Genomic DNA, 57,671 nt, shown 5'->3' with positions numbered 1-57,671 from the left:
GGCAGATCGATACCGGCGAGCGGGTCGCTGATCGGCTCGCCGGGGCACATCGTCACCCCGCCGACCGCGTCGACGAGCTCGGCGAAACCGCCGAACCCGATCTCGGCGTAGTGATCGAGCCGGATCCCGGTGGCCTGTTCGACGGTCTGCGCCAGCAACGGGGCACCGCCGAAGGCGTAGGCCGCGTTGATCTTGTCCTCGCCGTAGCCCGGGATCGGGACGTAGGAGTCGCGCGGCAGCGACACCAGCGTCGGCGCGGTACCGGAGAACAGCCCGCCGATGTGCAGCAGCAGCAGGGTGTCGGTGCGGCCGTTGCCGGTGTCGCCGCCGGTGGCCAACGTGCCCTGCTCGTCGACCGACAGGCCCTGCCTGCTGTCGGAGCCCACCAGCAGCCAGGTGGTGCCGCGGCCCGCCGGCGGCCGTTCGGGGTAGTCGGCGAGCACGGGTGCACGCTGCAGTGTCGAGTCGAGCCAGAATGCTCCGGCGACTCCGGCGCAGAGCAGCACCATCATCGCGGCGAGCAGCAGTGCGAACAACCGGCGCAGGCGCCGCGGTCTCTTGGTCGACACCCGCGGCGGGGGAGGAGCCGGGGCTGGGGAGACCGGGCGTCGCGGCGGCGGCAGCGGAGGCTGCCGGGGTGGGGGCCGCCGCTGAACGGGCGGCCGCGCGGCGGGCGGTGCCGGTGGTGTGGGCGGGTTGGGCGGCCAGGCCGGGGGCGGGCGGTGGCGCGGATCGCGGCGGATCTGCGGTGACGGTTCCCGCCGGGGAGCCCCGGGATGATGCGGCGGGTTCTCGTTCACATCTGCGAATGTACTGCTCGGCGGGTGGTTCCTAGCTCAACCAGTCCAGCTCGCCGGCGGCCAGCGAATAGCCGACAAAGGCGACCGCGTCGATCAGGCCGTGCGCGACGATCAGCGGCCAGAGCTTGCCGGTGCGCATCCACACGTAGCCGAAAACCAGGCCCATCACGATATTGCCGAGCCCGGCGCTGTAGCCCTGGTAGAGGTGGTAGCCGCCGCGCAGCAGCGCCGAGATCAGCAGTGCGGCGCCCGCGCTGATGTGCAGTTGCCGCAACCGGGTGATCAGGAAGGCGACGACAATGATTTCCTCGGCCCAGCCGTTGGCGAACGCGATCATGAGCAGCAGCGGTATCCGCCACCAGGTGTCGTTGAGTTCGGCCGGTTCCACCTCGGCACTGAGTCCCAGGACGCGCGCCGCCACGTACAGCGCGAGACCCGGAATGCCGATCAGCGCGGCCAGCCCGAGCCCGCCGGTCAGGTCGGGGTGCAGCCTGAAACGGCCGAGGCCGATCTCGGCGGGTCCGGTCCCGGTGCGCCACAACAGGTAGAGGCCGAGGGCGCCCCAGGCGAGCAGTTGGACGACAGAGGCCACGTTGAGGCCGAGGTCGATCAGGTCGAACGGGGAGCGGCGCTGGTTGAGCGCCACGGTCTGACCGCTCAGCCCGAGCAGCACCGCCTCGATGAGGTTGAGCAGCGCCACGTAGGCGCTCAGGCCGAAGGTGACCGCCAGCACGACGGCGATCTCGATCCGCAGCGTGCGGGGGGACGGCAGCGGCCCCGGGGGTGCAGTCACCGCCGCCAGGCTAATGGCGGGTCAGATGCGCCGCGCGCGCAACCCGTTGAGAAACGGGCAGCCCATCAGGACCCGGATGGCCTGGCTGAGGCCGGTGACGTCGTCGACCGGTTTGGCGAAGGGTAGTCGGACGTCGTGGTCGCCGGACTCGTCCTCTACCCGCAGTTGCACGCCGTAGCGGTCCAGGCCGAGCGGTCGGACCCGGCCACCGCGCAGGGTCTGGGGTAGCCGGGTGGCCAGCCGCTCCACCACTTCGCGGTGCGCGGACTCCAGGTGACGCAACCAGCACGACTCCAGCTCGCAGAACGGATCGGGCCGGGCGGCCAGCAGCGCACCCAGACCGACGGACTCGGCGCCGGTGGAATCGGCGACCACCACGGATTCGATCTCCAGGCGAGCCAGCGCGTATGGGGTGTCCCCTCGGGATGCCTGGGCGCTGCCGGTATTCACCTGTAGCAGCGCCGGATTGGGGTTCTCGGCGGCGACCAGGTCGAGCATCCCGGGCACTTCGCCGTCGGGTACCAGGAACATCCGGCCCTGGATCCACACCAGCGAGCGCACCGGTTCGCGCAACGGCAGCGGCGCGTAGTCGGTCATCTCCAGCACGGCCTGGATGCCCGCCGAGCCGGCCGAGACCACCATGCCTGCCAGCAGTCCGTCGGCGGGCACGGTGATGGCGAACGAGCCGTCATCGAGCAGATGGTGGACTGGCGTGGCGGCTGGCTCGAGGCCCTCCACCGCCAGCATCGCGCCGCCGGCGCGGGCGCACGCGCTGCGGATCCGCTCGGCTGTCGTCGGTGCCGTCACAGACATCTGATCACCTTCCAGTTAGTGAGGTAAGCCTTACTTAACTACAGATCCGGCTGGATGCGCAAGGTTTCCCCGCGTGCCGGAGGGCCGGGCGCCGAGCCATTAGGGTTGAGGGCGTGCCACGTATCGCCTACCTCGGGCCCGAGGGAACCTTCACCGAGGCGGCATTGCTGCAGATGGTGGCGGGCGGAATGGTGCCCCCGGACAACGCGTCCGCCGAGGTCGTCCCGCTGCCCTACGACAGTGCGGGCGGCGCCCTGGAAGCGATCCGGACCGGCGACACCGACTACGCGTGCGTGCCCATCGAGAATTCGATCGACGGCTCGGTCATCCCCACCCTCGACGGCCTGGCCGACGGTTCCGCACTGCAGATCTACGCCGAGCACACCCTCGATGTGGCATTCACCATCGTGACCCGGGCCGGGGTGGCTGCCGCCGATATCGAGACGGTGGCCGCGTTCCCGGTCGCCGCCGCTCAGGTCCGCAAGTGGCTGGCCGCCGAACTCCCGAACGCCCGCATCGTGCCGGCCTACTCCAATGCCGCCGCCGCCCAGGACGTCGCGGGCGGTGGCGCCGATGCCGGGGTCAGCACCGCGCTGGCCGCGCAGCGCTACCGACTGGCGGTGCTGGCCGCCGATATCGTCGACGAGGCCAGCGCGCGCACCCGCTTCGTGCTGGTCGGCCCGCCGGGGCCGCCGCCGGCGCGTACCGGTGCCGATCGCACCTCGGTGGTGCTGCGCCTGGACAATGTTCCCGGTGCACTGGTGTCGGCCATGACCGAACTGTCGATTCGGGGCATCGATCTGACCCGCATCGAATCCCGGCCCACCCGAACAGAATTGGGCACCTACAAGTTTTTTCTGGACTGTGTCGGCCATATCGCCGACGAGGCCGTCGGCGAGGCGCTCAAGGCGCTGCACCGGCGCTGCGCCGACGTGCGGTACCTGGGTTCGTGGCCGACCGGCGCCGCGGCCGGGGCACCGCCGCCGGGTGTCGACGAGGCGGCAGGCTGGTTGCAGGCAACACGGACAGGAGGATCGGCATGACGGGGCGGCTGGTGCTGGTTCGGCACGGACAGTCCTACGGCAACGTCGAGCGGCGTCTCGACACATTGCCCCCGGGTGCCGCGCTGACCGACCTCGGCCATCAGCAGGCGCGCACCTTCGCCCGCGATTGGACCAACCCGATCGCGATGGTGGCGCACTCGGTGGCCACCAGAGCACGTGAGACCGCGGCCGGGATCGCCGGGCATCTCGACATGGCGGCCCACGAATACGACGGCATCCACGAGGTGCAGGTCGGCGATCTGGAGAACCGCAACGACGATGCCGCGATCGATGCCTTCGAGGCGGTGTACCGCAGCTGGCATCGCGGCGATCTCGACGCCGCGGCTCCCGGCGGCGAGACCGGGCAGCAGGTCCTGGACCGGATGGTGCCGGTGCTGACGGAACTACGTCTGCGCCATCTCGACGACCGGCGCCGGCACGGGGACATCGTGGTGGTCAGCCACGGCGCCGCGATCCGCCTGGTGGCATCCGTACTGGCGGGGGTGGACAGCGCCTTCGCCCTGGACCATCACCTGAACAACACCGACCCCGTGGTGCTCAGCCCGATCACCGATGGCCGGTGGAGTTGCGTGCGGTGGGGTGCGCTGACCCCACCGTTCTATCCCGACGCCGAAGAGAAGGAAACGCCCGACACCGCGGGCCCCATGGGCTGATCCAGCGCGCACCCACACCCCACGGCATGGCAGTCGATGGAGTAGTCGTGGACGGCCTCGGGTGTGCTGCAATCGGCTTCGGTGCACTCCGGACGTTGTCCGATGTGCACGATGACGGTGCCGTGGCAGTGGTCGTGCTCGATATCGGCACCGCATTCCCGACATGTCGCGCTCATGGAGTCGATTCTGGCACCGCGCACCGACAGGTTCCGGTTCCGACCCGGCTTAATCGATGTGCTGTCGCCCTGGGCTCCATCCCCCCTCGCTTCGCTCGCCCCGGGTTGATCCCCCGTCGCTTCGCTCGCCCCGGTTACGCCCAGCCCAGTTCGTGCAGGCGCTCGTCATCGATGCCGAAGTGGTGGGCGAGCTCATGCACCACCGTGATGGCCACCTCGTCGACCACCTCGTCCTCGGTCTCACACATGTCCAGCAGCGCGTCCCGGTAGATGGTGATGGCATCGGGCAGCGCACCGGCATAGGTCGAGTCGCGCTCGGTCAGCGCGATGCCCTCGTAGAGCCCGAGCAGGTCGGGCTCGTCGGGATGGCTCGCCTCGACCAGGAAGACCACGTTGTTGGCCGCCGCGGCGAGTTCGGACGGGATCAGATCGAGCGCATCGGAGACCAGTTCCTCGAACCGCTGCGGGCTCATCGAGACCGGCACGCCGTTACGGGAGCGGCGGCGGAACGGGCTCGACCGGTGCGGGCCCGGGCGGCGGAGCGGGCGGTGGGGCCCCGGGCGCGGGCGGCGGGGCGCCCGGCGGCAGGCCTTCCATCGGGGGACCGGCTGCGGGCGGCGGCGGCGGGAGCGGCGGACCGTTGAGGAAGGTATTGCCCCCGGTCGGGGTCTCGGTCGCCGGTGCCTGCTCGGTGGTCTGGCTGGTTTGTCCGGGCAGGTGCTCGTTGGAATCGGTCTGCTGGCTGCTGCTACTGCTTCCGCTACCGCTTCCGCTTCCGCTGCCGTAGGACTCGTCATAGGTGATCTGCGACGAGGTGTCGATCGGCGGCAACGGGATGGCCGGGATGTTCAGGCGCTCGTCCGGGATGTCCGGCGGCGGGACCGGGGGACGGCCGTTGATCATCAGCGGGCCCTTGGCGCTGTTGAGCAGTGTCGACCAGCCGCCGTTGCCGAGGGTGGCGCCGATGCTGCAGGACACCTGATGGCTGCCCGCGGACCAGCTCGGCAACGCGATGGTGCTGTACACCAGCGTCAACGTGGTGATGCGAAGTTCCAGCGGCGCGAGATAGGCGTCGGTGACCCGCGAACAGTTGTCCTTGACGAAAGTGTCCTGGTCGGCCTCCGGCGGCAGACCTTCGGGGAACTTCTCGGCGAGGTTGACCGCGCCGGTCACCTCCAGCGAGTGCGGCCCCGCGCAGTCCACCGGGATGTCGGTGGGCTGGTTGGTGGCAGGGTCGATGCCCAGGCAGGTACCCGCCGGCCAGACCTTGGACTGATCGATATCGGCGACCTTGCCCTGGAACGCCTGCTGCTGGTTGTTGGCGCCGGGCAACTGCAGACCGCACAGCATCCGTCGTTCACCGGCCTGGCGCCAGGTCTTCTCGCCCGACCAGAGCAGGCTGACGCTGAAGCGCCCGTTGGGGTCGTACCGGTCACCGAGGTAACGCTGCACCGCGCTCTGGCACTGCTCCTGGCTGATCTGCTGGATGCGGGCCGGTGACGGGGGTGCGGCGTCCGGGCCGTACTCGGTGCCCGGGAAAGTCCGCATGTCGATGGATTCGGCGACCTCGAAACGGTGCTCGGTGGTGCAGTCCACGATCTGTGCGGCATCGGGTGTGCGTTCCGGCCAGTTCAGGCAGTCGCCGCCCTTGGCATTGTCGAAGGTGCTGTTCGTGCGCACTCCCAGTGCGCCGGTACCGGAGTTCAGCCCGGCCAGCCGGCCGCCGGCGGCGGAATCGGGCAGCACCGTGATGACGCCGGCGATCATCAGTCCGCCCAGTGCCGTGAGGAGCAGGGCCCGGCGGGTCGGGCTGAGCGGGCTGCTCAGGGACAGCGCCGTGCGCCATCGGGGCACCGGCTTCTGCGAGGCCTGGGCCTCCTGCAGAAACGGTTCCTGGCTATCGGGTGCGTCCAACATCGCCTCCCATTGTGACAGGCGTGTCACGATGTGTGACAAGTGATGCGCTTGTAATGTTATGTGGTTGTGGCCCGCGGGCCGTGACCGGGCGGCGCGCAAGTAGGGTTACCGCCGTGATCGACCTCAAGCTGCTACGCGAAGAGCCCGATCGGGTACGCGCCTCACAACGCGCCCGCGGCGAGGATCCGGCCCGGGTGGACGCCCTGCTGGCCGCCGATACCGCGCGCCGGTCGGCCATCTCCACCGCCGACACCCTGCGCGCCGATCAGAAGGCCGCCAGCAAGTTGGTCGGTAAGGCTTCCCCGACGAGCGCCCGGCGCTGCTGGCCCGCGCCAAGGAACTCGCCGACGAGGTCAAGGCGGCCGAGGCGCAACAGGCCGACGCGGAGTCCGCGTTCATCGCGGCGCACATGGCGGTCTCCAACGTCATCGTCGACGGCGTGCCTGCCGGCGGCGAGGACGACTTCGCGCTGCTGGACACCGTGGGTGAACCGCCGGCGATCGAGAATCCGCGCGACCACCTGGAACTCGGTGAGGCCCTCGGCCTGATGGATATGGAACGCGGCGCCAAGGTGTCGGGATCGCGGTTCTACTTCCTGACCGGCCAGGGCGCACTGCTGCAGCTGGGCCTGTTGCAACTGGCCGTCCGGTTGGCCACGGCCAACGGTTTCACGCTGATGATCCCGCCGGTGCTGGTGCGGCCGGAAGTGATGGCGGGCACCGGATTCCTGGGCGCCCACGCCGACGAGATCTACCGGCTGGAGGCCGACGATCTTTACCTGGTCGGCACCTCGGAGGTTCCGCTGGCCGGTTATCACAGCGATGAGATCCTCGACCTGAGCGCGGGACCATTGCGCTACGCGGGTTGGTCGTCGTGCTTCCGCCGCGAGGCAGGCAGCTACGGCAAGGACACCCGCGGCATCATCCGGGTACACCAGTTCGACAAGGTCGAGGCCTTCGTCTACTGCAAACCCGAGGACGCCGAAGCCGAGCACCAGCGCCTGCTCGGCTGGCAGCGCGAGATGCTGGCGGCCATCGAGGTGCCCTACCGAGTGATCGACGTCGCCGCAGGCGATCTGGGCTCCTCGGCCGCACGCAAGTACGACTGCGAGGCATGGGTGCCGACCCAGGGCACCTACCGGGAGCTGACGTCGACGTCGAATTGTTCGACGTTCCAGGCGCGTCGGCTGTCCACCCGCTACCGCGACGAGAACGGCAAGCCGCAGACCGCGGCGACCCTGAACGGCACCCTGGCGACCACCCGTTGGCTGGTGGCCATCCTGGAGAACCATCAGCAGCCAGATGGCAGCGTGCGGGTGCCCGCCGCTCTGGTGCCCTACGTGGGCACCGCGGTGCTGGAGCCCAGCAGGTAACCGCAGCGCACACCGGGATGATTCTGGAGAGCCCCGTAACGGTGGCGGTCCTCGGACCGGTGCGGGCATGGACCGGTGACGAACCGGCGGATCTGGGGGCGCGGCTGCAGCGTGCGCTGCTGGCCAGGTTGGTGGTGGCGCACGGCTTCACCGTCTCCGTCGACCGGCTCATCGACGATCTGTGGGAAAGCGAGCCGCCGCCGAAGGCGTTATCGGCCTTACAGGTGTATGTGTCGCATCTGCGGCGTGCGCTTGAGCCGGGGCGGGCACCGAGGACACCTGCGCGCATCTTGGTCAGCGCCGCGCCGGGCTATGCATTACGGCTGCCCGACGACGCGGTCGACGCCTGGCGGGTCGAGGCGAAAATCGCCGCGGCGTACCAGGAATCGGATTCGCAGCGACGACTGCAACTCTTGGACGAAGCGCTGGCCGACTGGTCGGGGGAACCGTTCGCCGGCGTCGGCGATGCGTTGTGGGTGCTACCGGAGGTGGCCCGCTTGACCGAGATGCGCCTGACGGCGGTCGAAGGCCAGGCCTCGTCGCAGGTGGAACTGGGTAGGCACGGACTGGCCATCGCAACCCTGGAGCAGCACGTGCGCATGCACCCCGGGCGCGAGGGCGCGTCGGCAACGCTCGCGACGGCCCTGTACCGGACGGGGCGGCAGGACGCCGCCCTGCAGGTGTTGCGACGGACCCGCAGGCACCTCGCCGACGAGTTGGGTCTTGAGCCTGGGCGGATGCTCCGCGAGCTGGAGCACGACATCCTGCGGCAGGCCGAGCACCTGGAGGATCCGTCGCGGCCGGCTCCGCCGCCGCTGACGGTGCACGCGCCGCGTCCGGATGATCGTGCGGCCCACGGCCGAACCGAGGAGCTCGCGACGATCGAGAGTGTCGCGCAGGCCGTCACCGCCGGGAGCAGTGCCGTGCTGTGGATCGGCGGCGAAGCGGGTTCGGGCAAAACGACGCTGGCCGATACCGCGGCGAGCAGATTGCGGTCCGCAGGCTGGCGCACCGTGCACGGCCGTAGCCCCGAGGTGAACGGCGCGCCGCCGGGGTGGGCGTGGACCGAGGTGCTGCGCGACCTGATCGACCCTGCGAGCACCGAGTCGCAGCGGGCAGCCCTGGGGCCGTTGTTGCACGACGGCGTGGCGGCAGAGCCAGGCACGTTCTGGCTGGGTCAGGCGGTCGCCGATGTCCTGCGGTCCGCCGCCGATCGCCGGCCGCTCGCGGTCGTGCTCGACGACCTGCACCGCACCGACGGCCTGACCCTGGAGCTGTTACGACTGGTGGCAGATCGGCTGCAGGACCGCCAGGTGATGGTCATCGCGACCTACCGGCCCTCCGAGGATGGCGGTGAGTTGGAAGCGGCCCGGGCGGCGCTGACCGTGCATACCGCCGCACATCTGACGCTGGGCGGTCTGGATGCCGCCGCCACTGCCGCCCTGGCCGCGGACTGCGGCTTGGCTGCCACCAGCGGCGAGGCACTGCGGCTGCTGCGCGAACGTACCGGGCAACCCGCTTTTCGTGCGCGAGCTGGCCCGGCTGATGGCGGCCGAGGGCACGGAGGCCGTGTTCGCGTCGGTGCCGGTCGGGGTGCGCGATGTGCTGCGCCGCCGGTTGGCCCGGTTGCCGGGCCCGACCTTGACCGCGCTGCGGCAGGCCGCTGTGCTCGGCCGGGACATCGACGTCGATCTGCTCGCCGCCCTGGGTCACAACGACCCCGACCACCTGCTGGACGCGCTGGAGCCGGCGGTCCTGCTCGGCCTGCTCGACGAGCCGGAACCCGGCACCCTGCGCTTCGGGCATGCGCTGGTCCGCGACACGCTCTACGAGGACACCTCCAAACTGCGCCGTTCCCGGTTGCACGCGGCGGCGCTGGAGTTGCTCCGGCGTCCCGGGCGATCCGCCGACCCTGCCGAACTGGCCCATCACGCCGTCGCGTCCGCAACCGCCGAGACATCTTTGGTCGCTGCGGGTTTCGCCAAGGCCGCGGCGCGGGAGGCGGAGTCGGTGGGTGCCCACGTGGAAGCGGCCAGACAATGGCGTGCCGCGGTGCAGATGCTCGAACTGGCCGGTCGCAGACTCACCCCGGACCCACTTGCCCTCGAGCACGAGATCGAGGTGCGCTGTGGCTTGATCGGCGCCCTCGCCCGGTCGGGTGACTCCGTTGCCGCGCGCACCGAATTGAAGGAAGCGCTGCAGTTGCTGTCGGGCCGGTCCCGCGACGACCTGACGGTCCGGGTGCTCACCGCATGGGACACCCCGCTGGTGTGGCGGGATCGCGAGTACGACGGATCCGATGCCCAGATGATCGGGCAGCTTCGGCGGGCGCTGGACGGTCCGGTGACCCGGACCGAGCGGATCAAGCTGCTCAAGGCCTTGTATGTCGAGATCGAGGGCGCCGACCCGGACGCCGCATTGGCCGTCAGCACCGAACTTCTTGAGCTGGCGCGAGGGGCCTACGCCGAACAACCGGAATCGGCAGGCCGTCTGCTGTGCACGGCGCTGAATGTGCGCGCGTACTGCTCGCTCGGGCCCGATCTCGACGCCGAGCGCGAATCGATCGCAGCCGAACTGCTGCAGACCGCGGAAGTCACCGAGCAAGCCGACTACCAGGCGGTGGCGCACTGGCTGCTGTCACTGGCCGCCGGGCATCGTAACGATCTGGCGGCCGCGAAACGGCATGTCGACCTGGCGGTGTCTCGGGCAGCCACCGGCCAACTCGTGCATCTGCTCGGGGTGCTGGGGCTGTTCGAAGCCAGGATGCACCTGCTGACCGGGAACCTGGACGAGGCCGTGAGTGCCTACACCGATCTGGCGGTGCGCATGGTCGAAAACGGCGCGGCCAACGGGGCGAAGCTGGCCATGGTGGGCCGGGTGACAGGCGAGTTCTGCCTGGGAGATCTGGGCACGCTGGCCGATGAGCTGATGTTCTTCTACCAGGAGGTGTCGGTTGCCGCGTTGGACGCCACGGTGCTGGCCCTCATGGCGCGCGGCCGCGAGGCCGAAGCCCGAGAGCTGTGGCAGAACCGCGCGCCCATCGAGCGGGCGTACTTCTGGCTGCCGTTCACGGTGCTCCGCGTCCATGCCGCTGCGGCGCTCGGTGACCTCGAGGAGGCCAGTGCCAGGGCGACGGATCTTGCTCCGTATTCGGGGCGGATCGCCGGGCTGGGAGTGGACGGCTTGATGGTCGGCCCGGTCGATGAGGCGCTCGCGGTCGCGGCCGAGGCGCTCGGCCGGCCCGATGAGGCCCGCCACCGCCGCGCGGTGGCTGCGGCCCTGCAGGTACGGCTCGCCGGCGAAGCTCGTCGCTTCATCGACTGAGGAGGGTGCCACCGAAGGCCGCCCGTTCCAGCCTGCGATGCCATAGCCGGAGTGCCAGCAGGTGTACGCGCCGGCCGATCCCGCTGCCGCGGGCACGGGCGGCGCGCTCGTCCGGGTTGAGCACCGCATGTTCGCGCGGGTCGTCGAACGACATCCGGCGCCCGGCCCGGGCCGCTGTCTGCATGGTGGCCCAGTCGGTTGCCGAGACGTGTTCGGTGATCGCCGGTAAGACCAAGGACTCCTCATCTCGGATGTGCTCGCCGAGCAGCGCGGTGAGTTCGGTGAGTGCGACGGCCACCAGTCCGGCGATTTGCGGGCTGCCCCGCCACAGCCGGAAGGCGGCGGCCCGGGCCTGCAATTGATCCAGCCGGAGATCGAGTTCCCGGTGATCGTCGGTGAGCTCACTGAGGTCGAGGTGGTCACCGACGCTCGCGCGGATCAACGGCCACAGCATGACGTCCTCGGCGGCGTGGTGGTGACGGATCGAATCGCACAGCAACTCCACGTACCGTGCGATGGCCCGGCTCCGGCCTGGGGTGCATGTCAGGTCGCGGTCGCGCACGGCGCCGGCCAGTTCGGCCAGGCGGCGCAGGTCGGTCGACATCGCACGGTGTGCCAGCGTCATGTCCAGCACGTCCGGGATCGGATCACCCGGATTGCGGGGTACGACGGGGGTGGTGGCGGGCATGGCGATCCTCCTCGGCGGGCAGCTGCGGCGTTCTCGGACCGGAACTGGTCGGACACAGCCTGACGCGGTCGACTTAAGGACGAGTTGTCACCGGCTTGAGGTGCCCGCAGTAGGGTGGCAGCCATGATCGAGATCGACTCCGCGGAACTGCGCACATGGTTCGGCTTCGGAGTGGCCGGCAACTTCGCCGGTCACCTCGAACAGGCCGGGGAGGCAGACGATTTCGTCAACGTCGTCTCCGAGGGAACGGCGCCCAAGGGTATCTTCCCGTGGTACGCCCCGGGTAATGACACCTTCCTCGGTGAATTCCCGCTGTCGCACGATGCCATCACCCTGCCGGCCAGTGACGAGCCGCTGAACCTGCAGATCGAACCCGAGGTCGGTCTGGCCTGCCGGGTGGTGTGGCGCGGGGACACGGTGGCATCGCTGGAGCCGTTCGCCCTCGGCGCATTCAACGACTGCTCGATCCGTCGGCCGGGAGCGCCCAAGATCAGCTACAAGAAGAACTGGGGGCCGGCCTCCAAAGGTGTTGCGCGCCAGCTCTTCGATATCAGTGATCTGACGCCGGACGGCCCGACCGCCACCCTGCGGCTGGTCTGCTACCTCAACAGTGCCGACGGGCAGCAGCACGAGTACGGGGTGGACAGCCCGTTGCTGGGCTACTCCTACTACGGCGAGGTACTGCTGGACTGGATCACCGAGCGGTTGGCCAACCAGAAGGGATCGCCGGAGACGCCACTGGAGGACGTCGGCGCGCTGATGGTGGCCTCCGGTCATCCCGAGCATGTGCTCATCGGTATCGGTGCGACGCGCTACACCGAACTGGGCGAGTCGACCTACCTATCGCCCGGCGACGAGGCTGTCGTGCGGGTCTATGACACCGCATCCGACGCGGCTTCGGAACTGCGGCAGACGGTTTCGGGTAAGTAGGTCCGATGACAGGCACGGTGCGCGAGCTCTGGCGTTTCCCGGTCAAGTCGATGGGCGGCAGCCGAGTCGATCGGGTGCGCATCGATCGCCGCGGCGTACACGCCGACCGGCTGTGGGCGGTCCGCGATGTCCAGAAGGGGGTTACGGCCTCGGCTCGGCGCCTGCCGGTGCTGCTCGGCTGCACCGCGCGCTATCTGGACGAACCCGGTGTGGACGCCGGGCCGGGCAATGTCCCGGCGGTCGTGGTGACCTTCCCCGACGGCAGCGAACTGACCTCCGACGATCGGTCGATCGACGACGCGCTGTCGCGACTGGCCGGCCGGGAGATGAGGCTGGTGGCACTGCCTCCGGTCGAGGACACCAGCCAGCACCGGATGTCGGTGTCGGACTCGCTGGCCAACTTCCGGGCCGCGCAGGTGCGCAAGGACTTCGGGCTCGGCGAGGACGAGGCATTGCCGGACACGTCGGTCTTCTCGACCAAGGACATCATCACGCTGGCCCGGTTTTCCACACCGCCGGGCAGCTTCGCCGACCTGAGCCCGGTGCACCTGATGAGCACTGCGAGCCTGCGCCAGCTGGCGCCCGGTCCCGAACCCTACGATGTGCGCCGGTTTCGCCCCAACGTACTCGTCGACACCGGCGAGGGCGGTCCGGATTTCCCCGAAACGGTATGGGTGGGCGGCGAGTTGAGCATCGGGACGGCTCGGCTTGAGGTCACCATCCCGACCATCCGGTGTGTGGTGCCGACCCGTCCGCAGCCCGGCGTCGAACTGGACAAGGCCATCACCCGGCAGCTGGCCGAACGCACCAACCGCTTCCTGGGCGTCTACGCCGATGTGTCGGCCTCCGGTCTGGTCAGCGTCGGTGACGAGGTTCGGGTTCATGTCGCCAAGCCGCCCAACGCATTCCAGCGGGCCGTCACGACCATGAACAAATCGGCGACCAAGGGCGTGCAGCGGTTGCTGGAGGCGACCGTGCTGCGGGAACGTTAGTCCGCCAGCAGTTCCTCGAGTACCGACAGGAACTCCTTGACGCGTAGCGGGGTGAACGCCGGGCTGGGCCGGGTGCCGGGAACGTCGAGCACCACCAGGGTCGATTTGATGGGACGCCACACGTCCAGCGGCAACCAGCGACGCGGATCGTCCGAGGGCCCCCAGATTCGGAACCGGTCGAACACCAAGCCCATCGACTCGGCTCGGTAGCCGCGGATCGCTTGCAGGGGAATGATTTTCGAGGTGCCCGACGGAAAATGGTAGCGCCGCAGCGTCAGGGCCTGGCGATCGAGCTGGATCAGGCCGTCATCGTAGGACACCGTCGTGGTCATAACGTTCTCGAGCTCCTGAGCTGGTGGCCCTTCGCCGTCAGGCAACGCCCGGTCTCCAGGTTCCACTGCCAGCCGTGCAGGTTGCACGTGAGCGTGGATCCTTCGACCACACCGAATGTGGACAGATCGGCCTTCAGATGCGGGCAGCGGCGCTGAATGTCCCAACCGTCCAGGACGGTCGAGGCGCTGTCATCGTGTGCCTCGGCGAACCATCCGTCGGCATAGGCGATCCGTTCATCGGTGAGACATTTGAAGAAGGTGTAGAGGTACTCGTTGTATCCGCCGACCCGCCACGCCTTGAACCGGGTGGACAGGAAGATGGTGTTCACCCAGTCGGGCTCGCTGTCGCGGACCACCGTGCGCACCAGCTGCGCCGGGATCTCGAACCCGTAGCGGAACTTCTCGTCGGGAACAGGTTCACGCACAGCCCGTTTCGGAAAGTCGATGACCACGGTCTCGATGCTCTTGTCGCCCGGTAGTCGTAGCTCGACGGGATAGCCGATGCCGTCGCAGATCTGATCGGATTGCAGCATGATCGGCTCGAACAGCGCGCGCAGCGGCTCCAGCAGCGGATCGCCGTCGGCCGGGGCCCACGCCGCCTTCTCGGCGGCCAGCACCGGTGCCTGGCGCTGCGCGTACTCCTCGATGTAGGTGGCCTTGCCGGTGGTGAAGATGGACTCCGGGTCCTCGACCGGGTGGGTGAGCGAATTGAGCTGCGAGCCGGTGAAATCCGCGGTCGATCCGGGGATCATCAGCAGGCCACCGTCGTGCCCGTGGCGGCGCATCTGGTCCAGGAACACGATTTGATCCGGGAAGATGTTGGCCGGATCGCCCTGATCGTCGTTGAGATCGCGCAGGGCGGGGTCCAGAAAGCAGGGCGGACCGGCCGAGGGCACCACCCAGGTGGCGCCCACCTGGGCGATGTACTGGCGGCAGCGATCCATCTGGCGCTGTCGCTTCTGGGTGCCGAACGCCGCCTTGGCCCGGGCCGGCATGTCGTAGACCATCGGGTACCAGATGGCCCCGGAGTACTGCAGCATGTGCACGTCGATATGGCCGAACTCGGCGGCCAGCATGTCGAGGTCGATCGGGCGGGCGTCGTTCATGTTGAAAGCGGTTGTGGCGCCGTCGGACACCACCAGACCGGAGTCTCCGATCGGCCCGTCGGCCGGTGCCCGCAGCGCGACGATCATCACGTCGAGGTCGCCCTTGGGCCCGCTGACCCGGTGCTTCACCGAATCGGTGGTCTCGACGAACGTGTGGAAACCCAGCGACTCCAGCGCGCGGCGCAGATCCGGCACCGGGTAATCGGGCAGCAGCACGACGGCATCCTTGTTGACGTGCGCGCGCAGCAGTGCCGGGTCGAAATGATCCTTGTGCAGGTGACTGACGTAGAGGTAGTCGCAGTCCCCCAGCGCGTCCCAGTCCAGTCCGCTGTTGTCCGGGAACGGGAACCAGGACGTGAAGTAGGCCGGATTGACCCAGGGGTCGCACAGAATGCTGCCGGCTTCCGTGTCAATCCGAAAACCGGCGTGTCCGACGCTTGTGACCTGCACGAATGCCCTTCCTGATGGTTGACGCTCGGTCACGAGTTTAGCGCCAGAGCGGGCGCTCTTCCGCTTCGGCGGGCGGGTGGAACTAGGCTGGGTCGTGTGGAACCGGTATACGGGACAGTCATCCAAGCCGCCCGGCTGGTCTGGCGGCTGCAGGGGCTGAAGTTCACCGTGACCGGTGTGGAGAACCTGCCGGTGACCGGCGGTGCCGTCATCGCCGTGAACCACACCAGCTACTTCGACTTCACCTTCGCCGGGCTGCCCGCCTACCGGCAGGGCCGCGGCCGCAAGGTCCGCTTCATGGCGAAGAAGGAAGTCTTCGACCACAAGATCGGCGGGCCGCTGATGCGCAGCCTGCGCCATATCGAGGTGGACCGGGCCAGTGGCGCCGACTCCTTCGCCGCGGCCTGCGCAGCACTGAAGGCGGGCGAGTTGGTCGGCGTCTACCCCGAGGCGACCATCAGCCGCAGCTTCGAGATCAAGGGATTCAAGTCCGGGGCCGCGCGGATGGCGATCGCCGCCGATGTGCCGATCATCCCGCACATCATCTGGGGCGCCCAGCGGGTCTGGACCAAGGGGCACCCGCGCAATATGCGCAGGCCCAAGGTGCCGATCTCGATCGCCGTCGGCGAACCGATCTATCCGACGCTGCCGCCGGCCGAGCTGACCGAACTGCTGCACCACCGGATGCAGCATCTGCTGGAGAAGGTGCAGGAGTCCTACGGGTCGCATCCCAGGGGCGAGTTCTGGGTGCCGCACCGGCTGGGTGGCGGTGCGCCGACATTGGCCGAGGCGAACCGGATGGACATGGAGGAGGCCGCCGAGAAGGCGGCCAAGCGTGCGGCCAAGCCCCCCGGTGAGGCGCCGGAGTAGCCCTTCGGGGAACCGGTCTCCAGCGCATGGAGACCGCGGAGTGGGTGTGGACCACAAGAGGAGCGATTTGAGGACGGCAATGCAAGCACCACCACGCGGGGAACGCCGCTGATGCTGCCCGCAATGATCGCCACCGACGTCGACGGCACGCTGCTCGATGAGCACGAACGGGTGACACCGCGCACCGCCGCGGCCGTGCGTGCCGCCGTTGCCGCAGGCACCCGTTTCGTCCTGGCGACCGGAAGGCCGCCGCGCTGGGTGCCCCCGGTCGTCGAGCAACTCGGTTTCGCACCGATATCGGTCTGCGCCAACGGTGCGGTGGTCTATGACCCGGAGACCGACCGCATCATCTCGGCCCGCACCCTGTCGGTGCAGCAGTTGATCACACTGGCCGAGATCGCGGCCCGGGTGATCCCCGGTGCCGGCCTGGCGGTGGAGCGGGTCGGCCGCAGCGCCCACGATGCGGCGACCCCGCAGTTCGTCAGCTCACCCGGTTACGAACATGCCTGGCTCAACCCGGACAACACCGAGGTGTCGCTGGAGGATCTGTTGAGCGCACCCGCGGTCAAGCTGTTGATCCGCAAGGCCGGCGCGCGCAGCGGAGACATGGCCGCCGCACTCGCCCCGCACGTCGGTATCGAGGGGGACCTGACCTACTCGACCAACAACGGGCTCATCGAGGTGTTGCCGCGCGGACTGAGCAAGGCGACCGGGATCGCCGAGATCGCCGGCCCGCTGGGTATCGAGGCCGCCGATATCGTGGCCTTCGGCGATATGCCCAATGACATTCCCATGCTGCGTTGGGCCGGGCTGGGCGTCGCCATGGGCAACGCCCATCCGGATGCGATGGCGGCCGCCGATGAGGTCACTGCGCCGAACACCGATGACGGTCTGGCCCGCGTGCTCGAACGTTGGTGGCTCTAGCCGGGCGACCGATCAAGCGGCGAGGTACGAGCCGCGTTGAGGAGCCCGGGAATTGGGCCTAGCCGGTTCAGGCCCGATTGTTGATCGGGGTGAACCGCTCCAGCTGCACGGGGGAATGGTCGGGGCGCGGAAGCTGCACGGGCACACCGTCGATGACGCGGGTGACCAGACCGGTCTCGCGGTCGAAGTTGAGCGTGCCGTGCTGGAAGTTCTGCTTGATCCACAGTGGTTCGGGAATCTCGGCGCTCGTCGGCAATCCCAGTGCGCCCCGCTCGAATCCCAGTGTGCCCCAAGCCTCGTAGATGGCCCCGGTGACGGGTTGGGCGCCGGTCTCCGGTGTCCAGTACATGGCGCCGCGGTCGAAGGTGACATACCGGGTGGCCCCGAAACCGTAAGCCTCCGGTGAGGTCGGCATGCCCAGCGGTCCGGCGTCGCTGCGCAGCGCCTGCCACTTGGTGAAGATGGCGCCACCGCGCAGCGTGTCGACCAGATCCTGCGGCCCCGGTGGCTGATTGAACCGGGCGGCGATATCGCGCAACAGACCCATCTGCGCGTAGGCGGCGTCGCCCGGGCAGTCGGTGTTGCCGACATCGCGGTGGGTGAAGATATTGGGCAGGGTGGGCGTCGCGCCGCGCGGGAACAGGGTGAAGCTGCCGCCCGCCGAGGTCAGTGCCACGCTGCCGTGCGGGTCGACGCGGTCCAGACCGAGTCGCCAGCCGAGCAGCCTTCCGGTGGTGCGTAATTGGATCGGCGTCGGCGGCTCGGTGTTGAAATCGCCGAGCATCGCCACACCCCAGGTGTCGGAGTTGAAACCGCCGGTGTGCGCGCCCTGCACGGCCCTGCTCATACCGCCGGCACGGCCCTCGAAGACCTGTCCGTACTTGTCGACCATGGCGTTGTAGGCGATATCGCACCAGCCAAGGGTGCGGGCGTGGTACTCGTAGATGGACCGGACGATGCCCGCCGAGTCCTGCGGCGTGTAGTCGTTGCTGCCCGCGGTGTGATGCAGGACGGCCGCCCGGATCCCCCGGTCGTAGATGGGGGCGCCGCACTTCATCGATTCGTTGGCGCCCCACTGGGCGCGGGTGATGACCTGTGGTGCCTGGCCGGGGACGGTCGCCGCGGTGGGGGGTGGGAATTGCACGTCCACCGGTGCCTCGGGTGGGCTGATGAGGACCGCATTGACGTTCTGCGGCAACGGATGTTCGACGTTGGCGGGGATATAGCCCAGCCCGGGGCCTGCCGCGGGGGCTGCTGCGGCCGGTGGTTGTGCAGTGTGGGTCACCGAGATCTGCACGGTGTTGGTGCGCCCGACGAAGACCGGTTCGGTGCCGTGGGTGTCGGGCCGGTCCGGTCCCACACCCTCCAGGGATTCGGCGTCGTACCAGGGACCCCAGCTGCCATCGGCGCGCTGGGCGCGGATCCGGGCTGTCGTCCCGTCGAGGCTGTCGGCGGTCAGCGCCACCATCGAGAACGGGGTGTCCTGATGTATCTCCCGGATCGTCTCGCCGCCACCGAGTTCGGCGAGCGGCTGCTGGGTGATCGCGGTCGCTGAGTTCTCGGCGGGCGCGCTGTCACCGGGGAGACCGCTGATCGCCCACGGCAGGATCGCGACCGTGCCCAGCACTGCAGAGAGCAGCAAGGAGGGCGCAGGGCGACGACGTGGCACGAGCTGATGTTACGTATGTGCTCAGTGTTACCAGTGTTGCGACACGGGCGTGTGGTGCCAAAGTTTTACCCGGTGCGTCGGGTGGCACACCTGTAACGGCACCGCAGAGCCGACGCTGGCTTCTGCGGTGCCGTTCGGTGACAGGACTGGATGGGTCAGGCACCGGCTCCCGAGGCTGCCGCGGTGACGGCCCCGGCTGCGGCCCCGGTCGCGGCCTCGGCCGCACCGAGGCCGGCCTGAGCGGCGCCGGCAGCGGCCGGAGCGGCTGCGGCGGCGGGCGCCGCGGCAGGTGCCGCACTCTTGACCGCCGACATGATGGCGGGCATCACCATGCCCTTGAGCAGATCGATCGCCTGGCCGGCACCGAGTTGCTCGGCGGCACTGTTGATGGTGCCCAGCAGGCCGCCACCGCCGGTGGAGGCCGGCATGGCCAGCGACGGGTCCGCGCCCAGGATCGGGTAGGTGCCCGCCATCGGATCCAGGCCGATGGGTGCGGCGATGGGAATCTCACCGGGGAAGCCGGTGCCCAGCCCCGGATCCGTCAGGCCCGGGGTCAGGCCGGCCAGTCCGGGATCGGTCAGGGAACCGGGCGACAGTGACGCCGGCGACAACGACGGACCCGCCGCGCCCACCGGCGGGATGCTCAGGCCGGGGGTGGTCAGTTCAGGGGTGCTCAGGCCGGGGGTGGTGAGCCCGGGGGTGGTGAGCTCCGGCGTCGTCAGGCCCGGGGTGGTCAGCCCGGGTGCGGTCAAGCCGGGCGTGGTGAGTTCGGGGCTCGTCAGGCCCGGCGTGGTCAGCCCCGGCGCGGTCAATCCGGGCGAGGTGAGACCTGGCGAGGTCAGGCCGGGCGAGGTCAGGCCGGTTGCGCCCAGTCCGGGAGAGACGAGCGTCGGGCTGGCGGCCGGCGATCCGGTCAGCAGACCGGTCGGCATCGGCGGCATGTTGACGCCGAACTGTGACAGGCCCTGGGACAGCGCGTTGATCAATTCGCCGGGCAGATCGGTGATCATGGCGGCGTGGACGAATTCGCGATGCTGAGGCTCGGTGGCCTCGGACATCTCGGAAACGGCGGCAATGGCGACTGGACTTGCGACGGCCAGGGCGGCGACTGCGCTCATGGCTGTCGAGAGCTTGCGTCGACGTCGGTTCGGCACGGAAGTCTCCTCAATACATGGACTACGTGTTTTCGGGTGTGCTGCGGATATTTCGCATCGGTGACTGCGGTTCTCGTGCCCGGGTTCCCGCCTTCCACCAACGTGATTGATGGTACTGCTGTGACTCCTGTGTCTAGAGTGACGATGCGGAATCGTGAGCTAATTGCGACCTGCCGCAAATCGTGCCGACAGGCCACACGAGGCCGGGCGCATCACACGTTTCGAGACGGCAGGCCCCGGTCGGATACCCTTGCTGCCGATGTCCGCTGAATCTCATCGCGCAGATCTGCTTGTCGTCGGCTCCGGATTCTTCGGCCTGACGATCGCCGAGCGCGTGGCCAACGAACTGGGCAAGCGAGTGCTCGTCGTCGAACGGCGCTCCCATATAGGAGGTAACGCCTACTCCGAGCCCGACCCGGAGACCGGTATCGAGGTGCACCGGTACGGCGCGCACCTGTTCCACACCTCCAACCAGCGGGTCTGGGACTACGTCCGGCGGTTCACCGACTTCACCGGCTACCAGCACCGGGTCTTCGCCCTGCACAAGGGGCAGGCGTATCAGTTCCCGATGGGCCTGGGTCTGGTGTCGCAGTTCTTCGGGCGGTACTTCAGCCCGGACGAGGCCAGGGCGCTGATCGCCGAGCAGGCCAGCGAGATCGACACCGCCGAGGCGCGCAACCTCGAAGAGAAGGCCATCTCGTTGATCGGGCGCCCGCTGTATGAGGCCTTCGTCAAGCACTACACCGCCAAGCAGTGGCAGACCGACCCGACGGACCTGCCCGCGGCCGTCATCAGTCGGCTGCCCGTCCGGTACACGTTCGACAACCGGTACTTCAACGACACCTATGAGGGTCTGCCGGTCGACGGGTACACCCGGTGGCTGCAGAACATGGCCGATCACGAGAACATCGAGGTCCGCCTCGACACCGACTGGTTCGCGGTGCGCGACGAACTCCGCGCGGCCAACCCGGATGCGCCGGTGATCTACACCGGACCGCTGGACCGCTACTTCGACTATGTCGACGGTCGGCTCGGCTGGCGGACGCTGGACTTCGAGACCGAGGTGATCGGAGATTGCGGCGACTTTCAAGGCACGCCCGTCATGAACTACAACGACCCGGACGTGCCGTTCACCCGCATCCACGAGTTCCGGCACTTCCACCCGGAGCGCGACTACCCGACCGACAAGACGGTCATCATGCGCGAGTACTCCCGCTTCGCCGAGGCCGACGACGAGCCCTACTACCCGATCAACACCGACGCCGACCGGGCGCTGCTGGCCGGGTACCGGAACCGGGCCAAGGCCGAGACCGCGGCCGCCGGCGTGCTCTTCGGCGGCCGGCTGGGCACCTACCAGTACCTCGACATGCACATGGCCATCGCCAGTGCGCTCAACATGTACGACAACATCCTGGCGCCTCACCTACGCGACGGTGCGGCGCTGACTGTCCAAGACGAAGGCAACTCATGAGCGACATCCCGTCCGGAGCACTCGACTCGACGGAGTCCAAAGCGGTGAGCCTGCTGTCGCGGGTGATTCTGCCGCGGCCCGGCGAGCCACTCGATGTGCGCAAGCTCTACATCGAGGAATCCGACACCAACGCGCGACGGGCGCACGCCCCGACCCGCACGACGCTGGAGATCGGCGCCGAGTCCGAGGTGTCCTTTGCCACCTACTTCAACGCCTTCCCTGCCAGCTACTGGCGGCGCTGGTCGATCCTGGAGTCGGTGGTGCTGCGGGTCGAGCTCACCGGCACCGCGCGGGTGGACCTGTACCGGTCCAAGGCGACCGGTGCGCGGATCACCGTCGGCGGCACCGAGGCGGCGGGCACCGAGGGCGATGCCCCCGGCGTGGTGGAGTTCGAGGTCGACCTCGCCCCGTTCGAGGATGGCGGCTGGATCTGGTTCGACATCACCACCGACACGAAGGTGACGGTGCACAGCGCCGGCTGGTACGCGCCGCAGACGGCCCCGGGCCGGGCCGATGTCGCCGTCGGGATCCCGACCTTCAACCGGCCCGCGGATGCCGTCAACGCCCTCGCCGCGCTGACGTCGGACCCGTTGGTGGACGCGGTGGTCACCAAGGTGATCGTCTCCGATCAGGGCACCAGCAAGGCCAAGGACCATCCGGGCTTCGACGATGCCGCCGCCGCGCTCGGTGACCGACTGACCATCCACAACCAGCCCAACCTGGGCGGCTCCGGTGGTTACAGCCGGGTGATGTACGAGGCGCTCAAACACACTGACTGCGAACAGATCCTGTTCATGGACGACGACATCCGGGTCGAGCCGGATTCGATCCTGCGGGCGCTGGCATTCAGCCGGTTCGCCAAGAAGCCGACCCTCGTCGGCGGCCAGATGCTCAACCTGCAGGAGCCCTCGCACCTCCATGTGATGGGCGAGATGGTCGACGCCGAGAACTTCATGTGGACCGGGGCGGTGAACACCGAGTACGACCACAACTTCGCCAAGTATCCGCTGAACGACGAGGAGCACGAGCGCAGCCGGCTGCTGCACCGCCGCATCGACGTCGACTACAACGGCTGGTGGATGTGCATGATCCCGCGCCGGGTCGCCGAGGAACTGGGCCAGCCGCTGCCGCTGTTCATCAAGTGGGACGACTCGGAGTACGGGCTGCGCGCCGGTGAGCACGGCTATCCGACCGTGACGCTGCCCGGAGCGGCGATCTGGCACATGGCCTGGAGCGACAAGGACGACGCGATCGACTGGCAGGCCTACTTCCACCTGCGCAACCGGCTGGTCGTCGCCGCGCTGCACTGGGACGGCAAGATCAGCGGCCTGATCGCCAGCCATCTCAAGGCAACGCTCAAACACCTTCTCTGCCTCGAATATTCGACCGTCGCCATCCAGAACAAGGCGATGGACGACTTCCTGGCCGGACCGGACCACATTTTCTCCATCCTGGAATCCGCGCTGCCCGAGGTGCGCAAGATGCGCGCCCAGTTCCCGGACGCGGTGGTGCTGGAGAGCGCCGCCGCGCTGCCCGCCCCGTCGGACAAGCGCTGGCGCAAGAAGGTCAACATCCCGACCAACCCGCTGTCGATCTCCGTGCGGCTGACTCGTGGTGTGCTGCATCAGCTTTCGGCGCACAACCCGGAGCATCATGTGCGCCCGCAGATCAACGTCGCCACCCAGGATGCTCGCTGGTTCTCGCTGTGCAAGGTCGACGGCGTCACCGTCACCACGGCCGACGGCCGCGGTGTCGTCTACCGGCAGCGCGACCGCGCCAAGATGTTCGAGCTGCTTCGTGAGTCGCTGACCCGCCAGATCCAGCTGGGTCGTAAGTTCAACAAGATGCGCAAGGTCTACCGCAAGGCGCTGCCGCAACTGACCAGCACCGAGAGCTGGGAAGCCGTGCTGGAACCGGCGGGCGTGGTGCCGCCGGCGCTGGAAAAGGCCTGACGTGGCCGACGATCTGGCGCCCGAGGAAACGGCGCTGGTGGTGGTGCAGGCTGCGCTGGCCGGCCGCCCGGGTGTGCTGACGACCGCGCGCACCCTGTCGCATTTCGGAGAGCACAGCGCCGGCTGGGTCGGCGTCGCGCTGCTCGGGGCCGTCGTGGAGCCGCGGCAGCGCAGGCAGTGGCTGGCCGTGGGCGCCGGTGCCTTTATCGCCCACGCGGCCGCCGTGGTGATCAAGCGGGTCGTCAAACGACAGCGCCCGCACCATCCGGCGATCGCGGTGAACGTGGGCACACCGAGCAGGCTGAGCTTCCCGTCGGCGCATGCGACGTCGACCACCGCGGCGGCGATCCTGCTGGCGCGGGTCACCGGAACGCGCCTGCCGCTGGTGCTCATCCCGGTGATGGCGCTGTCGCGACTGGTGCTGGGCGTGCATTACCCGACCGACGTGCTGACCGGAGTCGCGGTCGGTGCGGTCGTCGCCCGGAGCGTCGCTGCGGTGAACGACGCCGCTGTGAAGGAGACTGAGCTGTGAGCGAAGAACCCCTCCCGACCGCCGGCCCGCCGAAGAACCTGGCCGCCGGCATCGTCAAGGCGTTGCGACCGCGGCAATGGGTGAAGAATGTCCTGGTCTTCGCCGCCCCGGTGGCCGCCCTCGGGGACGACCGGTATGTCTACGACCTGCGCGAAGTCCTGGTCAACGTCCTGATCGCGTTCGCGGTGTTCAGCCTCGCGGCGTCCTCGGTCTACCTGGTCAACGACGCGCGTGACGTCGAGGCCGACCGGGCGCATCCCACCAAACGATTCCGCCCGATCGCCGCCGGAGTCGTGCCGGAGTCCCTGGCCTACATCCTGGCCGTGGTGCTCGGTGTCGCATCGCTGGCGATCTCCTGGTTGGTGTCACCGAACCTGGCCGTGGTGATCGGTATCTACATCGCGATCCAGCTGGCCTATTGCTTCGGTCTCAAGCACCAGCCGGTCATCGACATCTGCATCGTGTCCTCGGGCTTCCTGATCCGGGCGATCGCCGGTGGCGTCGCCGCCGGTGTGCCGCTGTCGCAGTGGTTCCTGCTGACCATGGCCTTCGGCTCGCTGTTCATGGCCGCCGGCAAGCGGTACGCCGAGTTGCAGCTCGCCGAACGCACCGGCGCCAAGATCCGCAAATCCCTGGAGAGCTACACCAGTTCCTACCTGCGATTCGTGTGGACGCTGTCGGCGACCGCGCTGGTGCTCTGCTACGGCCTGTGGGCCTTCGAACGCGATGGCGCCGAAGGTTCGTGGTTCGCCGTCTCGATGATCCCGTTCACCGTCGCGATCCTGCGGTACGCGGTGGATGTCGACGGTGGGCATGCCGGTGAACCCGAGGAGATCGCGCTGGGGGACCGCGTGCTGCAGCTGCTCGCGGTGGCATGGATCGGAACCGTCTGTGCGGCTGCAATCCTCAGTTGATCGCCTGGGCGCCGCCGTGGCGGCGCGCCTGAGCGACTGGCCGGCCTACCGGTACGGTCTGTCGGTCCGGGTCAGCCTGTGGTTGTCGGTCCTGGTGGTCGCCGGACTGTTCGGCTGGGGGGCCTGGCAGCGTCGCTGGATGGCCGATGACGGTCTGATCGTGCTGCGCACCGTGCGGAACCTGTTGGCCGGCAACGGCCCGGTGTTCAACGCGGGGGAGCGCGTCGAATCCAATACCTCCACCCTGTGGACCTACCTGATCACCGCGGCCAGTTGGGTCGCGGGACCGCTGCGCCTGGAGTATGTGACGCTGGCCCTGACGCTCGGGCTGAGCGTGGCCGGCGTGGTGTTCGTCATGCTCGGCACCGCGCGGCTGTATGCGCCGGGCCTGCAGGGTAGGCGGGCGCTGCTGCTCCCGGCCGGCGTGCTGATCTACATCGCCATTCCGCCGGCCCGCGACTTCGCCTCCTCCGGGCTCGAAAACGGTTTGGTGCTGGCCTATGTCGGCCTGCTGTGGTGGCTGATGGTGTGCTGGGCGCAGGCGCCCCACACCAGGCGTGGGCGGGCCGGACGGTATCTGACCGCGGCGCTGGCCTTCGTGGCGGGGCTGAGCGTGCTGGTGCGCCCCGAGCTGGCGTTGGTCGGCGGGCTGGCGTTGGTGATGATGGTGCTCGCCGCGGACAGCTGGCGGCGGCGCCTGCTGATCGTGGCCGCCGGCGGCGCGCTTCCGGTGGCCTATCAGATCTTCCGGATGGGCTACTACGGGCTGCTGGTGCCCCAGACGGCGATCGCGAAGGACGCCTCGGGTGCCAAGTGGTCGCAGGGGTTCACCTACCTGAGCAATTTCAACGCGCCCTATCTGCTGTGGATTCCGGCCGTGATGATGGTGATCCTGGCGGTGCTGCTGGCGGTCTCACGGACCCGCCCGAATGCCCCGGAACGAAACCGAAACTGGCGCCGCGCAGTCCAGAGTCCTACTGCGGCTGTGGTTTTCATTGTGCTCAGCGGAGCGATCCAGGCCGTCTACTGGGTGCGCCAGGGCGGTGACTTCATGCACGGCCGGGTCTTGCTGACCGCGCTGTTCCTGATGCTGGCACCGGTGGCGGTGGTGCCGATCGCGATCCCCGACGCCGTGAAGTTCAGCAGTCGCACCGGCTATCTGCTGGCGGGCGCGACCAGTCTGATGTGGGTGTCGCTCGCCGGATGGTCGCTGTGGGCCGCGAATTCGCCGGGGATGGGTGCCGACGCCACCCGGGTCACCTACACCGGCATCGTGGATGAGCGGCGTTTCTACGCACAGGCCACCGGCCATGCGCATCCACTGACCGCCGCCGACTATCTGGACTATCCCCGAATGCGCGCCGTACTCGTGGCATTGCGCAACACCCCGGATGGGGCATTGCTGCTGCCGTCGGGCAACTATGACGTCTGGGATGTGGTTCCGGCGATCCCGCCACCTCCGGACAACCCGCGTCCTCCTGGCGAAAATGGGCCACACACAGTGTTTTTCACCAATATGGGCATGCTCGGCATGAATGTCGGCCTCGATGTCCGGGTCATCGACCAGATCGGGCTGACCAATCCGCTGGCCGCGCACACCGCACGTCTGGAGGACGCGCGCATCGGCCACGACAAGAACCTGTTCCCGGACTGGGCGGTGGCCGAGGGGCCGTTCCTCAAGGAGCGGCCGTTCATCCCGCCGTATCTGGACGAGGATTGGATCATCCAGGCCGAGGCCGCCCTGAAATGCCCTGACACCGAGGCGAAACTGAACGCGGTGCGCGCCCCGTTGGGTCCGCGCCGCTTCCTGTCCAACGTCGCGCACGCACTGGGTTTCGGCCAGTACCGCATCGATCGTGTTCCCATCTATGAGCTGCGTCGATGCGGGCTGGAGATACCGCCGCCGAAGGTCCCCGAGTACACCGGGTTGCCCGCCACCGGACCGTGAGCAAGGTCACTGCGGTTTTGCAGCACGGGTAACGGCGCGGTTATGTTGTGGCGATACACAAGCGTGGCCACAGATGCCCGCCGCGGAACTCCGCGTGGCAAAGCGCTACATCGCGTTGCCTATGAGATGGACGGATAGACAACACATGCGTAGAAAATTCGGAGTGGGCGCTCGTCGACTTCTTCAGATGACGATGGCGGCGGTCGCGGCCGCAGCAACGATCGTCGTGGTGCCCGCGCCGGCCGCCGGCGCCTTCTCCCGCGAGGGTCTGCCCGTCGAGTACCTCGATGTGTTCTCCGCGGCGATGAACCGCAATATCCGGGTGCAGTTCCAGCCCGGCGGCCCCAAAGCCGTCTACCTTCTCGACGGACTGCGCGCCCAGGACGATTACAGCGGCTGGGATATCAACACCCCCGCCTTCGAATGGTTCTACGAATCCGGCGTTTCGGTCGTGATGCCGGTCGGCGGGCAGTCCAGCTTCTACAGTGACTGGTACTCACCGTCGAGCTTCAACAACCAGGCCTACACCTACAAGTGGGATACCTTCCTGTCCAACGAGTTACCGCAGTGGCTGGCCGCCAACAAGCAGATCTCGCCCACCGGAAACGGCGTAGTCGGGCTGTCGATGGCAGGTGGGGCGGCGCTCATCCTGGCTGCCTACCACCCGGCCCAGTTCACTTATGCCGCAGCGCTGTCGGGATTCCTGAATCCCTCCACACCGTTCATGAAACAGGCCATCCGGGTCGCCATGCTGGACGCCGGCGGATACAACGTGGACAACATGTGGGGACCGCCATGGGACCCGGCCTGGAAGCGCAATGACCCCGTCGAGCAGGTCGGAAAGCTGGTGGCGGCTGGCACTCGACTGTGGATCTACTGTGCGCCAGGGGGTTCCACACCGCTGGACGAGAACGCCGATCCCGGTCAGAAGTTCAATGCCGACAGCCTGGAAGGTCTGGCGATCGGCAGCAACAAGAAGTTCCAGGATCGTTACACCGCCGCTGGTGGACGCAACGCGACGTTCAATTTCCCGGCCGCCGGCAACCATTCGTGGGCGTACTGGGGAGCCCAATTGCAAGCTCTGAAGCCAGATCTGATCGCCACTCTCAATCGCTGAGAACGGATTTCGCCGGAGAGAGAAGTCCCACCGGGTTGTGGTTGACTACACGGGCAGTGCGGCCAGTTGTGGTCCGAAAACGATGGGATTGACATACGGATGAGTTTCGTTCAGAAGTGGCGCGGCGCTACCCGCCGAGTGGTGGTCGCGACCGCAGCGGTCGCGGTGCTGCCCGGCTTGGTGAGTGCCGTCGGCGGCTCGGCGACGGCGGGGGCCTTCTCCCGGCCCGGTCTGCCGGTCGAATACCTGGACGTCCCGTCGGCGGGAATGGGCCGCGACATCCGCATCCAGTTCCAGAGCGGTGGCGAGGGTTCGCCCGCTCTCTACCTGCTGGACGGTCTGCGGGCCCAGGATGACTTCAACGGCTGGGACATCAACACCGCCGCGTTCGAGTGGTACCACGACTCGGGCCTGTCGGTGATGATGCCCGTCGGCGGCCAGTCCAGCTTCTACTCCGACTGGTACAAGCCGGCCAAGGGCAAGAGCGGCACCTACACCTACAAGTGGGAGACGTTCCTCACCCAGGAGCTGCCGGCCTGGCTGCAGGCCAACCGGGGCGTCAAACCGACCGGCAGCGCCGCGGTCGGTCTGTCGATGGCCGGCTCGGCCGCCTTCACACTGGCCGTCCACCACCCGCAGCAGTTCCCGTACGCGGCCTCGCTGTCGGGCTTCCTGAACCTGTCCGAGGGCTGGTGGCCGATGCTGGTCGGGCTGTCGATGGGTGACGCGGGTGGCTTCAAGTCCGAGGACATGTGGGGCCCGTCCAGCGATCCGGCCTGGAAACGCAACGACCCCTACGTCAACATCAACACGCTGATCGCCAACAACACCCGCATCTGGGTCTACTGCGGTGACGGCACCCCGTCGGATCTGGACGCGGGCGCCAGCGCGGGCAACCTGTTCAACGCAAAGTTCCTGGAGAGCTTCACGCTGCGCACCAACAAGACCTTCCGCGACACCTACATCGCCAACGGAGGCACCAACGGCGTGTTCAACTTCCCGGAGAACGGCACCCACAGCTGGGGCTACTGGGGATCGCAGTTGCAGGCCATGAAGCCCGATATCCAGCGCGTGCTGGGTGCGACGCCGACCGTGACGCAGTAGCGGCGCGACGACGACCGACGACAGGCGGCGGTGATCCCTCGGGGTCACCGCCGTCAGTCGTTTCCGGCGCGTCTCATTGCGGTGATGTGATTCACTACAACCCGTTGGTGGGGATTCGGCGCCGGGTTATGCGGCCAGATAAGAGGTGGGACATGAGGCTGCACGCAATGGTGTGCGCGGTGTTGCTGGCGATGGGGCTGTGGACGGCGTCGGCCGCGGTCGACACCCCGGCGAAGGCCGACGGTGTCGAGTACCTGATGGTGCCCTCGGCGGCGATGGGCCGCGATATCCCGGTCGCTTTCCAGGCCGGTGGACCGCATGCGGTCTACCTGCTCGACGCCTTCAACGGCGCCCCCGATGTCAGTAACTGGGTGACCGCCGGCAACGCGATGAACACCCTGGCCGGCTCCGGTGTCTCGGTGGCCGCCCCGGCCGGTGGGGCATGGAGCCTCTACACCAACTGGGAGCAGGACGGTAGCAAGCAGTGGGAGACCTTCCTGGCGACCGAGTTGCCGAACTGGCTGGCGGCGAACAAGGGTCTTTCCCCCGGCGGGCACGGGGTCGTCGGCGCGTCCCAGGGCGGCACCGGTGCGCTGATGCTGGCCACCTTCCACCCGGACCGGTTCCGCTACGCGGGTTCGCTGTCGGGCTTCCTGACCCCGTCGCGCACCTACGAGAACGGCGCGATCACCGCGGGCATGGCCCAGTTCGGTGGCGTCGACACCCACAACATGTGGGGCCCGGTGCAGTTCGGCCGCTGGAAGTGGCATGACCCCGATGTGCACGCACAGTTGCTGGTGGACAACAACACCCGGCTGTGGATCTTCAGCCCGCAGACCACCACCTGCAGTGATGTTCCCGCGATGATCAACGACTGCGCACAGGCCCAGGGCAGCAACCGCACGTTCTATTCGCACTACCGCTCCATCGGCGGCCGCAACGGGCACTTCGACTTCCCGACCGCCGGCCAGCACGACTGGGGTAGCTGGTCGGCGCAGCTGGGTGCGCTTCGCGGCGACCTGGCGGCGGCCATCGCCTGACGGGATCATTCCCCGTCGCTTCGCTCGCCCGGCGCCCGCATTCCCCCGTCCGCGTCGCTCGCCCGGACTCGGTGCGATAACGGTCACAGTCGCGTTCGAGGTCCGGTGCCGGGCAGCCGGTACCGTGGAATTGTGCAGCACAACCGACGATGGACCGCGACCCTGGCAAAGTGGCCGGTGGTATCCCCGTCGTTCGTGATGTTGACCCCGGTGATGCTGGCTTCGGTCGCCGTCATGACCGGTGGCTGTTCGATGGGAGACACCACGCTCACCACCATCGGCCAGCCCGCCGGCCAGTCCACCGATGCGCGCGCGCAGGGCCTGCAGGGGGCGGTCCGCGATGACGCCCATGTCGAGGATCACTTCGCCGCGACCCCGCACCAGCAGGACTATCTGAAGGCGCTCGCCGATGCGGGCGTGCAGCCCTCCGACGAAATGATGGCGCTGAGCATCGGCGCCTACGTCTGCCAGGCCCGCGCGGCCAAACAGTCCGAGCAGGCGGTGTGGGACTTCGTCCTGCCGCTGGTCCGCGATGACGTCGACGACTCGCATGCCACGTCGATCGCCCCGGAGGTCGGTGAGGTCAACTCGGCGACCGCTGACTACATTCGCATCGCAACCGAACGGCTCTGCTAGCCCGACGGCGTACTCGCAGGGCTCACAGGACGGAACATCAAGGACTCATGGCGACCAAGAACAGCAGACGAAAACGGCATCGCATTCTGGCCCTGGCCGCGGCCGCGGCGGTCGCGGTGCTGGTGGCGGTGGTCGTCGCCGGTGTGGTGGTCTTCATGCGCCAGCCCGACACCCCGCCGATCGCCACCCAGCCCGGGGTGCCCACGGACGGTCCGTCGGCCGTGCCGCCCACGGGCAAGCCGCGGCCCGAGTTCCAGGATGCGAGCTGCCCGGACGTGCAGCTGGTCTCGATTCCCGGTACCTGGGAGTCCTCGCCGCAACTCGATCCGTACAACCCGGTGCAGTTCCCGATTGCGCTGCTGCTCAACGTGACCAACCCGCTGCGCGCCGAGTTCGGCACTGACCGGCTGGAGATCTACACGGTTCCCTACACCGCGCAGTTCCACAATCCGTTCTCCGCCGACGGCCAGATGTCCTACAACGACAGTCGCACCGAGGGCTTCAACGCGACGGTGCGGGCGATGACCGACATGAACAACCGATGCCCGTTGACAAGCTATGTGCTGGTGGGTTTCTCGCAGGGTGCGGTGATCGCCGGTGATATCGCCAGCGATATCGGCAACGGCCGCGGCCCGGTGGATCAGGACCTGGTGCTCGGCGCCATGCTGATCGCCGACGGCCGACGCCAGGACGGCGTGGGCCAGAACCTCAGCCCCAACCCGCCCGGGCAGGGTGCCGAGATCACGCTGCACGAGCTGCCGATGTTGTCGGCACTGGGCCTGGCGATGACCGGTCCGCGCGACGGTGGTTTCGGCGCACTCGATGACCGCACCTACCAGATCTGTGGCTCCGGGGACCTGATCTGCGCCGCGCCCGAGTCGGCGTTCTCGGTCGGAAACCTGCCCGCCACCCTGGAAACCCTGCTGGGCAGTACAAAGGGTCCGGTGCATGCGCTGTACAACACGCCGCAGTTCTGGACGCTGGATGGCAAGCCGGCGCCGCAGTGGACGCTGGACTGGGCGCGCAACCTGCTGGAGAACGCGCCGCACCCCAAGCACGGGTAGACCCAGCCCGTCTTCCCGTCGCTTCGCTCGCCCAGGATGCCGATCGTCCCGTCGCTTCGCTCGCCCAGGATGCCGATCGTCCCGTCGCCGCGCTCGCCCTGGAAGCCGACTCGCCGGTAACCAGATTTGGCCTGCGGGAATCGGTCACCTAACATTAAGAGAAAACTAAGAGTGGTGAGCGGTCGGCCAGTGGTCGTCCAGAGGCCGTGATCCGTGCGCCGGTACGATTCCGGAGGCTCGCGCCGACCGTGCGATGAGTGTGCTGTGACAGGAGTATTTGATGCCGTTCCATAACCCGTTCATCAAGAACGGTCAGATCAAGTTCCCGGACAGCGCCAGCATCGTCTCCCATGTCGAGCGTTGGGCCAAGGTTCGCGGCGACAAGCTCGCCTATCGTTTCCTGGACTACTCGACCGAGCGTGACGGTGTCGAGTGCGATATGACCTGGTCGCAGTTCAGTGCCCGCAACCGGGCCGTCGCGGCGCGTCTGCAGCAGGTCACCGAGGTCGGCGACCGGGTCGCCATCCTGTGCCCGCAGAACCTGGACTACCTCGTCGCCATCTTCGGTGCCATCTACGCAGGTCGTGTCGCGGTGCCGCTGTTCGACCCGTCCGAGCCCGGTCACGTCGGTCGCCTGCATGCCGTGCTGGACAACTGCCAGCCGTCGGCCATCCTGACCACCACCGCGGCCGCCGAGGGCGTGCGCAAGTTCTTCCGCAGCCGCCCGGCGAACCAGCGCCCGCGCGTCATCGCCGTGGACGCCGTCCCCGCCGAGGTCGCCAGCACCTGGGAACCGCTCGAAGTCACCATCGACACCGTCGCCTACCTGCAGTACACCTCGGGTTCGACGCGCATCCCGACCGGTGTGCAGATCACCCACCTCAACCTGGCCACCAACATCGTGCAGATCATCGAGGCGCTGGAAGCCGAGGAGGGCGACCGCGGGCTGTCCTGGCTGCCCTTCTTCCACGACATGGGTCTGATCACCGCGCTGTTGTCGCCGATGATCGGGCACAACTTCACCTTCATGACGCCGGCGGCCTTCGTACGCCGCCCCAGCCGCTGGATCCGGGAGATGGCCCGCAAGCCCGGTGACACCGGCGGTGTCATCTCGGTGGCCCCGAACTTCGCCTTCGATCACGCCGCCGCGCGCGGTCTGCCCAAGGAGGGCGAGCCGCCGCTGGACCTGTCCAACGTCAAGGCGGTCCTCAACGGCAGCGAGCCCATCTCGGCGGCCACGGTGCGCCGCTTCAACGAGGCGTTCGGGCCCTACGGTTTCCAGCCCAAGGCCATCAAGCCGTCCTACGGCCTGGCCGAGGCGACGCTCTTCGTGTCCACCACCCCGGCCGCCGAAGAGCCCAAGATCATCTACGTCGACCGTGATGCGCTGAACAACAACCGCATCGTCGAGGTCGACGCCGACTCGCAATCCGCGGTCGCGCAGGCCTCGGCCGGCAAGGTCGGCGTCTCGGAATGGGCCGTGATCGTCGACGCCGAGTCCGCCACCGAACTGCCCGACGGCCAGATCGGTGAGATCTGGATCAGCGGCCCCAACATGGGCACCGGCTACTGGGGCAAAGAGAACGAGAGCCGCGAGACCTTCCAGAACACCCTGAAATCGCGCACCAGCCCCTCGCATGCCGAGGGTGCCGCCGACGACGCGACCTGGGTGCGCACCGGCGACTACGGCGCGTTCCACGACGGCGATCTGTACATCACCGGCCGCGTCAAGGACCTGGTCATCATCGACGGCCGCAATCACTACCCGCAGGACCTGGAGTACTCCGCGCAGGAGGCCTCCAAGGCACTGCGCACCGGGTTCGTCGCGGCCTTCTCGGTCCCGGCCAACCAGCTGCCCGCGGAGGTGTTCGACGACTCCCACGCCGGTCTGAAGTTCGACGCGGAGGACACCTCCGAGCAGCTGGTCATCGTCGCCGAGCGGGCGGCCGGTTCGCACAAGCTGGAACTGGCCCCGATCGTCGATGACATCCGGGCCGCGATCGCGGTGCGCCACGGTGTCACCGTCCGCGACGTGCTGCTCACCTCGGCGGGCGCCATCCCGCGTACCTCCAGCGGCAAGATCGGCCGCCGTGCCTGCCGGGTCGGTTACCTGGACGGCAGCCTGCGCAGCGGCAAGATCGCCAACGACTTCCCCGATGAGACCGACTGAGACCGACGATTTTCCGGCCGCGTTACCAAGGCCGCACGGCGGCGAAAGTGAACAGTGGACATGACTGAAGCACAAGACAATTCACGCCAGCCTGAGGTCGCCGCCGGGGCGGCTCCGGCCGCCCGGGGCGATATCACCGTCAACGAGATGCGCGAGTGGCTGCGCAACTGGATCGCCAACGCGACCGGCCAGTCCGCCGACACGATCAACGAGTCGGCGCCGGTGGTCGAGTTGGGGCTGTCCTCGCGGGACGCGGTGGCCATGGCCAGCGATATCGAGGATCTGACCGGTGTCACCCTGACCGCCACCGTGGTGTTCCGTAACCCGACCATCGAGTCGCTGGCCACCGTCATCGTCGAGGGCGAGCCCGAACCCGTGCTCGACGCCGACGAGGACTGGACCCGCGCCCCTGGCGTGGACGACATCGCGATCGTCGGTCTGGCCACCCGGTTCCCCGGCGACATGAACAGCGCCGACGAGATGTGGGCCGCCCTGCTCGAGGGCCGCGATGCCAGCTCGGATCTGCCCGAGGGTCGCTGGTCGGAATTCCTCGGTGAGCCCCGCATCGCCGAGCGGGTCGCCAAGGCGCACACCCGCGGCGGCTACCTCTCCGATATCAAGGGTTTCGACTCCGAGTTCTTCGCATTGTCGAAGATGGAGGCCGACAACCTCGACCCGCAGCAGCGGATGGCCCTCGAGCTCACCTGGGAAGCCCTCGAGCACGCCCGGATCCCGGCGTCGAGCCTGCGCGGCGGCGATGTCGGTGTGTACGTGGGCAGCTCGAACAACGACTACATGTTCCTGGCCGTCGCCGACCCCACCACCGCGCACCCCTACGCGATCACCGGCACCACCAGCTCCATCATCGCCAACCGGGTGTCCTACTTCTTCGACTTCCGCGGACCGTCCGAGTCCATCGACACCGCGTGCTCCAGCTCGCTGGTCGCCACGCACCAGGGTGTGCGCGCGCTGCGCAGCGGCGAGATCGATGTGGCGATCGTCGGCGGCGTGAACGCCATGGTGACCCCGATCGTGACGATCGGTTTCGACGAGGTCGGTGGCGTGCTCGCCCCGGACGGCCGGTGCAAGTCGTTCTCCTCGGATGCCAACGGCTACGCCCGGTCCGAGGGTGGCGGCATGCTGGTGCTCAAGCGGGTCGCCGACGCGCGGCGCGACGGTGACGAGATCATTGCCGTCATCGCCGGCAGCGCGGTCAACCACGATGGCCGTTCCAACGGCATGCTCGCGCCCAACCCGGACGCCCAGGCCGCGGTGCTGCGCAAGGCCTACAAGGACGCCGGGATCAACCCGCGCGATGTCGACTACATCGAGGCGCACGGCACCGGCACCATCCTGGGTGACCCGATCGAGGCCGACGCGCTCGGCCGGGTGATCGGGCTGGGCCGCGCCGATGACAAGCCCGCGTTGCTGGGTGCGGTCAAATCCAATGTGGGACATCTGGAATCAGCGGCCGGTGCGGCCAGCCTCGCGAAAATGGCGCTGTCACTGCAGCACGACAAGCTGCCGCCGTCGATCAACTATGCCGGCCCCAATCCGTACATCGATTTCGACAAGGAACATCTGAAGGTCAACGACACCGTCAGCGACTGGCCCCGCTACAGCGGACATGCCATCGCCGGTGTCTCGGGCTTCGGTTTCGGTGGCGCCAACGCCCACCTGGTGCTGCGTGAGGTGCTGGCCGCCGATCTGGTCGAGCCCGCACCCGAGCCGGAAGCGCCTGTCGCCGAGGACAAACCGGCGCAGGACGCGGTGTCCGTCGCCGGGGTCCGGATGGACGAGTACGGCGAGTTCGTGACCGACGAGCCCGCATACCCCAGCTATGACGAGGACAACTACGAACTGCCCGGCCTGACCGATGAGGCCAAGCGACTGCTCGAAGTGGCCCGTGCCGAACTCGATACGCAGGAACAGCCGGCACCCGTTGTCCCGCTGTTCCTTTCCGGGTTCCTGACCTCACGCAAGCGGACCGCCGCAGCCGAACTTGCGGACTGGATCGACAGTGCGGCCGGGCGCGCCTCGTCGCTGGAGTCGATCGGCCGGTCGCTGTCGCGGCGCAACCACGGCCGCTCCCGGGCCGTGGTGCTGGCCCACGACCACGATGAGGCCGTCAAGGGTCTGCGTGCGCTCGCCGACGGTAAGCCCAGCCCCCTGGTGCTGGCCGCCGATGGTCCGGTCACCAACGGACCCGTGTGGGTGCTGGCCGGTTTCGGCGCGCAGCACCGCAAGATGGGCAAGAGCCTGTATCTGCGTAACGAGACCTTCGCCGAGTGGATCGACAAGGTCGACGCCCACGTGCAGGACGAGCGCGGCTACTCCATCGTCGAACTCATCCTCGATGACGCCATCGACTACACCGACGAGACCTGCGAATATCCCATCGAGTTGGTCCAGACGGTGATCTTCGCCATCCAGATCGCGCTCGGTGAGCTGCTCAAGGCGCACGGCGCCAAACCCGGTGCGCTGGTGGGCCAGTCGCTCGGCGAGGCGGCCGCCGCCTACTTCTCCGGTGGCCTGAGCCTGGCCGATGCCACCCGCACCATCTGCTCACGTGCCCACCTGATGGGTGAGGGCGAGGCGATGCTGTTCGGCGAGTACATCCGGCTGATGGCGCTGGTCGAGTATTCGGCCGACGAGATCAAGACCGTGTTCTCCGATTACCCGGGCCTGGAGGTGTGCGTCTACGCCGCCCCCACCCAGACCGTCATCGGCGGCCCGCCCGAGCAGATCGACGCGATCATCGCCCGTGCCGAATCCGAGGGTAAGTTCGCCCGCAAGTTCCAGACCAAGGGCGCCAGCCACACCCAGCAGATGGATCCGCTGCTCGGTGAGCTCGCCGCCGAAATTCAAGGCATCGAAGCACGTCCGACGAAGGTGCCGTACTACTCGACGGTGCACGAGGGTCAGCTGATCCGGGTCGGTGCGGACCCGATCCACGATGTGGACTACTGGAAGAAGGGGCTGCGGCACAGCGTCTACTTCACCCACGGCATCCGCAACGCCGTGGACAACGGGCACACCACCTTCCTGGAGCTGGCGCCGAATCCGGTGGCGCTCATGCAGGTCGGGCTGACCACGGCGTCGGCGGGCCTGCACGATGCGCAGCTGATCGCCACGCTGGCCCGCAAGCAGGACGAGGTCGACTCGATGACGGTGGCGATGGCCACCCTGTTCGTGCACGGCCACGATCTGGACCCGCGCTCGCTGTTCCCGCGCCGGTCCCGCGGTCTGGCCGGTGCGCTGGACTACGCCGACATCCCGCGCACCCGTTTCCGTCGCAAGCAGCACTGGCTGGATGCCCGGTTCACCGGGGACAGCTCGGTGCTGATGCCGGGCACCCATGTGGCCACCCCGGACGGCCGGCACGTCTGGGAGTACGCGCCCGACGGTGCGGCCGACCTGCCGGCACTGGTCAAAGCCGCTGCCGCGCAGGTGCTTCCCGATGCCCAGCTGACGGCGTTCGAGCAGCGCGCGGTACCGGCCGACAACGCCCGCCTGGTCACCACGCTCACCCGGCACCCCGGCGGGGCGACGGTGCAGGTACATGCCCGCATCGACGAATCGTTCACACTCGTCTACGACGCCATCGTCACCCGCGGCGGCCAGCAGGCCGCGTTGCCGACCGCCGTCGGCGCGGGCACCGTCGCCGAGATCACCTCCGCGCCGGCCATTGTCGAGGACAGCGCGGCCCCGGCGTTCGAGGCCGACAACCTCACCGCCGGCGCGAACATCGGTGCGAACTTCGCCAAATGGTCCCCGGACACCGGTGAGACGGTGGCCGATCGGCTGGGCACCATCGTCGGCAGCGCCATGGGATACGAGCCCGAGGATCTGCCCTGGGAGGTGCCGCTGATCGAACTCGGCCTGGATTCCCTGATGGCCGTGCGCATCAAGAACCGCGTCGAGTACGACTTCGACCTGCCGCCGATCCAGCTGACCGCCGTGCGCGATGCCAACCTGTACGCGGTGGAGAAGCTGATCCAGTACGCCATCGAACACCGCGACGAGGTCGGCGATCTGGCCGAGGCGCAGAAGGGTCAGAGCGCCGAGGAAATCGCCGCGGCGCAGGCCGAGCTCATGGGCGGGGCCACCACCGTGGCCGAGCTCGAAGCCAAGCTGGCCGAGGTCGGGCATCCGATCACAGCGGAGCCGACCAATGACACCGTGGATTCGCTGGCCGAGGTGGGTATCGAGATCCCGCCGCCGCCAACGGATCCCAGCGGTCCGGCGCAGGCCGATCCCGCCAAGCCGAACGCGACCGCGGCTGCCGCCGCGGCCAAGGTGCTGACCCAGGAGGCCGTCACCGAAGCTCTGGGCGCCGACGTCCCCCGCGTGACGCGGCCGAGCGCGTCACCTTCGCCACCTGGGCGATCGTCACCGGCAAGTCACCCGGCGGCATCTTCAATAAGCTGCCCACGATCGACGCGGCAGCCGCGACGAAGCTGGCGGGCCGACTGTCAGAACGCGCCGAGGGCACCATCACCGTCGAGAATGTGACCTCGGCCAAGACCATCGAAGAACTGGCCACCCACGTCCGCAACCAGCTCGAAGACGGCGTGGTCGACGGATTCGTGCGCACCCTGCGCGCGGCGCCGGAGGGTTCGAACGCCCTGCCGCTGTTCGTGTTCCACCCGGCCGGCGGTTCCACCGTCGTCTACGAGCCGCTGATCAACCGGCTGCCCGCCGAGGTTCCGGTGTACGGCATCGAGCGGGTCGAGGGTTCCATCGAGGAACGGGCCGCCGAGTACGTGCCCAAACTGCTGGAACTGCATGACGGTCCGTTCGTGCTGGCCGGCTGGTCCCTCGGCGGTGCGCTGGCCTACGCGTGTGCGATCGGGCTCAAGGAGGCCGGCGCCGATGTGCGGTTCGTCGGCCTCATCGACCTCGCCCTTCCCGGGGAGCCGATCGACAAGTCCCAGGCCGGCATGCGTGCCCGCTGGGACCGCTACGCCCTGTTCGCGCAGCGCACCTTCAACGTCGAGATCCCCGAGATCCCCTATGAGGAACTGGAGAAGCTCGATGACGAGGGTCAGGTGAAGTACGTACTGGACCTGGTGTCACAGAGCGGTGTGCAGATCCCCGGCGGGATCATCGAGCACCAGCGCACCTCCTACCTGGACAACCGGGCGCTCGACACCATCGAGATCCGGCCCTACGACGGGCACGTCACGCTCTATCTGGCCGACCGCTACCACGATGACGCCATCGTCTTCGAACCGGCGTACGCCACCCGCAAGCCCGACGGCGGCTGGGGTGAGTACGTGTCCGAGCTGGAGGTGGTGCCGATCGGCGGTGAGCACATCCAGGCCATCGACGAGCCCTATATCGCGAAGGTCGGTGCTCACATGAGCGAGGCCATCAACCGCATCGAAGCTGAGAAGGACTCGAAGTGACGGAAACCCCGGTGCAGCCCACGTTGCACACCACCGCCGAGAAGCTTGCCGAACTCCGCGAGAAGCTGGAGCTGGCAAAGGATCCCGGCGACGAGAAGGCCAAGGCCCGGCGCGACAAGAAGGGTATTCCGAGCGCCCGCGCCCGGATCAGCGCGCTGCTGGACCCCGGCAGTTTCCTGGAGATCGGCGCGCTGGCAAAGACTCCCGGTGACCCCAACGCGTTCTTCGGCGACGGCGTGGTGACCGGTCACGGCACCATCGACGGCCGCCCCGTCGGCGTGTTCAGCCATGACCAAACCGTGTTCCAGGGTTCGGTCGGCGAGATGTTCGGCCGCAAGGTCGCCAAGCTGATGGAGTGGGTGGCCATGGTCGGCTGCCCGATCATCGGCATCAACGACTCGGCGGGCGCCCGCATCCAGGACACCGCGACCTCCTTGGCCTGGTACGCCGAACTCGGTCGCCGTCACGAGATGCTGCGTGGCCTGGTCCCGGAGATCTCGCTGATCTTCGGCAAGTGTGCCGGTGGTGCGGTGTACTCGCCGATCCAGACCGATCTCGTTGTCGCCGTACGCGATCAGGGTTACATGTTCATCACCGGTCCAGACGTCATCAAGGACGTCACCGGTGAGGATGTCTCCTTCGACGAACTCGGCGGCGCCGACGTGCAGGCGCAGCGCGGCAACATCCACAAGGTGGTCGAGTCCGAGTCGGCCGCCTACCAGTACGTGCGGGACTACCTGAGTTTCCTGCCCTCCAACCACTTCGACGATGTGCCGATCGTGAACCCGGGTCTGGAGCCCGAGATCACGCCGTCCGACCTGGAACTCGACACGATCGTGCCGGACTCGGACAACCAGGCCTACGACATGCACGAGATCCTGCTGCGGATCTTCGACGACGGTGACGTGTTCGAGATCGCCGACCAGCGCAGCCCCTCGATGATCACCGCGTTCGCCCGTGTCGACGGCCGCCCCGTCGGGGTGATCGCCAACCAGCCGATGCACATGTCCGGCGCGGTGGGCAACGAAGCCTCCGACAAGGCGGCCGGGTTCATCCGGTTCTGCGATTCGTTCAACCTGCCACTGGTTTTCGTCGTCGACACCCCCGGAGCGATGCCCGGTCTGGAAGAGGAGAAGGGCGGCATCATCAAACGCGGTGGCCGGTTCTTCAACGCGATCGTCGAGGCCGATGTGCCCAAGGTGACCATCGTGGTGCGCAAGGCCTACGGCGGCGGGTATGCGGTGATGGGATCCAAGCAGCTCTCCGCGGACCTCAACTTCGCCTGGCCCACCGCGCGCATCGCGGTGATCGGCGCCGAAGGTGCCGCCCAGCTGCTGGTCAAGCGTTTCCCCGATCCCACCGCACCCGAGGTGCAGAAGATCCGGGCCGATTTCATCGAGGGCTACAACGCCAACCTGGCCACGCCGTGGATCGCCGCCGAACGCGGCTACATCGACGGGGTCATCGAACCGCACCAGACCCGGCTGCTGATCCGTCAGTCGCTGCGGTTGCTGCGTGACAAGCAGCCCGTCAAGAAGGTGCTGCGCAAGCACGGCCTGACGCCGCTGTAACTGCGCAGTGAGCTTCACGCCCTGCGACGGTCCTATCCGGCACGTTCCCACCGGGTCCTACGAAGAGGCCGAACAGCACCTCCGGTAGCGCACTACGATGCAACGATGTCGGACAAGGCGTTGCCGCCTGCGGTCGCCGTGGCACTCGGGGTCGTCGCGAGTGCCGCGGACGGTGTCGCCGTGGTCTACCGGGGTGTCGAGGGCCTGCCGATGGTCGGGACCTGGCTGCGGCGCGGCCGGCTGGACCTGCAGGCGCGCGGCGAACGGGTGCTGGCCGCCGGCATCGAGACGATCCTGGACGAGCTCGACCTGAACGCGTTGGCACGTGAGCGGCTCGACCTCATCGGGCTGGCCGATGAGGTGGTGGACGGGATCGATCTGCCCGCGATCATCCGGCAGTCCACCGACTCGGTGACCGCCGAGGTGATGAGCGATGTACGGACCCAGGGCGAGCGGGCCGACGATCTGGTGTCCGGATTCGTCGACCGTCTGCTGGGCCGGGAACCACGGTGAGCTCGCTCGGCAAGCCTCGCTCGGTGTCCGATGGTTCGCTCGGCAAGCCTCGCTCGGTGTCCGATGGTTCGCTCGGCAAGCCTCGCTCGGCCGGCATCGTCAGCCGTGGAGTGGCCGCCGTCATCGATCTGCTCTTCGTCGGAGTGGTACTGGGCGCGCTCTACGTGGGTCTCATCCTGGCCCGGTTGATGTTCAACCCGTCCTCGTTCAGCTTCCCGACCGTCAGCGTGGTGTTCTCCACGGCGGTCATGTTCGGTGTCGCGGTCTTCTACCTGGCCGCGTGCTGGGCGGTGTCGGGCTGCACCGTCGGTGCGGTCACCATGGGGCTGCGGGTGACCGGCCGCCGCGGTGGCCGGGTGCCACCGTTGATCGCGCTGATCCGGGCGGTGGCCTGTGTGCTGTTCCCGGTGGGACTGCTGTGGGTCGCCGTTGATGCGCGTCGCCGTTCGCTGCAGGACGTGGTGTTGGGGAGCCGGGTGGTCTACGCCAAGGTCCAGCTCGGTTGAACTCAGAGCGCAGGCAGGTCCAGCCAGTCGTCGACCTGGTATGCGTCACCGCGGGCAACCAGGGTGGCACCGCCGTGGCCCGGATAGTGCGCGGGAATGACGGTCGCACGCCGTCGCGCGGCCTCGGTGAACACCCGCTTACGGGTCGCCGCGGCGGCGTCGGCGTCCAGATCGAACGCGCACGGATCCGCGGGCCGCGGAATCTGGATGGGGCAATGGGTCAGATCCCCGACGAACACCGCCGGTCTGCCGGCGTCCAGCCACAGCACCGATGACCCCGGCGTGTGTCCCGCTGCGGGCCGCAGCCACACCGACTCGCTCAATTGGTACTCCCCGCTGAACAATTCGACCTGCCCGGCCGCGTACACCGGTGCCACGCTGTCGTCGAACACCACCCGCGCCGCGGCGTCGCAGCCGGCGCCGCCGGGTCCGAAATACCGAAAATCGGCCTCGGGCAGCAGATAACGCGCATTCGGGAAGGTGGGCACCCAGCCCCCGTCGGAGGCGGAGGTGTTCCACCCGACGTGATCGGTGTGCAGGTGGGTGTTGAGCACCACGTCGACGCTGTCCGGGCTGACCCCCGCGGCTGCGAGCGCCGCGAGAAATCCGGTGTCCAGGTTGTTCAGTACCGGGATCGGTCGGTCACGGCCGTTGCCGACGCCGGTGTCGATCAATACCCGCAGCCCGTCGACATCGATCACCCAGGTCTGGATCGCCACCCGCCACCGCCGGGCGTCCGGGTTCAGGAAGGTGGGCACCAGCAGATCGGCATGCTCGGACCACGCCTGCTCCGGTGTCTGCCCGAACATCTCGACACCCGGTTCGAACGATGTCTCCACAACCCTTGTCAGGACTGCGTTTCCGAGGTGGGTGCGATCGGCCATGGCTACGGCCCGATGCGGATCTCACCGGGCGAGTACAGCCCGGAGTGCGTGGAACTTCCCAGCTCGAGCCGGGCCGGTTCGGCGTCGACGATGGTGTCGAAGCGCCGCAACGATCCCCAGTCTTGGCCCCAGTCATCGGACAGGTAGGTCGACATCACCGACGCCCGCAGCAGCAGATCGGTGATGCCGAGCAGTCCGCCCTCCAGGCCGTTCTGCCAGGTGTCCGTGCTCTGCAGCTTGGCGAAATAGTCCGGTGAGATACGGAACTTCGGTACCTCGGTCACCCCGTTGGCGTGCAGCATCGGCTGCTGGCAGGGGAAGGCCAGACCGACCGCCCAGTCCAGCAGCACGGGCTGCTGGGAGCCGATGTACTCCTGGACCGAGCGCACCTCGGGCACCCGTGGCGGGGTCACCGCGACCCAATCACCTTGGCTCAGCGACAGATCCTCCGCGACCACGCGAATCGCGATCGCATCGGCCGGGATCTGCTCACGCGGGTAACGCAGGTTGCGCCACGACGGAGTCGGGCCGATGTCGTACGGGCTGACGCGCCCGGCGGGCACCGGGGCGCCGTCCGGACCGGCGACCGCGTACTCCAGTTCCACGGTCTGCCCGGAGATCTCACCCTTGGCGACGTTGACGCCGGAGATGGTGCCTGCGGCGGTGACGGTGACCAACGGGTGCGCGTCATCGGCGGGGGGCAGCTCGTACCAGGCCGAGGCCAGCCGGCTTTCCTGTTGTGCCCCGGTCGAATACGTCCCGGCGACCGGTACGCGCGCGGGGTCCAGTCCGTACGGCAACGGCACCCGAGACCCGTTGACACCGGGCCGCGGCAGCCGGATCGGCCGGTTCCAGTCGTAGTCGGTACCGGGCTGCGGATTGTTCAGCCGGATGGCCTCGGCGATGATCCGGTCCGGAATTCCGTCGGGGGAGAAGCCGGGCGCGCCGGCCCCGCCCAGCGGTCCCAACGGACCGTAATCACCGGGCAGCGCCCGCAGGAAGCCCTCATTGGAGTCGGGTTCGACCAGCACGTCGTCGGCCATGCCGCAGCCACCGGCGAGGGCGCGCACGTTGGCCCAACCGTTGGAGTAGGTCGGGTACTGGCGGACCATGCCGATGGCCATCGACGCCACGAACACCACGACCATGAAGCCGGCGGCGATCGGAATCGGTGCGGCGGTGAGCCGATCGACCACATGGGACTCCCCGCCCCCCGACACGTGCAACCAGAACGCCCACAGCGCCGCGATCACGAACAGCACGAAGAACATCGTGCTGACCGTCACCCCGCCGATCGCCGGCACCGCGGTGTTGAACGGGACGCCGAAGTTCGAGACGTACCACCATCCGTTGACCGAGGCGAAACACAGGGCCAGCACGAAGAACACCAGCGACAGGAACGCCATCCGGTTGCGTGCCGACCGCAGCACCGCCGGTGACACCATCACCGTGGCCAGCGCGGCCATCGCGCCCGCCACCGCGGCGAACAGGCCGAAGTGGTGAATCCACTTGGTAGGGGTGAACATCAAGAAGAAGATCGTGGCGAAGATGATGCCCATCAACCGCCAGGCCGGGCCGCGCGCGATCCCGGCGATCCGCTTGCGGCGCAACATCATGAACAGCGCCGGGAACAGGCACATGACGCTGAACAGGAACGCGAACCGGCGCGAGATGGCGCCGTCGACCGTGGGCAGGACCAGGTAGTAGTACCGCAGAACCTCGGTGTACCACGCCTGGCTGGGTCCGATCGCGGTGCGGATCCTGGTGGCCTCCAGCACCGTGGCCAGCGTCTGATCGGCGAACACGACCGCCAGGATCACCGTGCCCGACGCCAGCAGCGGCGCCAGCAGCGGCCAGGTGCCGACGGTGAGACGCCTTCGCATGATGATGCGCAAGATGGGGCGGCCACCGGCCACCAGCGCGGCCACCGCGATCAGGCCGGTCGGCTGGATGCCCAGAGTGAAGGCCGCCGAGACGATGGCCAGCGCAGCCGGTGTCAGCCGCCCGGAAGTGACTGCGCGTTCGATCAGTACATAGGTGATCAGCGCGCCGGTGGCGATCTGGCCCTCCGGGCGCAGCCCGTTGTTGAAAGGCATCCAGGCGCCCAGCAGTACCAGGCCGGCCGCCCACAGCGCCGGACGGCTGGCGACCACCGCGGGCCCCAGCCGGGGTAGTACCTCGCGGGACAGCAGCAGCCAGCACACCAGCGCACAGATCAGGTCGGGCAAGCGGATCCAGATGCTGGCGTCGCTCACCCGGGTCATCAGCGCCAGCACGTTGTAGTACCAGCCGAACGGGTCCTCGGGGCTGCCGAACCAGCGGAAGTAGTTGGCCATGTAGCCGCCGTGATCGGCGACCCGTGCCATCTGCAGGATGTAGCCGTCGTCCGAGGAGTTGGTGCCGATGACGTACCAGAGCGCGAAGCCGCCCACCACGACACCGTCGACCGGGGTCGCCGTCTTCCAGCGGGTGGGGATGAGCCGGTGCATGCGCCGCCCGTCGAGGCGGTCGAGCCGCCACAGCGCCAGCACCGCGATGATCGTCGAGAGGATCGCCAGCACGATCGCGGTGAGTTTCAGCGCGGTCGGATGCGTGGTGAACCGGGTGTCGATATCGGCCGTCAGCGACAGTCCTTGCGGCGCAGCGCCGGTCAGGTCGGTGAACACGCCGACGACGGCCGGCCGCAGATTGGGGTCGGGGAAACCGGTGCGCTGCGGGGTGCCGTCCTCCTGGGTCAGCCCGACGAACTCGGCGTAGGTGCCATCGTGGTCGGAGATGATCCGCAGGTCGGAACAGTCTGCCGCCCGGTCGCGTTCGACGCTGGCCACCACCACATTGCGCACGATGACGTCGACCCGGCCCGGGCCGTCCGCGCTCGACTCGGTGACGTTGACCAGCATCGCGTTCAGCGCCGCGTCCCGGCCCTCGGCGGGCGCGGTGCCCAGCACCAGCCCGCCCTCGGCGGGCATGTCCCGGATCACCGAGCATGGCACCGTGGCGGTCAGGGTCACCGGGGCCTGCGAGATCAGCGGAGCGGTGACATTCGAGAGCTGGCCCGCCTGAGGCCAATTCAGGGTCGCGGTGGTCTGGGTGACCGGCAGCAGCGGCACGGCGACCGCCATCACGAAGCCGAGCAGGCCGGCGATGGTGGCGACCCAGCGGGCGATCTTCACGTCGCTCAGAGCCTTCGGTTCGTTCACAGGTTCACTCACGGCAGGGCCCTGATCGGTCCGCCGCGACTCCAGCCGAACACGTTTGCAGTCCCTTCTTCGATGACGGCGTCGGGCGCGATATCGCGTGGCACCACCCGGATGTAACGCTCGATCGAACCCCAGTCGCGGTACCAGTCGTCACGCAGATACGTCGGGATGGTCGAGGTCCGCAGCAGTGCCTGGATGAACAGGAACGGTCCTCCGTCGTCGGCGGACTGCCACTGGTTCGAGGATGCCACCATCTGCTTGAAGTTCGGAATGATCCGGTAATCCGGCAGTTCGGCGACACCGAGACGTTCGGCGAAGGGCCGCTGGCAGGGGAAGTTGGCCGCGGTGGCGATATCCATCAGCACCGGGGTCTGCGTGCCGAGGTACTCCTGCGCGGTCTGCAGGACCGGTACCCGCGGCGGGGTGAAGCCGAACCACTGGTCCTCGGACAGGTTCGGGTCATCGGCGACGATGCGGGCCACGTTGGCCTCCGGCGGAGCCGAGGCGAGCGGGAAACGCAGGTTGCGCCATGCCTTCTGGTAGAAGGTGTCGATCGGCTGCACCTCGGACAGGGCCTGGTAGCTGCCGTCTGGCCGGTGCACACCCCACTGCAGTTTCAGCGATTGGCCGTAGTTGAAGGAGCCGTCCTCCTCGTAGAACCAGATCGCGCCCACCGCGGCGACGGTCACCAGCGGACGGTCCGGGGTGCGGGGCGGCAGCTGGTACCAGGCCGAGGTGGCCTTGGCCGCCAGGGTGTTCTCGTCGAAACTGCCCATCACCGGAGTGGTTTCCGGGTCCAGCCCGAACGGAAGGTACACCCGGGATCCGTTGACGCCCTCGGGGCCGTAACCGCCGCCGGTGCCCGCCGCGTAGCCGACGCCGACATTCGGCTTGTCGACCGGGCCGTCCGAGTTCGGGGTGCCGGGATTGGCGGCCACGGGTTCGGGCGGCTCCAGGGTGTCGCTGACACCGTTGGGGGTGAACCCGATGGGCTTCTCGCCGCCCAGCGGGCCGTACTCACCGAAGCGCTGCCCCGGAACCGGTTGCAGCAGTCCGGCATTGGTATCGGCCTCCACCAGCACGGCGTCGGCCATGGCGCAGCTGTTCCCCGAAGACCCGGTCAGGCCGAGGGCCGCCAGGTTGGCCGAGCCGGTGGTGTAGACGGGGTAGCGGCTCGCGGTGGCCTTGAGCATCGAGCCCAGCTCCAGGACGACCATGATGACCGCGACGACCAGCAGCGGGGTGGACGCCAGCGCCCGGTTGCGGCCGGTGTCGGCGACCTCGGTGTGCCCGGCGTAGTCGATACGGAAGTGCAGCCAGGCCGTCAGCAGGCCACCGGCGATCGCCAGCACCAGGAAGATCGTGGTCACCGGGAAGCCGACGATGACGGGCTGCTTGTCGAACCACGGCACCCCGTAGTTGCCGGTGTAGAAGAAGCCGTTGAGACCCGAGGTGGCCCACGCCAGCACGAACAGCAGCGCGGTCACGTACAGCGCGAGGTTGCGCCGACTGTGCAGGCCGACCCGGGCCAGTGCGAATGCCGTCACACCGCCGAGCGCGCCCGCCAGCCCGGCGAACGCACCGAACTGGATGGCCCACTTGGTCGGGGTGAACGTCAGCAGCAGCAGTCCGATGCCGGTGCTGCCGATCAGCCGCCACACCGGCCCGTTCATCGCGCCGGGCACGGTGCCGCGGCGCAGCATCACCATCAGCAGACCGAACAGGCACAGCAGCAGGATCAGTATCGCGAACCGGCGGGTCAGCGAACCGTCGACGCTGTCCTCGACGGTCAGGTAGTAGTAGCGCAGGAACTCCTGGTACCAGGGGACGGTCGGGCCCACCACGTACTTGATGCGCGCCGACTCCGCCACCGTGGCCAGCGTCTGGTCGCGGAACACGATCACGAAGATCAGCGATGCGGCGCCGGCCAGCGGTGCCAGCTGGGCCGCCAGCCCCAGGGCGGGGCGGCGTTCGGCGACGACGCTGGTGATCGCCCGGGCGCCGACGAGCAGCGGCGCCAGCGCGATCAGACCCTGCGGTGCAAGCGTCACGCAGAACACCGCGACGACGATCGCGGCCGCGGTCGGCCACAGCCGGCGGCGGCCCACCGACAGTTCCACCAGCACCCAGATGAGGACCACACCGAACGCGATCAGCGGTTCGGGGCGCAGACCGTTGTTGAACGGCAGCCAGGCGGCCAGGAACACCGCGCCCGCGGTCCACACGGCGGCCCGGTTGCGGGCCAACCGGTTCCCCAGCCGAGGCAGCACGATGTGGCTCAGCAGCAGCCAGGTGCCGATCGCGGCGGCGGTGGCGGGCAGCCGCATCCAGACCCCGGCCGTGCTGATCGAGGCCAGTTGCGCGAGCACGCTCTGGTACCAGTCGAACGGGGCTTCCGAGGCGCCGAAATAGCGGTAGTAGTTGGCGATGTACCCGGCCTCCCCGGACACCCGGGCCATGGTCAGGTTGTAACCGTCATCTGAGGTCGGCGGCCCGACGATGTGCCAGACCAGCAGTCCGCCCACCACGCCGGCGTCGGCGAGCCACACCGACAGACCTGTGCGGCGCCGATTGCCCGGCGGTGCGCGCCGACCGGCGGTGCGGTCCAGCAGCGCCAGCGCGACGATGGACGCCAGCACCGCGGCCACGCCGAGCACCATCACCGCGGTCTTCAGCGCGGTCGGCGAGGTGATGAAGCGGGTGTCGATGTCGACGCGCGCGGTCAGGCCGGCATCCGGTCCGACACGCAGGTCGGTGAAGATGCCCGCCACCTGCGGGCGCTTGTCGAGACCGAGAGTGCCGGTGGCGCCGGGGATGCCGACGAAATCCGCCCCGACGGCGCCGACATCGGCCCAGATCCGGAGCTCACTGCAGGCGCCGGAGTCGACGGCATCGCGCGGTGCGACCGCCGCGACGGTGTCCCGGAACGCGACGTAGACGACGTCGGCATTGGCATTGACGAACAGGCCGTTGCGCCCGGCGTCGATACCGGCGGGCGGGATCGTCGAGAACACCAGTCCGCCGTCGGCGGGCAGGCTGGCGACCGTCCGGCACGGGATGGTCACGTCCAGCGATCTGGGCGCGCCCGAGACCAGCGGCGCGGTGATATCGCCGACGAAGCCGTCGGCGTTCGCGGACTGGGGCCACTGGATCGCTGCGGTGCTCTGCCGCACCGGCAGCAGCGGGGCAAGGGCGCAGAGCAGAAAGCCGACAAGGCCCGTGATGACGGCGAGAAGGCGGACTTTCCTATCGGGCACGAGGTTCAAGGTTAGGCGACAGCCGGCCCGGGACCGCCGGACGACCCGCGCTAGGCCCTATCGGGTTGCAGGGCCGCCAACCGGATATCGCCGCCGTAGTGCGCCAATACCCGGCGATCCATCACCCGGCGCCACAGCGGCGGGCACCAGGCCAGCACCAGCATGCTGCCGTAACCGGTGGGCAACTGCGGAGCCTGATCGCAGTGCTGCAGCGTCTGATAGCGCTTCTGCGGGTTGGCGTGGTGATCGGAGTGCCGCTGCAGGTGATACAGGAACACGTTGGCGATCAGCGTGTCGCTGTTCCAGCTGTGCCGCTGTCCCACCCGCTCGTAGCGGCCGTCAGCCAGTCGCTGCCGGCGCAGGCCGTAGTGCTCAGATAGTTCACCGTCTCCAGCAGGCAGACGCCGATGATTGCCTGCCCGAGCAGCCACGGAATGATGACGGCGCCGAACCAGGCGACCAGGCCCGCGAAAATGGCCGCCGATAGCAGCCAGGCGTTCAGGATGTCGTTGCGCAGTGACCACCGGGACTTGCCGGCCTTGGCGAGTCGCGCGCCCTCCAGCTGCCATGCCGAGCGCAGCCCGCCCAGCACCGAACGCGGAATGAAGTGATAGACGCTCTCACCGAGGCGCGCGCTGGCGGGATCTTCCACCGTCGCCACCCGCAGGTGGTGGCCGCGGTTGTGTTCGACGAAGAAATGACCGTAGCCAGTTTGCGCAAGGGCGATCTTGCTCAGTCGCTTTTCGGCGCTGGCGCGCCGGTGGCCCAATTCGTGGGCCGCGTTGATCGCAATCCCACCCACGATTCCGACGGTGACCATCAGACCGATCTTGTCGATCGTGCCCATGGTCAGCCAGCCACCGCCGCTCCACAGCCAGCACGCGAAGATCAGCGAAAGGTACTGGTTGGGCAGGTAAAGATAGTTGACCCAGCGATAGAAATTATCGTTTTCGAGATCTTCGAGTGTGCCGCTGGGGACGTGCGTTTCGTCGGCGCCAATTAGCTGGTCAAGCACCGGAATCACGACGAATGCCAGCATTGGGCCCACCCACCAGAACACCTGGAGACCGGTCAGCTGGACCATCAGCCACGCCAATCCGACCATCCCCGGGACGATGGCGCCGAGCATCCACAGATACCGTTTTACAGCCCGCCACGTGGGCGTTCTGCCGGTCTGCGCGTCGGTCACTTCGTATCCTTGCCGGGGGATGGAGAGAACTAGTTGCTGGTGCCTATTTAACCTGGTTGCGCGAGCAGTGCAAACACGGAGCCATAACGAATGATGATTTTGCTGTGAGGTGGGTGTAGGGGTGCTCAAGATCAAAGTGACGCGACGGCGTTTTCTGGGTGCCGCGGCGGGTCTGGCGGCCGGTGCGGTCGGGGTGGGGGCCTGTTCGTCGAACCGGCCCGAGGAACGTCCGGCGGGGCGCGCGTTCCACCAGGCCATCGTGGTGGGCAGTGGCTACGGCGGCGGTGTCAGCGCGCTGCGCCTCGGCGAGGCGGGGGTGGACACCCTCATCCTGGAGCGGGGGCGGCTCTGGGACACCCCCGATGAGGACGGGAAGCGGTTCACCAAGATGTTGCCGGCGGACACCCGCGCCGGCTGGTTCCGCGATGTCCCGCCGAGTCTGGTGCCGTCGTTCATGGGCGTGTCGGTGAACGCGGTGGCGGCACAGAATCCGGGATCCCAGCCGATCCAGGCCGGGATCTGCGACAAGGTCACCTTCGGTGCCCACGATGTGTTCCGCGGGATCGCCGTCGGAGGCGGCTCCATGGTCAACGCTGCCATCGCCGCCGTGCCGACACCCGAGCAGGCGCGGGCCGCCTTCCCGGACATCGACCCGAACGAATTCCTGGGCACCTATGTCGAGCGGGCCAGGAACGCGCTGCAGATCAGCTACCGGGACATGGGTTGGTTCGAGCAGACCCCGTACTTCCAGTACGCCCGGGTCGGCCGCGCCTACGCCGAGGCGGCCGGGTACGGCGTCGACATCAACGGCAGCGCCTACTCGTTCGACTACATGATGCGTGAGGCCGCCGGTGAGGTGCCGCTCTCGGCGCTGGACTGGGAGTGCCAGTACGGCAACAATCACGGCCGCCTCGGCAGCGTCGACCAGACCTATGTCGCGGCGGCGCTGAAGACCGGGAACGTACAACTGCGACCGCTCACCGAGGTGACCGGTATCCGTCAGGAACACTCGGGTGAGTACGTGGTGTCCATCCGCGAGATCGACCGCTGGGGCAAGGAGGTGGCCCGTGATGAGATCGGTTGCGAGCAGCTCTATCTGGCCGCGGGTGTGCTTGGCACGACGCACCTGCTGTTACGCGCACGGGAGAACGGGGATCTGGCCAACCTGCACGATGAGGTCGGCAACGGCTACGGCAACAACGGTGACATCATGGTTTCGCACAACACCGCCGAACCGGTGGGCACCCAGCAGTCGCTGCTCGGCATGATCAACCTGGACGGTCGTGCCGACCCGGACAATCCGGTGTACGCCAGCATGTTCTCGCTGCCGCTGCCGCTGGAGACGAATGCGCTGGGTTACTACGCCATGGTGCGCACCGGTGACCGGGCGACGATCAGCTATGACCGGCAGTCGGACTCCATCGGCATCGACTGGCCGCAGGGGCACACCGACCATTTGATCGAGCGTGCGCGGCTGGTGTTCGACCGGGTGACCCAGGCCAACGGGGTCGACTACCGCGACGATCTGTTCGAAGGAAAGGCGTTCGCGCCCAACACCGTCCACCCGCTGGGTGGTTGTGTGCGTGGGGCGGCGACCGACCTGTTCGGGCGCGTGAACGGTCACGAGAAGCTCTATGTCAACGACGCGTCGCTGGTCCCCGGCTACATCGGCTGCAACCCGTTCATGTCCATCACCGCACTGGCCGAGCGCAATATCGAGGCGATCCTGGCCGGGCGCCGCTAGCTGGTTGGGCGGGTCTACCTGATTTCAGTCTCGTCGTTGATCTGACTGCCCGGCTGACATGAGGTACGTCCGGACGCCCCGATTCGTACCTGGTGTCAGTCGAGAGGGCGACGGTGCCACGAGGCTGAAACCTGGTAGATCGCCGCTAGCTGGGCCGCAGGCTAGGACGGACGCAGGGCTGCCGGACTCCACAACCCGCTGCGGGTGGCGGTGCCGAGTTCCAGTTCCGCGGTCTTCGCGTTCGGGTAGAACTGCCGAAGTTGCTGCAGGGAACCCCAATCACGGAACCAGTCGCCCTCCAGGTACGTCGGCACCGGGATCGCGCGCAGCAGCAACTCGGTGATGCCCAGCGGCCCGCCACCCAGGTAGTCCATCACCGGCGAGTTGGCCTCGGCCCCGAACCGGTCCGGCAGGATGCGCCACTTGGGCACCTCGGTGACGCCGTAGCGGTGGAAGAACGGTCGCTGACACGGGAAGGCAAGTCCGACAAGCCAGTCCAGCATGACCGGATCGGTGGACCCGACGACATCCTGCAGGCTGCGCAATTCCGGGATGCGCGGCGGAGTGACGGCGATCCAGTGCTGGGGAGACAGGTCGTCATCGGAGGCCACCAGACGCACCCGGGTGGCCTGCTCGGGGATCGCGGACATCGGGGCGCGCAGATTGCGCCACGCGGGCACGGCCCCGACATCGGCGAAACCGATGGTCCCACCGGGCTTTCCGTCGGCGGCCTGCTCCTCGGTGGCCCACTGCACCAGGACCTCGCCGGCATCGAAGCGCCCGGCCGCCGACACCACCAACAGCGGACCGCGCTCACCACTCGGGGGCAGCCGGTACCAGGCCGAACGCAGCGTCGCAGGCGCCTGGGGCCCGGCCCGCCAACTGCCCAGCACCGGGGTACGGGCCGGGTCGAGGTTGTAGGGCAGGCGGGCCTGCGACCCGTTCACGCCGGCCGCGACGGTGGTACCGCCCTCGGTACCGGGCTCACTGCCGGACTCGTCGCTGCCCTCGGAGTCGGCGAAATTACTGGAGCCGGGCTGCTCGGACACCGAGTCCGCGGAGATGTCGGACGGAATCCCGTCGGGACGGAAATTCTGCGCGGTGCCCGCGCCCAGCGCCTCGCCGACCGGCTCGTCGATCGGGGTGAGCATCCCGACGTTCGGGTCCTGCTCGACCATCACATCGGTGGCCAGCCCACAGGTCTTGCCGCGCAACGCATCCAGATTGGAACGCCCGACCGACCACGCCGGGTACTGCGCCGCGACCGCCAGCGTCAGTGAGATCACCTGGAACAGCACCACCGCCCACGTCACGACGGCCAGCGGTGCGCCGGTGAACCGGGTCCAGGGCCGCTCCCGGTCCTCGCCGCCGGCGAAATGCAGCCAGGCCGCCACCAGCAGGGCCAGCACCGACAGACCCAGCAGCATCGTGGTGAACCCGAACTTCCACTCCGGGAACTCGTTCGACCACGGGACGCCGAAGTTCGACACGTACCACCAGCCGTTCACGGTGGCGAACGACAGAGCGGTCACGAACAACACCACGGCGGTGACCACGGTGCGGTTGCGTTTGGACGTCATGGCCGTCGCGGCGATGGCCACCGCTGCCAGCGCGCCCAACGAGCCCGCCAGGCCGGCGAACACACCGAAGTGATGCGTCCACTTGGTGGGGGTGAACATCAGCGACAGGAACGAGATGACGGTGATCCCGATCATGCGCTGGGCGGGTCCGATCGCGGTGCCGGGAATGCGCCCCTTGCGCAGCGTCATCGCCACCGCGATGGCCACGGCCAGCAGCAGGGTGAGCACCGCAAAACGCCGGGCCACCGAACCGTCGGGGCTGGTGGTGAACAACCGGGAGTAGCGGATGTGTTCGTCGAACCAGGCCAGGCTGGGCCCGATGGTGGACTTGAACGAGCTGGCCTGCAGCTCGCTGACCAACGTCTGGTCCCGGAAGATCAAGAAGACGGTGACGGTGCCCGCGGCGGCGATGGGCGCCAGCAGCGCGGCGTAGCCGAAGCGTGAGACATGGGCGGCCACAATCGTTCTCAGCGGGCCGACGGCGACCAGCAGCGCACCGACCGCGGCGATGCCGGTGGGCCCGGAGAACAGGGTCAGCGCCCCGATGATGATGGCCACCGCCACCGGCAGCAGCCGGCTGGTCGCCACGCCGCGCTCCACCGAGCACCAGGTCAGCAGGATGCCGACGGCGATGATCGGCTCGGGTCGCAGGCCGTTGTTCAGCGGCAGCCAGAACGCCAGGAACATCGCGGCCGCGGTCCAGGCCGCGGGCCGGCTCTTCTTGACCGCCGCCCCGAGCCGCGGGATCACCTCGCGGCTGATGATCCACCAGCAGGCCAGGCCCATCACCAGGGTGGGCAGCCGCACCCAGATGCTGGCGGTGGACACCTGGGCCCACAGCGCGAGCAGGTCGTAGTACCAGCCGAACGGCGCCTCCGGGGTGCCGAACCAGCGGTAGTAGTTGGCCATGTAGCCGGCGTGCTCGGAGACCCGGGCCATGGTCAGGATGTAGCCGTCGTCGGCGGTGTTGGCGCCGACGAAATGCCACCACACCAGCAGCGCGGCCACCAGTGCGTCGAGCTTGGTCAGCGACCACCAGCGCTGCGGCAGGAAACGGCGGTGCCGCATGCCGTCGGCGACGTCGAGGCGGTGCAGCGCGACCAGCGCCGCGATCGTCATCACCACACCCAGCACCATCACCAGCGTCTTGAGAAGCGTGGGCGAGCTGCTGTACCGGGTGTCGATGGTCGCGGAGAGTTCCAGGCCGGGCGGCGCCGGGCCGGCGAGGTCGGTGTACACGCCGACGATCTGCGGGCGGAAGTCGTAGCCGCCGCGTTCGCCGCGCAGCGGCTCACCCGGATTCTCGTCATCGGGCCCGGCGGTCAGGCCGACGAACTCGCCGGTCACCGTGTCCGCGTGCGCGGTGAACGTCAGTTCGCGGCAGGCCGGGCTGAGCACCTCACTCAGCGGTGCGCTGACCACCGGGGTGTTGCGCACGATGACCAGCAGCTCGTTGTTGACCCGCTCGATGAGCAGCCCGCGGTCGACGGCCTTGGGCGCCTGCTTGGGCACCGTGGACAACAGCACGTTGCGCGTACCGGTGAGTTCGGCGGCCGCGGCGCACGGGATGGTGATGTTCAGGTCGGTCGCGACATAGCCGATCAGCGGTGCGTCGACGCTGTCCAGCGTCCCGTTCTGCGGCCAGTTCAGCGTGGCGGTGGTCTCGGTGACGGGCAGGAACGGGGTGGCGATGGCCAGGATCGTCCCGAGCAACCCGGCGACGACAGCGACCAGTCTGGTGGTGCGGTGATTGGCCGGCGCGTCGTTCACGGAGCTAGATGCTAGTTGTCCGGCCATCAACCACCCGCCTGCGGTTTACGGATGGCCAGAACGAACGGACCGTCGGTGGACACGTCCCAGCGCGGATCATCGAACAGCGCCGCATTCAGCTCGACCTGATACCGCTTGACGTTCGGCTGATTCGGATAGACGTCGGTGGCCAGCCGCAGCGTGTAGCTGTCCGGACCGCCGCGGCGCATCAGGAACACCGTGGGTGCCTGCCAGGGCAGCTGGTCCAACGCGGTGATGAACTCCTCGGGCGTGCCGAGCAGCGCCCAGCTCTCGATGGCCGCCGAGCGGGCCTCGAACTGCGCCAACGGGTTTGCGTAGTGCGAGGTGAGGCCCTGGAAGCCGTAGTACGGGTAGTAGGACAGGAAGCTGTAGTCCGCGGTCATCACGACGGTCTCGGTGCGCGGCACGCCGGTCACCTGCAGAATCCGCTCGTCGAGTGCGCGGTAGTACTGCTCCGCGCCGGGCGGGCGCCGGTCGGCGCGCTCTCCGTAGCCGTCGGTGTCGGTGTAGGCGACGTTGATGTCGGCGCGCAGCACGTCGGGGATGTCCTGGCTGAAGGTGACCGCCCCGATGGCGCCGATGGTGGCGGCGATCGCCACCACGTGCCGGCCCGGGTGCTGGTAGCGGGCCATGACGGCCTGGGCCACCCAGATGAACCCGAAGGTGCCCGCGGCGGCCAGCAGCACCGACAGCGTGGGCTGCAGGCGGAAGGACAACAGGGTGGTGCCGACCAGCGTGGTCAGCATGGACAGCAGCGACCAGGCGTAGACGGCCAGCACCCCGATCGCCAGGCCGCCGGCGCGGGTCGAGGTGCGGGCATACACGACCAGCCAGATGGTGCCGAGCATGCACAGCGCGCCCAGCAGGGTGAAGTCCAGCATCGGGAAGGTCAGCTCGGCGCCGTCGATGGGCAGGTAGTGCTGGGCGGTGCCGGTGTCGGCGGGTTCCCCGCGGGCCGCGGCCAGCAGGTAGGGGCCCCAGGTGATGAGCGCCAGCGCGCCGGCGATGGCACCCATGACCGTCAGCCGGAGCAGCGGCGCGATGCTGCGCCGCGAGATTGCCAGCAGCAGCGCCATCAGGGTGACGGTGAACGCCGCATAGCCCAGCAGCAGGGTGTAGAACAGCGCGGCCATGCCGAGGAAGAGCCCGACGCCGATGACGGCGCCCCAGGGGGTTTTGTCGGTGCGCGTGAGCCCCGACCACGCCAGCACGAAGATCGGTGGCAGCAGCACGGTGATGACGGCGGCGTACGGCTCGGCCGACGTGTAGGCCAGCGTCACCGCCGCGGTGGCGGTGGACACCGCGAGCGCGATCTCGAAACGCAGCATCGCCGACCACAGCACCAGAGCGACCGCGATCGCGGCGGTGATCGAGATGATCGCCCACGGCTTGAACATCTCCCAGGCGGGCATGCCGGTCAGATCGGCGAGCCGACCGCCGATCCAGAACCAGCCCGCCGGATAGAACGGCGGCAGGTCGATGTAGGTCATATCGTGCAGTGCGGGACTGTCGGCCAGTCTGGTCAGGTACTCGGTGCGGAACTGCTGATCCACCGAGATGCCGAACAGGTACAGCCGGGTGGCGCCGAGCGGCATCGCCAGGGTGACCACCGAGAACGCCGACAGGAAGACCACCGCGGCGATCCGCGCCAGCAGGCGGCGGCCGTGGCGCCACAAAGCGCCGGCGGCGAAAATGCCGGCCAGGCAGGCGAACTGGCCCACTGTGGTGAGCGCGTGCAGCTGGTTGGACGAGTTGTAGGCGGGCCACTCGACGCGGGCGATCGCCACCAGGGCGACGACGGTGAGGAGCGCGGCCGTGACGGCCGCGGCCACCATCTGGCCGACGGTCCTGAGGATCATTTCCCGGGTCGCTTCGCTCTCCCCCTCCGGCGAACCATCAGAAGGGCAGCTTGCGGAAGATCGGCCGCGGGATGTGTCGCAGTACCGACATCAGCACCCGAACCTGGCCCGGTGCCCACACCAGGTCCTTACCCTTGGCCGCCGAGGTGACGGCCAGTTCGGCGACGTCCTCCTTGTCGACGGTGAAGGGT

At 68.2% G+C, this 57,671-nt stretch carries 42 protein-coding genes and 3 pseudogenes (2 of these 45 only partly in view); 26 read left to right on the top strand and 19 right to left on the bottom strand.

The annotated features are described in order from the left end of the window. The 3 genes in view from C6A86_RS27315 to C6A86_RS27305 are tightly spaced (at most 31 nt apart) and all read right to left on the bottom strand, a layout consistent with a single transcriptional unit that may run on beyond the window. Window positions 1-800: the 5' portion of an LCP family protein gene (locus tag C6A86_RS27315; RefSeq protein WP_311100945.1), read on the bottom strand. The gene continues 412 nt to the left of window position 1, outside the view; the window shows 800 of its 1,212 coding nt (coding positions 1-800); the start codon lies at window positions 798-800; its stop codon lies off the left edge, out of view. 31 nt (window positions 801-831) lie between these two features. After that, window positions 832-1,593, bottom strand: a complete 762-nt coding sequence (locus C6A86_RS27310) for a CPBP family intramembrane glutamic endopeptidase (RefSeq protein ID WP_105361491.1) — start codon at window positions 1,591-1,593, stop codon at window positions 832-834. A gap of 21 nt (window positions 1,594-1,614) precedes the next feature. After that, complete coding sequence (locus C6A86_RS27305; protein WP_105361492.1) at window positions 1,615-2,406, bottom strand: DUF2470 domain-containing protein; 792 nt, start codon at window positions 2,404-2,406, stop codon at window positions 1,615-1,617. Between the two features lie 113 nt (window positions 2,407-2,519). On the opposite strand from C6A86_RS27305, the gene pheA reads away from it, so the two are divergent. Both pheA and C6A86_RS27295 read left to right on the top strand, forming a co-directional pair. Continuing rightward, a complete protein-coding gene (pheA, locus tag C6A86_RS27300) occupies window positions 2,520-3,449 on the top strand; it encodes a prephenate dehydratase (protein WP_105361493.1) in 930 nt (309 codons plus the stop codon). Continuing rightward, a complete protein-coding gene (locus C6A86_RS27295) occupies window positions 3,446-4,123 on the top strand; it encodes a histidine phosphatase family protein (RefSeq protein WP_105361494.1) in 678 nt (225 codons plus the stop codon). The genes pheA and C6A86_RS27295 overlap by 4 nt, the downstream gene beginning before the upstream one ends. Here C6A86_RS27295 and C6A86_RS27290 read toward each other — a convergent pair. From C6A86_RS27290 to C6A86_RS27280, 3 genes are all read right to left on the bottom strand, one after another. Further along, window positions 4,069-4,299 (bottom strand): hypothetical protein, encoded by a 231-nt coding sequence (locus tag C6A86_RS27290; protein WP_105361495.1) that lies wholly within the window; start codon window positions 4,297-4,299, stop codon window positions 4,069-4,071. The two genes, C6A86_RS27295 and C6A86_RS27290, sit on opposite strands and share 55 nt — an antisense overlap. 134 nt (window positions 4,300-4,433) lie before the next feature. After that, window positions 4,434-4,784 carry a metallopeptidase family protein gene (locus tag C6A86_RS27285; protein ID WP_199196034.1) on the bottom strand — a complete coding sequence of 117 codons (351 nt, stop codon included), beginning with the start codon at window positions 4,782-4,784 and terminating at the stop codon, window positions 4,434-4,436. 4 nt (window positions 4,785-4,788) lie between these two features. Beyond that, complete coding sequence (locus C6A86_RS27280) at window positions 4,789-6,216, bottom strand: septum formation family protein (RefSeq protein WP_311100944.1); 1,428 nt, start codon at window positions 6,214-6,216, stop codon at window positions 4,789-4,791. 113 nt (window positions 6,217-6,329) lie between these two features. Between C6A86_RS27280 and serS the strand changes: the two are divergent. Then, window positions 6,330-7,588 (top strand): annotated as a pseudogene (gene serS / locus C6A86_RS27275) (serine--tRNA ligase). A 17-nt stretch (window positions 7,589-7,605) separates the two neighbouring features. Next, window positions 7,606-8,853: pseudogene (locus C6A86_RS27270) on the top strand (BTAD domain-containing putative transcriptional regulator); the annotation flags it as partial. 12 nt (window positions 8,854-8,865) lie between these two features. On the opposite strand, the gene C6A86_RS27265 reads toward C6A86_RS27270, so the two are convergent. Then, entirely contained in the window at window positions 8,866-9,102 is a 237-nt protein-coding gene (locus tag C6A86_RS27265) for a hypothetical protein (protein WP_311101261.1), read from the bottom strand. A 10-nt stretch (window positions 9,103-9,112) separates the two neighbouring features. Here C6A86_RS27265 and C6A86_RS27260 point away from each other — a divergent pair, with 10 nt between their 5' ends. Further along, complete coding sequence (locus tag C6A86_RS27260) at window positions 9,113-10,912, top strand: hypothetical protein (protein ID WP_311101260.1); 1,800 nt, start codon at window positions 9,113-9,115, stop codon at window positions 10,910-10,912. Here C6A86_RS27260 and C6A86_RS27255 read toward each other — a convergent pair. After that, a complete protein-coding gene (locus tag C6A86_RS27255) occupies window positions 10,902-11,600 on the bottom strand; it encodes a hemerythrin domain-containing protein (RefSeq protein WP_105361996.1) in 699 nt (232 codons plus the stop codon). The genes C6A86_RS27260 and C6A86_RS27255 overlap by 11 nt on opposite strands. A gap of 123 nt (window positions 11,601-11,723) precedes the next feature. Between C6A86_RS27255 and C6A86_RS27250 the strand changes: the two genes are divergently transcribed. Together C6A86_RS27250 and C6A86_RS27245 are read left to right on the top strand one after the other, a co-directional pair. Beyond that, entirely contained in the window at window positions 11,724-12,530 is an 807-nt protein-coding gene (locus C6A86_RS27250) for a DUF5718 family protein (RefSeq protein ID WP_105361997.1), read from the top strand. 5 nt (window positions 12,531-12,535) lie between these two features. Continuing rightward, a complete protein-coding gene (locus C6A86_RS27245; protein ID WP_105361998.1) occupies window positions 12,536-13,522 on the top strand; it encodes an MOSC domain-containing protein in 987 nt (328 codons plus the stop codon). Here C6A86_RS27245 and C6A86_RS27240 read toward each other — a convergent pair. Both C6A86_RS27240 and C6A86_RS27235 read right to left on the bottom strand, forming a co-directional pair. Next, the gene (locus C6A86_RS27240; protein ID WP_105361999.1) at window positions 13,519-13,854 is read right to left on the bottom strand and encodes a hypothetical protein; all 336 of its coding nucleotides are present in this window, start codon (window positions 13,852-13,854) and stop codon (window positions 13,519-13,521) included. The genes C6A86_RS27245 and C6A86_RS27240 overlap by 4 nt on opposite strands. Then, window positions 13,851-15,410: a Rieske 2Fe-2S domain-containing protein gene (locus C6A86_RS27235; RefSeq protein ID WP_105362000.1), complete on the bottom strand. Its 1,560-nt coding sequence runs from the start codon at window positions 15,408-15,410 to the stop codon at window positions 13,851-13,853. The genes C6A86_RS27240 and C6A86_RS27235 overlap by 4 nt, the downstream gene beginning before the upstream one ends. Window positions 15,411-15,506: 96 nt before the next feature. Here C6A86_RS27235 and C6A86_RS27230 point away from each other — a divergent pair, with 96 nt between their 5' ends. Further along, window positions 15,507-16,280, top strand: a complete 774-nt coding sequence (locus C6A86_RS27230) for a 1-acyl-sn-glycerol-3-phosphate acyltransferase (RefSeq protein ID WP_105361390.1) — start codon at window positions 15,507-15,509, stop codon at window positions 16,278-16,280. A 111-nt stretch (window positions 16,281-16,391) separates the two neighbouring features. Next, a complete protein-coding gene (locus C6A86_RS27225; protein WP_311100943.1) occupies window positions 16,392-17,204 on the top strand; it encodes an HAD family hydrolase in 813 nt (270 codons plus the stop codon). Window positions 17,205-17,271: 67 nt separating this feature from the next. Here the strand turns inward: C6A86_RS27225 and C6A86_RS27220 are convergent, their stop codons facing one another. Together C6A86_RS27220 and C6A86_RS27215 are read right to left on the bottom strand one after the other, a co-directional pair. Then, window positions 17,272-18,873, bottom strand: coding sequence for an N-acetylmuramoyl-L-alanine amidase (locus C6A86_RS27220; protein ID WP_105361454.1), 1,602 nt, complete (start codon window positions 18,871-18,873; stop codon window positions 17,272-17,274). 155 nt (window positions 18,874-19,028) lie between these two features. Continuing rightward, on the bottom strand, window positions 19,029-20,027 hold the full coding sequence (locus C6A86_RS27215) for a hypothetical protein (protein WP_311100942.1): 999 nt from the start codon (window positions 20,025-20,027) through the stop codon (window positions 19,029-19,031). Between the two features lie 259 nt (window positions 20,028-20,286). Here C6A86_RS27215 and glf point away from each other — a divergent pair, with 259 nt between their 5' ends. The 16 genes from glf to C6A86_RS27140 all read left to right on the top strand — a co-directional run bounded on the left by glf (window position 20,287) and on the right by C6A86_RS27140 (window position 41,976). Further along, window positions 20,287-21,498, top strand: coding sequence for a UDP-galactopyranose mutase (gene glf / locus C6A86_RS27210; RefSeq protein WP_105365846.1), 1,212 nt, complete (start codon window positions 20,287-20,289; stop codon window positions 21,496-21,498). Further along, window positions 21,495-23,450: a glycosyltransferase gene (locus C6A86_RS27205; protein ID WP_105365845.1), complete on the top strand. Its 1,956-nt coding sequence runs from the start codon at window positions 21,495-21,497 to the stop codon at window positions 23,448-23,450. The genes glf and C6A86_RS27205 overlap by 4 nt, the downstream gene beginning before the upstream one ends. Window position 23,451: 1 nt before the next feature. Continuing rightward, window positions 23,452-23,982, top strand: coding sequence for a phosphatase PAP2 family protein (locus tag C6A86_RS27200; RefSeq protein ID WP_105365844.1), 531 nt, complete (start codon window positions 23,452-23,454; stop codon window positions 23,980-23,982). Then, the gene (locus tag C6A86_RS27195) at window positions 23,979-24,896 is read left to right on the top strand and encodes a decaprenyl-phosphate phosphoribosyltransferase (protein ID WP_105365843.1); all 918 of its coding nucleotides are present in this window, start codon (window positions 23,979-23,981) and stop codon (window positions 24,894-24,896) included. Before C6A86_RS27200 ends, C6A86_RS27195 begins: the two co-directional genes overlap by 4 nt. A 16-nt stretch (window positions 24,897-24,912) precedes the next feature. Further along, entirely contained in the window at window positions 24,913-26,844 is a 1,932-nt protein-coding gene (gene zomB / locus C6A86_RS27190) for a flagellar motor control protein ZomB (RefSeq protein ID WP_233213224.1), read from the top strand. Window positions 26,845-27,031: 187 nt separating this feature from the next. Continuing rightward, window positions 27,032-27,961, top strand: coding sequence for an alpha/beta hydrolase family protein (locus tag C6A86_RS27185; protein WP_233213223.1), 930 nt, complete (start codon window positions 27,032-27,034; stop codon window positions 27,959-27,961). Window positions 27,962-28,060: 99 nt separating this feature from the next. Further along, window positions 28,061-29,065 (top strand): esterase family protein, encoded by a 1,005-nt coding sequence (locus C6A86_RS27180; protein ID WP_105365841.1) that lies wholly within the window; start codon window positions 28,061-28,063, stop codon window positions 29,063-29,065. Between the two features lie 152 nt (window positions 29,066-29,217). Beyond that, on the top strand, window positions 29,218-30,105 hold the full coding sequence (locus tag C6A86_RS27175; RefSeq protein WP_105365840.1) for an alpha/beta hydrolase-fold protein: 888 nt from the start codon (window positions 29,218-29,220) through the stop codon (window positions 30,103-30,105). Window positions 30,106-30,237: 132 nt separating this feature from the next. Beyond that, entirely contained in the window at window positions 30,238-30,741 is a 504-nt protein-coding gene (locus C6A86_RS27170) for a DUF732 domain-containing protein (protein WP_311100941.1), read from the top strand. Window positions 30,742-30,788: 47 nt separating this feature from the next. Then, on the top strand, window positions 30,789-31,805 hold the full coding sequence (locus C6A86_RS27165) for a cutinase family protein (protein ID WP_105365838.1): 1,017 nt from the start codon (window positions 30,789-30,791) through the stop codon (window positions 31,803-31,805). A 280-nt stretch (window positions 31,806-32,085) separates the two neighbouring features. Next, window positions 32,086-33,975, top strand: a complete 1,890-nt coding sequence (fadD32, locus tag C6A86_RS27160) for a long-chain-fatty-acid--AMP ligase FadD32 (RefSeq protein WP_105365837.1) — start codon at window positions 32,086-32,088, stop codon at window positions 33,973-33,975. A gap of 60 nt (window positions 33,976-34,035) precedes the next feature. Beyond that, window positions 34,036-38,490: a polyketide synthase Pks13 gene (gene pks13 / locus C6A86_RS27155; protein ID WP_396834366.1), complete on the top strand. Its 4,455-nt coding sequence runs from the start codon at window positions 34,036-34,038 to the stop codon at window positions 38,488-38,490. After that, window positions 38,487-39,386: a thioesterase domain-containing protein gene (locus C6A86_RS29235; protein ID WP_396834364.1), complete on the top strand. Its 900-nt coding sequence runs from the start codon at window positions 38,487-38,489 to the stop codon at window positions 39,384-39,386. The genes pks13 and C6A86_RS29235 overlap by 4 nt, the downstream gene beginning before the upstream one ends. Then, the gene (locus C6A86_RS27150) at window positions 39,383-40,957 is read left to right on the top strand and encodes an acyl-CoA carboxylase subunit beta (RefSeq protein WP_105365836.1); all 1,575 of its coding nucleotides are present in this window, start codon (window positions 39,383-39,385) and stop codon (window positions 40,955-40,957) included. Before C6A86_RS29235 ends, C6A86_RS27150 begins: the two co-directional genes overlap by 4 nt. A gap of 105 nt (window positions 40,958-41,062) precedes the next feature. Next, the gene (locus tag C6A86_RS27145) at window positions 41,063-41,470 is read left to right on the top strand and encodes a hypothetical protein (RefSeq protein ID WP_105365835.1); all 408 of its coding nucleotides are present in this window, start codon (window positions 41,063-41,065) and stop codon (window positions 41,468-41,470) included. A 23-nt stretch (window positions 41,471-41,493) separates the two neighbouring features. After that, on the top strand, window positions 41,494-41,976 hold the full coding sequence (locus tag C6A86_RS27140) for an RDD family protein (RefSeq protein ID WP_233213222.1): 483 nt from the start codon (window positions 41,494-41,496) through the stop codon (window positions 41,974-41,976). Window positions 41,977-41,978: 2 nt separating this feature from the next. On the opposite strand, the gene C6A86_RS27135 is transcribed toward C6A86_RS27140, so the two are convergent. The 4 genes and pseudogenes from C6A86_RS27135 to C6A86_RS27120 all read right to left on the bottom strand — a co-directional run bounded on the left by C6A86_RS27135 (window position 41,979) and on the right by C6A86_RS27120 (window position 50,446). Further along, window positions 41,979-42,860 carry an MBL fold metallo-hydrolase gene (locus C6A86_RS27135; protein WP_105365834.1) on the bottom strand — a complete coding sequence of 294 codons (882 nt, stop codon included), beginning with the start codon at window positions 42,858-42,860 and terminating at the stop codon, window positions 41,979-41,981. A 2-nt stretch (window positions 42,861-42,862) separates the two neighbouring features. Then, entirely contained in the window at window positions 42,863-46,072 is a 3,210-nt protein-coding gene (locus C6A86_RS27130; protein ID WP_233213221.1) for an arabinosyltransferase domain-containing protein, read from the bottom strand. Further along, on the bottom strand, window positions 46,069-49,317 hold the full coding sequence (locus C6A86_RS27125) for an arabinosyltransferase domain-containing protein (protein ID WP_105365848.1): 3,249 nt from the start codon (window positions 49,315-49,317) through the stop codon (window positions 46,069-46,071). The genes C6A86_RS27130 and C6A86_RS27125 overlap by 4 nt, the downstream gene beginning before the upstream one ends. 50 nt (window positions 49,318-49,367) lie before the next feature. After that, a pseudogene (locus tag C6A86_RS27120) lies at window positions 49,368-50,446 on the bottom strand (alkane 1-monooxygenase). 181 nt (window positions 50,447-50,627) lie between these two features. Between C6A86_RS27120 and C6A86_RS27115 the strand changes: the two are divergent. Continuing rightward, window positions 50,628-52,250: a GMC oxidoreductase gene (locus C6A86_RS27115; RefSeq protein ID WP_233213220.1), complete on the top strand. Its 1,623-nt coding sequence runs from the start codon at window positions 50,628-50,630 to the stop codon at window positions 52,248-52,250. Window positions 52,251-52,411: 161 nt separating this feature from the next. On the opposite strand, the gene C6A86_RS27110 is transcribed toward C6A86_RS27115, so the two are convergent. The 3 genes in view from C6A86_RS27110 to C6A86_RS27100 are tightly spaced (at most 37 nt apart) and all read right to left on the bottom strand, a layout consistent with a single transcriptional unit that may run on beyond the window. Further along, window positions 52,412-55,627 (bottom strand): arabinosyltransferase domain-containing protein, encoded by a 3,216-nt coding sequence (locus C6A86_RS27110; protein ID WP_105365831.1) that lies wholly within the window; start codon window positions 55,625-55,627, stop codon window positions 52,412-52,414. Next, the gene (locus tag C6A86_RS27105) at window positions 55,627-57,480 is read right to left on the bottom strand and encodes a galactan 5-O-arabinofuranosyltransferase (protein ID WP_105365830.1); all 1,854 of its coding nucleotides are present in this window, start codon (window positions 57,478-57,480) and stop codon (window positions 55,627-55,629) included. Before C6A86_RS27105 ends, C6A86_RS27110 begins: the two co-directional genes overlap by 1 nt. 37 nt (window positions 57,481-57,517) lie before the next feature. Further along, window positions 57,518-57,671, bottom strand: partial view of a decaprenylphospho-beta-D-erythro-pentofuranosid-2-ulose 2-reductase gene (locus C6A86_RS27100; RefSeq protein ID WP_105365829.1) — the 3' portion only. It continues 626 nt past the right edge of the window; 154 of the gene's 780 nt are visible here — the last part of the coding sequence; its start codon lies beyond the right edge, outside the window; it ends in the stop codon at window positions 57,518-57,520.

The sequence above is a fragment of the Mycobacterium sp. ITM-2016-00316 genome, from assembly GCF_002968335.2.
GTDB lineage: Bacteria > Actinomycetota > Actinomycetes > Mycobacteriales > Mycobacteriaceae > Mycobacterium.
The sequence above is the reverse complement of the archived record's forward strand: the minus strand, read 5'-3'. Positions and strand labels throughout refer to the sequence as shown.

Bases quoted from the DNA above. Each gene is read 5' to 3' on its own strand.
- C6A86_RS27245 (WP_105361998.1), top strand. From the start codon at position 12,536: ATGACAGGCACGGTGCGCGAGCTCTGGCGTTTCCCGGTCAAGTCGATG.
- C6A86_RS27175 (WP_105365840.1), top strand. From the start codon at position 29,218: ATGAGGCTGCACGCAATGGTGTGCGCGGTGTTGCTGGCGATGGGGCTG.
- C6A86_RS27240 (WP_105361999.1), bottom strand. From the start codon at position 13,854: ATGACCACGACGGTGTCCTACGATGACGGCCTGATCCAGCTCGATCGC.
- C6A86_RS27250 (WP_105361997.1), top strand. From the start codon at position 11,724: ATGATCGAGATCGACTCCGCGGAACTGCGCACATGGTTCGGCTTCGGA.
- C6A86_RS27290 (WP_105361495.1), bottom strand. From the start codon at position 4,299: ATGAGCGCGACATGTCGGGAATGCGGTGCCGATATCGAGCACGACCAC.
- C6A86_RS27205 (WP_105365845.1), top strand. From the start codon at position 21,495: ATGAGCGACATCCCGTCCGGAGCACTCGACTCGACGGAGTCCAAAGCG.
- C6A86_RS27110 (WP_105365831.1), bottom strand. From the start codon at position 55,627: ATGGCCGGACAACTAGCATCTAGCTCCGTGAACGACGCGCCGGCCAAT.
- fadD32 (WP_105365837.1), top strand. From the start codon at position 32,086: ATGCCGTTCCATAACCCGTTCATCAAGAACGGTCAGATCAAGTTCCCG.
- C6A86_RS27295 (WP_105361494.1), top strand. From the start codon at position 3,446: ATGACGGGGCGGCTGGTGCTGGTTCGGCACGGACAGTCCTACGGCAAC.
- C6A86_RS27165 (WP_105365838.1), top strand. From the start codon at position 30,789: ATGGCGACCAAGAACAGCAGACGAAAACGGCATCGCATTCTGGCCCTG.
- pks13 (WP_396834366.1), top strand. From the start codon at position 34,036: ATGACTGAAGCACAAGACAATTCACGCCAGCCTGAGGTCGCCGCCGGG.
- C6A86_RS27255 (WP_105361996.1), bottom strand. From the start codon at position 11,600: ATGCCCGCCACCACCCCCGTCGTACCCCGCAATCCGGGTGATCCGATC.
- C6A86_RS27135 (WP_105365834.1), bottom strand. From the start codon at position 42,860: ATGGCCGATCGCACCCACCTCGGAAACGCAGTCCTGACAAGGGTTGTG.
- C6A86_RS27225 (WP_311100943.1), top strand. From the start codon at position 16,392: ATGCTGCCCGCAATGATCGCCACCGACGTCGACGGCACGCTGCTCGAT.
- glf (WP_105365846.1), top strand. From the start codon at position 20,287: ATGTCCGCTGAATCTCATCGCGCAGATCTGCTTGTCGTCGGCTCCGGA.
- C6A86_RS27280 (WP_311100944.1), bottom strand. From the start codon at position 6,216: ATGTTGGACGCACCCGATAGCCAGGAACCGTTTCTGCAGGAGGCCCAG.
- C6A86_RS27185 (WP_233213223.1), top strand. From the start codon at position 27,032: ATGACGATGGCGGCGGTCGCGGCCGCAGCAACGATCGTCGTGGTGCCC.
- C6A86_RS27105 (WP_105365830.1), bottom strand. From the start codon at position 57,480: ATGATCCTCAGGACCGTCGGCCAGATGGTGGCCGCGGCCGTCACGGCC.
- C6A86_RS27305 (WP_105361492.1), bottom strand. From the start codon at position 2,406: ATGTCTGTGACGGCACCGACGACAGCCGAGCGGATCCGCAGCGCGTGC.
- C6A86_RS27180 (WP_105365841.1), top strand. From the start codon at position 28,061: ATGAGTTTCGTTCAGAAGTGGCGCGGCGCTACCCGCCGAGTGGTGGTC.
- C6A86_RS27145 (WP_105365835.1), top strand. From the start codon at position 41,063: ATGTCGGACAAGGCGTTGCCGCCTGCGGTCGCCGTGGCACTCGGGGTC.